The organism is Frankia sp. CcI156 (genome assembly GCF_001983015.1).
GTDB classification, from domain to species: Bacteria; Actinomycetota; Actinomycetes; order Frankiales; family Frankiaceae; genus Frankia; species Frankia casuarinae.
In genome coordinates, this window is sequence record NZ_MOMD01000013.1 from 57672 (window position 1) to 115342 (window position 57671).

The following is a 57671-nucleotide window of genomic DNA, read 5'->3' on the forward strand; positions in this document are numbered from 1 at the left end:
CCACCGTGTTCCGGTTCGACGACGCGCATACGGTCCAGCGCACTCCGGCCCTCATGGGCGACCTCAAGGCCCTGCTCGGCGCCTCCGCCGTGGCCTGAGCGGCGCGGGACGGACCGGAGCATTCCCGCTACCGAGGATCCCGTCGGGGATACGGACATGCAACACCCGACACCGTTGCGGCAGCAGGTTTCCGGGGGACGATGAGCCCAGGTAACAACCGGAGGATGCGCCGTGACGATCAGTCGACAGCCGGCGGAGCACGACCCTGCCGAAGCGACCATTCCGCGCCGGGAGCCGCAGTGGTCACCGAACGTGGCGCGGGCGACGCGCATCTTGTTCGAGAGCCTGATCGGGGACGACCCGCCGGTACGGATCGCGCTGTGGGACGGCTCGGTGCTGGGACCGGACACCACCACCCGGATCCTGGTCCGCTCGCCGGAGGCGCTGCGCCGCATTCTGTTCCGCCCGGGTGAGCTGGGCTTCGCGCGGGCCTTCGTCGCCGGGGAGATCGACGTCGAGGGGGACATCTTCGCCGCCCTCGCGGTGCGCCGAGGCATCGCCGGTGCCGGCTCGCGGCTGACCGGCGCGACCGCCCGCGCCGCCGCRACCCTGCTGCGCGAACTCGGCCCGCGCATGCCGGCCCCGCCGCCCGAGGAGGCCCGGCTGCGCGGCCGGCAGCACACCCGGGACCGGGACGCGGCGGCGATATCCCATCACTACGACGTGTCCAATGCGTTCTACCGCCTCATCCTCGGCCCGACGATGACCTATTCCTGCGGGGTGTGGGAATCGGAGCAGGTCGGCCTGGACGCCGCCCAGAACGCCAAGCACGAGCTGGTCTGCCGCAAGCTGGGCCTGCGTCCCGGCGAGCGGTTGCTGGACATCGGCTGCGGCTGGGGCAGCATGCTGATCCACGCCGCCCGCCACCACGGGGTCCGCGGCGTGGGGGTGACCATCTCGGTGGAACAGGCCACGCAGGCCCGCCGCCTCGTCGCCGAGGCGGACCTCGCCGACGTCATCGAGATCCGCCTGCAGGACTACCGGGAAATCCCGGACGGCCCCTTCGACGCGATCAGTTCCATCGGCATGGTGGAACACGTCGGCCGGGCGATGCTCCCGACTTACTTCGACCAGTTGTACCGGCTGCTGCGCCCCGGGGGGCGCCTGCTCAACCACGGCATCTCGTTTCCCGGCGACCCCGCGGGGGCCCGCCGGGCCCGGCCCGGCCTCGGCCCGGTCCCGTTGCCGAGGGGACGCGACTTCCTCCAGCGCTACGTCTTCCCGGACGGGGAACTACACGAGATCGGGGTCATGGTCTCCCTGATGCAGGCGGCCGGTTTCGAGGCGCGCCACGTCGAGTCCCTGCGCGAGCACTACGCGCTGACCCTGCGGGCCTGGGTACGCCTGCTGGAGAAGAACTGGCCGGCCGCGGTCGGCATGGTCGGGGCGGGTCGGGCCCGCGTCTGGCGGCTCTACATGGCCGGATCGGCGCTGAGCTTCGAGAGCGGGCGGACCCAGATCCACCAGACCCTCGCGGTCCGGCCGGACGCCGGCACCGCCGGCATGCCCCTGCGGCCCCGCTTCGAGTCGCCCACGACCGCACCGAGCCAGTCGACCGCACCGACGCCCACGACCGCACCGACGCCCACGACCGCACCGACGCCCACGACCGCACCGACGCCCACGACCGCACCGACGCCCACGACCGCACCGAGCCAGTCGACGGCCGGCTGACCCGGCTATGCCGCCCGGGAGCCCGCCCGGGAGCGGCGTCTACGATCGGAAGCGACGCCTATGCCCCGGGAGCGGCGGAGTCCGCCACCGTACGGTCGGACCCTTCGGTGCCGACGCTCTCGGCCCGCCCGGCGACCGCGTCCCCGGCCGTTGACGATCCGACCGTTGACGATTCAGGCATCGACGGCGCAGCGTCCCGGCGCAGCACCACCACGACGGCGATGGCCGTGACCGCCATGACCGTCATGGCAATCAGGGCGGTCACCGACATCGCGTCGACGTAGCATTCCTGTGCCACCCGCAGCAGCATGTCGCCAAGACCACCCGGGTGGAGGCCGCCGGGGAGCCGGTGGGCGACCTCCACCGCACCGCCGAGGGTCTCCCGCGCCGCGTCGACCGCGATCGTGGGCAGGCCGGACGGTGCCCGCGTCGGCACCTCGTTCCGGTAGACGGCGGTGGCGATGCTGCCGAGAACGGCGACCCCGAGCGCGCCCCCGAACTCGATGGCCGACTCGGACAGGGCGGAGGCCGAACCCGCCCGTTCGGGTGGGGCGTTGCCGAGCACGACGTCGGTGCAGATCGTGAGGACGACACCGACCCCGCTGATCAGCACGGCATAGGCGCCGAGCAGCACCGGCAGACCCCCGGAGACGCCGAGCCGACTGGCGATGCCGAATCCCAGCGCGGTGACGACCAGCCCCGCGCCAAGCGCGCCGCCCAGCCGCAGCAGCCGCAGCAGCCGGGGGGCGGCCAGCACAGAGATAATCATTGCGGTCGCCGGCAACATCGTCCACAGTCCGGCGACCAGCGGGGTCAGGCCCGCCACGAGCTGCAGGTACTGAGTGGCGAAGAAGCTGAACCCGACGAGGGCGAACAGGGCGAGGGCGTTGACGGCCAACGCCGTGCGCACGGCACGGGACGCGAACAACCGCGGATCGATCAGCGGTTGGTCGACCCGGCGCTGCCGGACCACAAGGAGGCCACCCAGGATCACACCGACGACGAAGGCGGTCATCGGAACGGCGGTCCAGCCGTGTTCGGCGATGYGCTTCATGCCGTAGACCGCGCTGAGGACGGCGGCGAGGGAGAGCCCGGCGCTGGTCAGGTCGAAGCGGCCGGGACGCGGATCCCGGAACTCGGGCAGGAACGCGAGACCCAGCACCAGCAGCAGGAGCATCACCGGCACATTGATCAGGAAGACGGCACCCCACCAGAAGTGCTCCAGCAGGAAGCCGCCGAGCAGCGGTCCCAGCGCGACACCGCCGGAGAAGCTCGCCGTCCAGATGGCGACGGCGACGCGCCTCTGGTCCGGATCGACGAACAGGACCCGGATGAGCCCGAGGGTCGACGGCATCAGGGTGGCACCGGCGGCGCCCATCGCCGCCCGGGCGAGGATCAGCATGACCGGGCCGGTGGCGTAGGCGGCGAGTACCGACGCGGTTCCGAACACGGCCGCGCCGTAGAGCAGGAGCCGGCGACGCCCGATCCGGTCGCCGACCGTCCCCATCGTGATCAGCAGGCCGGCGAGCACGAAGGAGTAGATGTCGACGATCCAGAGCAGTTGGGCGCCGCTCGGGGCGAGGCGTGCGGTGATGAACGGCAGGGCGAAGTACAGCACGGTCACGTCGATCGACAGCAGCAGGCAGGGCAGGGCGAGTACGGCGAGACCGGCCCATTCCCGGCGGCCGGCCCGTCGTGTGCCGGGGGTCGGCCGCATCCCGGGCATCGGTTGCATCACCAGGTCTGGCATGCGCCGACTATGGCGCGGACCGGCGCCCGGCGCCGGGGCCCAGTCCTGGATGCGGCGAGATGCGACAACGCACCGGGACGGCGGAACCTCCGGACGCCCCGATCCGCCGTGACCAGCCGCGTTGTTCCGCATCGTCGAGAAAACCCCATCGGGTCCATGAGGCGAGACGGCAGCACGGCAGCACGGCGAGACGGCAGCACGGCAGCACGGCACCCGTCTCAGTCGGAACGTCACGGGTCCGACAGGCGGAAGGACAGGTCGGCCGGGGGCACGGCCGTGTCGAGTTGGGCCTTCTGCAACCTGCCGGAGTAGTCCCAGTTCATCGACTRCCATCGGGTGACCTGGTCGAGGACCCAGCGACCGGACTGGCGGCTTCCGTTACCGGACCGCCCGTTGCCACCGAAGGGCAGGTGGGCCTCCGCGCCCGACATCGAGGAGTTGACGCTGACCATCCCGGCCCGCACCCCCCGCCGGAACCGGAACGCGCTCGCCGCATCGCCGGTGTAGATCGACGACGACAGCCCGTAGCCGGGCAGGTTCGCCAGGTCGATGGCCTCGTCGAGGCTGCGGTAGGTGGTAACGCCGATGATCGGACCGAACGTCTCCTCGCGGAACACCTCGTCGTCCGGGCGCACGCCGTCGAGCACCACCGGGTGGTAGTACAGCCCGGAGTCGGGATCGCCGACGAAGCCGCGACGCGGTCCGCCCGGCCACCTTCCCGGCCCTGCCGGTGTCAACGGCGTCGATGAACCGGCCGACGTCCCGAAACCGGCCGACGTGATCCGTCCCACCGCGGTGGACCCGAAGATCCGGTGATGGTCCCGGATCAGGTCGAGATGGTCGGCGAACCCGGCCGCGAACCGGGCGTCGAGCAGCGGCCCGTACAGCACGTCCCGGGTCGGATCGCCGACGACCGCCGCGGACACGGCGGCGTCGAGCCGACGCACGAACTCGGCATGCACCGACTCGTGCACGATCGCCGTACCCAGCGAGGTGCACCGCTGCCCGGCGGTGCCGAACCCGGCGAACACCGCCGCTTCGACGGCGGCGTCGAGATCGGCGTCGGGCGCAACGACCATCGGGTTCTTCCCGCCGAGTTCCAGGCACGGCGACTGCAGGTACCGGCCGCACAGGGCGCCGATGAACCGGCCGACCTCGGTGGATCCGGTGAAGCCGACCTTGTCGACGACGCCGGCCGCCAGCGCCCGCTCCAGCCCGAGCGACGTCGCCGCGCCGTCGGCGGGCACGAGGTTCACCGCGCCGGCGGGAACCCCGGCGGCGGCCATCAGCTCGACCAGGGCCTGCGCGCAGGCCGCCGCGTACTCGGCAGGCTTCCAGACCACGGTGTCGCCGGCGAGCAGGGCCGGCACGATGTACCAGGACGGCACCGCCACCGGGAAGTTCCCCGCTGTTATCACCATCATCACCCCGACCGGCTCCCGGAAGGTGAACAGCTGCTTGTCCGGCATCTCGGAGGGAACGGTCTCGCCGTAAAGCCGGCGTCCCTCGCCGCGGAAGAACTCGCAGGTGTCGATGATCTCCTGGACCTCGCCGCGAGCCTCGGCCGCCGGTTTGCCGATCTCCCGGGTGACGAGCCGGGCGAGCGCGGCGGCGTTGTCCGCGACGAGCCGGCCGAGATTGCCGATCACGCTTCCCCGGACCGGGGCCGGCACGTCTGCCCAGGTGCGCTGGGCGTCACGGGCCGCCACCGCGGCGGCAAGGATCGTCTCCGGGCCGGCCAGCTCGACCTCGGCGACCACGTCGTCGAGCCGGGCCGGGTTGGTCGAGGGCACCGTCCGGACCGGGGTGAGCTCCGCTTCGGCCGCGCCGGGCGGCGCGCACCCGTCCCGCGGACGTCCGTCCCGCGGACGTCCGCCAATGAGCGCACCAACCCGCCGTGGCCGTACCAGCGTCATGACGATCCCCCATCCGGTCCACCGGGTCCATCCGGCCTATCTAATCCGCCCGGCCCATCGGATCCGCCCAGCCCGTCCAATCCACCACCCGGCAGTCCGTCGAGGACCCGGCCGAGGGCCGCGATCCCGGCGGCGAGCTGCTCGGCGCTCACCGTCAGCGCCGGTCGGAACCGGATGGCCCGTTCCCCGGCGGGCAGCGCGAGGACTCCCTCGCGCACCCGCAGCCGCCGCAGCACCTCGTCCCGGACGGCGCTGCCCGGCAGGTCCACCGCGCAGAGCAGACCGCGCCCACGGGGATTACGCAGCAGCCGGGAGTGGCGGGCCGCGAGCTCCGTCAGCCCGGCAAGCATGCCCACGCCGAGCTCGCCGGCCCGGGCCATGAGCCCCTGTGCCTCGATAATCTCCAGGATGCGGGTGGCGCGGACCATGTCCACCAGGCCACCACCCCAGGTGGAGTTGATCCGCCCGGGCACGCGGAAGACGTTGTCGGCGACCTCGTCGACCCGCCGGCCGGCCATCACCCCGCCGAGCTGGACCTTCTTACCGAACGCGACGACGTCCGGGCGCAGGCCGAGCTGCTGGTAGGCCCACGCCGAGCCGGTGGCGCCGACACCGGTCTGCACCTCGTCGAGCACGAACAGCGCGTCGTGGCGCCGGCAGAGCGCGGCCATCGCGGCCAAGAACTCRGCCCGCAGGTGGTTGTCCCCGCCCTCGCTCTGGATCGGTTCGGCCAGAAAGCAGGCGATGTCGTGGGGATGGGCGGCGAAGGCGGCCTCGGCCTGGCCGAGCGCGACACGTTCCGCGGCAATCACGGCGTCGAGGGCCGGCCCCACGCAGGGAAACATCATCGCCGGGCAGTCAATGCGCGGCCAGTCGAAGACGGGGAAACGCTCGGTCTTGACCGGATCGGTGTTCGTGACCGAGAGGGTGTAGCCGCTGCGTCCGTGGAAGGCGTTCCGCAGGTRCAGAACCCGACGGCCGAGCGCCGCGGGACGGCCGTGTGCCGCGTTGTGCCGGCTCTTCCAGTCGAAGGCGCACTTGAGCGCGTTCTCCACCGCCAGGGCCCCRCCCTCGACGAAGAACAGATGCGGCAACTGCGGATCGCCGAGGACCCGGGCGAAGGTCCGCACGAACTCGGCGTAGGCGACGGTGGCGACGTCCGGATTCGCCGGCTTGTTGACCGCCACCCGGCCCAGCCGGGCGACGAAGCCCGCGTCGTTGACGAGGTCCGGCGGGTTGATCCCGAGCGGCGCCGAGGCGAAGAAGCTGTAGAGGTCGAGATAGCGCCGCCCATCACGGGCGTCGACGAGCACGCTGCCGCGGCTCATCGCCAGGTCGCAGACGAGGTCGAAGCCGTCGACGAGGACGTGACGACCGAGCGTGCTCAGCACTGCGTCCGCCGCTAGCCCCTCCRCCGGCATCGCGTCCGCCGACCGGGCACCGGACGCAGACACCTGGGCTGACCGCAAGGGCTGGGCTGACCGCAAGGGGACGACCATCCCGCTCTCCTCCCCCGGACCACTTTCATCCGGATCCCGTCGCCATCCCACGAGCCGTCTCGGCGACGTCGATCTTCTTACGAAAATATCCCTGCAAGATTACGCTACAACCTCTAATTCTTTCGTTCCATACCAAGCATTGGACAAATCTTCGCGCGAAGGTCGTCAGGGCGTAGCGGCGACGCGTCAACCACACCGCGAGCGGCGCGTCGACCACACCGCACACATAAAGTGGCGGACACTTGACACAGAGCGAAGGCAACGCCGTCAGATGAGTGCAGGGGACGGCACGGGAGACAATCGGCGCATCTCCACCCCGCACCGTCGCGAGGTGCGCCGGAACCGCCGGGCCACCCCGACACCCGGGCTACCCCGACACCCGGGCCACCCCGACACCCGGGCCACCCCGACACCCGGGCTACCCCGACACCCGACGACGGAGAGAAGGCAAGCGGCGTGCTGACGCCCCTGACCACGGACGATCCCCGACGCATCGGCCCCTACCGGCTGGCGAACCGCATCGGCGCGGGTGGGATGGGCGTCGTCTACCTCGGTTTCGGCACCGACGGCAGGCCTGCGGCCGTGAAGGTGCCGTCGGCCGGACTCGCCGACGATCCCGAGTTCCGGTCCCGTTTCCGGCACGAGGTCGACGCGGCCCGCCGGGTCAGGGGCAGCGCCGTCGCCGCTGTGCTCGACGCCGACCTGACCGGGCAACGGCCGTGGATGGCCACGGAGTACGTCGAGGGCAGGAACCTGGCGGACGCGGTCGCCACCCGCGGCCAGCTCGACGATCGACTGGTCCAGGGACTCGCCGTCGGTCTGGCCGACGCCCTGGTCGCGATCCATGCCGCCGGGGTGGTGCACCGCGACCTCAAACCGGCGAACATCCTGCTCACCTGGGACGGCCCGAAGGTCATCGACTTCGGCATCGCCCGCGCCGGGGACAACACGAGCCACACCCGGACGGGAATGCTGATCGGCACCCTGGTCTGGATGGCGCCCGAGCAGCTGCGCGGCGAGCGGGCCGGACCCGCGGCCGACATCTTCGCCTGGGGGGCCTGCGTCACCTTCGCCGCCGCCGGCCGGCCCCCCTTCCGGGGCGAACGGGCGGAGGCGATCGGCCTGCAGATCCTCACCGCGGAGCCCAACCTCGACGGGTTGCCCGCGTCCCTGGTCGGCGTCGTGCGGGCGGCCCTGGACAAGGAGCCGGCGCGCCGCCCCGCCGCCACCGAGCTGCTCGCCCGACTGGTCGGCCACGACGTCCGCTCCCCCGCCGAATCGGACCGGGCCAGCGAGACGGCGCTGGCCCGCTGGTGGTCGTTGCCGCCGACCCCGCCGGACGGCGAGGGTCCCCACGGGGGGTACCGCGACGCCGGCTACGGTCCCGATCCCGCCCACCACCGCGCGTCCGCCCACCACCGCGCGTCCGCCCACCACCGCGCGTCCGCCCCGCCGACCGTGAGCCACGGCGCTGACGGCTGGGAGGACGACGGGTGGCGCGTCGGGTCGGGCAGAGGCGGGAGCGGGGGCGGCGGGCGGCGTGGAGCCGTCGTGGCGGTGGCCGCGCTGCTCGCGGTGCTGCTCAGCGGGGGCCTCGCGGCGGCCCTGGTGCTCAACCGTAGCGACGACACGCCCACCATCACGGGGTCGACGCCAGACCCGCTGGCGACGGCGGGGACGGCCGCCGGGACGACGGGTCCGTTGCAGGCCGCCGGGACGACGGGTCCGTTGCAGGCCGCCGCGCCGCCCGCCACAACCGGGCCCGCATCGGCGCGGGCGCGGGCGTCGGCGTCAGCGAGCCCGACACCGGTGGCGACCACGGTGGCGACCACGGTGGCGACGCTGTCCGCCGCCGACGCCGCCGCCACGGTGCGCCGGAAGGGCTATGAGCCGGACATGAGCACCTACGCGGCCGACCGGCGACTGAACGTAGTGATCGGCACCGGCCAGCCGGCCGGGGACACCCCCCGGCAGCTCGCCTTCGTCTTCGCCGACGGTGAGTACCGTGGCACGGACACGAAGGCACCCAGCGCGCGCATCACCCTCCAGCGCCAGCGCAACGATCATGAGGTCGTGCTGCGCTATGCCACCTACGACCCGCGGGACCCGGTCGATGCCCCGTCGGGCCACGCCGACGTCCGCTTCCGCTGGACTGGCACAATCTTCTCCACCCTGGACAAGATTCCGCCGAGCGACCCGAATGTCTCCGGCAGCCGACGGTAGGGCCGTCCGCCGGGGTCCGGGTGGCGGCGGGCGGTACCGGATGGCGGGTGGCGGATGGCGGTGGCGGGTGGCGGACCCGAGGCGCCCGCCTCCGCGCCCAGCCGCACATCGCTGCGCTGGAAGCATTACGGTTCAGGGTTAGGGGTCTCGCGGGGCCGTGGACGTCGCGGATGCCGTGGACGCTGTGAATGACGCTGTGAATGCCGTCGACCCACGGACACCGGTGCGGCGCGGGCCGGCGGCCATCGGGCCTCGGCCCGTGCCCACCGCCGACGAAGGAGTGAGCTTTCGGGTGAGCCCCGGCATTCCGAGTCTCACGGCCGAACGCGGAACCGAACGCGGAACCGAACGCGGCGATCAGGACAGGCGGCACGATGCTGACCCCGCTTGTTGACGACGACCCGCGCCACGTCGGCCCGTTCACGATCCACAACCGGATCGGCGCTGGCGGCATGGGCACCGTGTACCTCGGTTTCAACGCCGACGGCCGGGCCGCCGCGGTGAAGGTTCCCGACGCCCGGTTCGCCGACGACCCCGAATTCCGGGAACGGTTCCGCCGCGAGGTGGCCGCCGCCCGCCGGGTGCACGGCCGGGCGGTCGCGGCGGTACTCGACGCCGATCCCGAGGCCACGTCGCCGTGGCTGGCGACCGAATACGTGGAGGGCACCAGCCTCGCCGACGCGGTGCTGCGCCACGGCCGGCTGGAGGAACGGCTGCTGCACGGCTTCAGCGTGGGACTCGCCGACGCGCTGATCGCCATCCATGCCGCCGGAGTGGTGCACCGCGACCTCAAGCCCTCGAACATCCTGCTGGCCTGGGACGGCCCGAAGGTCATCGACTTCGGCATCGCGCGGGCCTCGGGGATCCCCAGCCACACCCGCACCGGGATTCTCATTGGCACGCTGGCCTGGATGGCGCCCGAGCAGCTGCGCGGGGAACGGGCCGGGCCCCCCGCCGACGTGTTCGCCTGGGGCGCCTGCGTGACGTACGCGGCGACGGGACATCCGCCGTTCGCCTCCGAGCAGTCCGACGTGCTGACCAGGATGCGCGAGGACCGACCACCCGACATCGCCGGCGTGCCGGTGAAGCTCGCCCCGCTGGTGCGCGCGGCGCTCGGGCGTCGGCCGGAGGAGCGCCCGAGCGCCGCCGAACTGGTCCGCAGCCTGGTCTCGGACTCCGCGGTCCGCACCCCGGCCGACGCCGACCGGGCTGCGGCGTTGGCCCTCACCCCCTGGCAGGCCCGCCCGCCGCTGAGCGCGGGACCCGGCAACGGCAGCAACAGCAACGGCGCGCCGCTGGACCCTGACCGGCCCGATCAGCCGACCCATCCCCTGGCCAACCGGCCGACGCCACCGCCGGGCGACGACCAGTCGTGGCGCACCGTCCCGGTGCCCCGCCGGGGCGCGGACGGCTCGGTGCAGGATCCCGCCGACGGCGGCGCAGCCGGTCCGCCGCGACACCCGGCGGACGGCGGGCTCCTCGGCATGCTGCTCGGCCGGCTCCCGGCGTCCTGGCGGCGGCAGGCACCGGGCGCGCACGGAGCGCTGCCGGTCGTCCTGCTCGCTGGAATCGTCGGGCTCGTCGGGCTCGTCGCCGCGCTCATCGGGGCCGGCGGCTCCGATCCCCAGGTGGAACCGGCCGCCCCCGCCCCGTCGTTCGGCCCGGCGGCCCCCGGCGGCCCCGCGAACCAGCCGCCGGCCGGTGCTCCGCTGTGGACGCCGGGCACCCGGCCCGGCCCGGCTCGGCCCGGCCCGGCCAGCCCACCCCCGGTCGGCGACGAACAGCCGATGACACCGACGGACCCGGGCACTGCGACACCGGTACCCACCACGGCGAGCGCGCAGCCGAGCGCCACGCCTACGAGCCGGCCATCGCAGCCGACGGGCGCCTCCCCGACGGTCGCGCCGACCCCGTCGCCGAGCCCGGGCGCCTCGACCACGGCGACAAGCTGCCCGACGGGCGCCCCAGTCGGGGGCGCGACGACCGCACCGCCCTGCTGAACCCGCCGCACGGCCGCGTCACGCCACCGTCCGGCGTCCTGGTGCTCATCCACCACGCACCGGAGACTCTGACTGTGGCAAACCGGCTACGCGACCGCCGCCTTCGGCTTCGCCACAAGATTAGGAGAACGGAACGGTGATGCAGGCCGCCCGCGGACCGGCGGATCCGGCTTCGCCGGGCATGCCACTCGTCCCGTGCTCGTGGAGCACGACGGCCCTGGCACCGCCGGCTCGGAAGTTCCAGTCGACGACGGCGAACGCCTGGCCGTTGCCGTCGGCGTCCGTACTGAAATCCAGCCAGACCTCGTTGTGTGGATTGGCGTACGCCGGATCGACAGAGGGTTGTACCGGGTCCGGCACGTTCTGGTAATGCGGCCCGGCCGCCGTACCCGTCGCGCCGCACGCCTTCTGATGAACATGCGCCCCGTACCTGTGGCCGGGCAGCAGCCCCTGAACCACCAAGCCCACCACGGTACGAGGTCCGCCGGCCGCCAGTACGACCGCCCCGGCGCCGACCGGAACGAGATGCCGGTCGTAGGTGACGGCCGCCGGTGGCTGCTTCTCGTTCCAGGTCGTGAACGCGACCGGCTCCGCGACGACCCTCGTGGCGCTCGGAGCCGCCGGTGCCACCGCCGAGGCCGCAGCGGCGAACAACGCGGTGAACAAGCCGAGGCCGGCCAGGGTGATCGACAGACGCCGTCGCATGAGGATCCTTTCAGCGGCTAGTTCAGTGGCTCGGGAACGCCGTTCACGTGGGACGAGCCTAGCCTGGCCACAGGTTTCGGGAATGCTCAACACGACCTGAACGGAAACGTGGGGCCGAACGGGGGTGCCCGGCTCACCATCCTCGGCGCGAATCCGAGGAAGTACCCAAGGACCGGGGCAGCACCGACGCCATATTTTGCTCGGACGCCACGTTTTGCTCAGGCATGGTCCACCCTTCCTCAGGCATGGTCCGCTCCCAACGCCGGCCACCGGCTCGGGCGAAGAAACCAGCCAGGCTCGGCATGCGCCCGGTGGATCAGGCGAGACGCCAGGACGTTGCCCGGCCGGCTGCGACCAAGGCAGTGTCGTCCAGAGTGAGGACCTGATCAGCGAGACGGGCGGGATAGGCGCGCAAAGACAGACCCTCGGCCGCCGCGACCTCCGCGAGCCGGTCGCCTGCCTCACCAGGGATGCGGATGTTGGCATCGGTCACGGGACGTCTCCCTTCACACGCTCGTAGGGTATGGGTATGGGTACATACTCATACCTGGCTCAGGCGGGCACAGCAACGGTCAGGCCTTCCTGGGCGGCGGCGGTCGACAGGCGCTTGTCGTAGCTGACGAAGACCAGTGACGGCGCATCGAGCCGGAGCGCCGTCGCGAGATGCAGGGCATCCGGCGAACGCAGCAACGGATCCGTCAAGGCCGCGGCGGAGACCATGATCGGTTGGTCGATGGRCACGAGCGTGATCCGCGACGGGACGTCGGGGATACGGGGAAGAGCGGCGGGGTCGCTGCGGCGCAACGCTCGGGTCACTTCGAGCATCACAAGCGCGGACGACACCGCGACGCCTGGCCGGACGGCAAGCCAGGAGCGCAGCGCACGCGTCCCACGCTCCGGATGGGTCAACTTCATCAATGCGCTGGAGTCCAGATAATTCAAGAAGATTCCCCGCGTAGCTCCGCCACCACGTCCACGGAGTCACGGCCGTCCCAGCTGCCCGTAGACGTCGGTTCGGGGAGATCAGCCAGGCTCGCGGTGGGGACGGTAACGCGCCCCTCGGCAACGAGTTGGTCCAGGTAGTCACTGCCCGTCTGCGTCAGTTCGGGCACCAGCCTCGCCCACGGTCGTCCGTTGCGAGTGATGACGATCGATTCTCCCGCGTGCGCACGGTCAACCCAGGTACCCACGGCGTGGCTGAGATCCCGCATGCTCACCACAGTCATACCTGAAGTCCAACAAGTGTTGGACACCCGCTGGCCCCTCGATTCCAGGATCAGCGGGAGCACCGTCCCCGGACGGCATCGCGCCCCCGGACGGCATCGCGCCCCAGCGCTCGGCGTGGACGGCGTCGGCGAGGGGACGCCGCCGGGCCCAGCCATGGCGTTCGAGGTCGGGAACGTGCTCAAGGTGGGTTACCGGCCCGAGGCAGAGCCACGCCACGGGCCGGATGTCGGCGGGGATGGCGAGCAGGTCACGAACGAACGGCTCCCGGTAGAACGACACCCAGCCCACCCCGAGGYCCTCGGCGGTTGCGGAGAGCCACAGGTTCTCGATCGCCAGGCACACCGAGTACAAGCCGGCGTCGGCAATGGCGTGCCGCCCCAGCACCGCYGGCCCCCCGCGGTGCGGATCGTAGGTCACAACCAGCGACAACGACGACTCCAGGATGCCGTCGATCCTGATCCGGGCGAACCGGGCTGCACGCTCACCGGCCAGGGCCCCGGCGAAGACGGCGCGCTCGCGGTGCACATGGGTGTGGAAGGCCCGCCGGGACCGCTCGTCGGTGACGAGGATGAAGTCCCAGGGCTGGCTGAGGCCGACGCTCGGCGCGGCGTGAGCCGCCCCGAGCACCCGGTCGAGCACGTCGGCGGGGATCGGCGCGCCGGTGAACTGGCCGCGCACGTCGCGCCGCCGGTGCAGGACATCGTAGAGGTCCGTGGGGCGGAGGTTCGTAGGGTGGCTGTCGGTGGGCATGGCAGGCTCCCGCTGTCCGGCCGCCCGCACGACGACGGGCGACGTCGATGCGGGGCCGGTCTTCGGACTTCCGGATCAACGCCGGCCGTCCGCCTTCCCGGACCCGAGGGCCCAGTGGCTGCGCGACGCGCATGGACGGCGACTTCCCGGTTACCGCGGCGGGCCCGTGCCGGACTTTCACCGGCTTCCCGATTCTCCCCGGTCCCCCGGGGCACCCCGCTCATGATGCCATTGGGGACGATACAGGATAAATCGACATACCAAGGTGACGGCGATCCGTCGACCGGTGAGTTTGGGGGACCTGAGCACGGTCTGCGGGAAGGTCATCCCGGTCTGGCAACGGAACAGGCGGCTCAAGGTACGTTCACTGTACGTTCACTCGCCCCGACGGTGGCGCCGAACTCGGCCCGAGTCCGCGGATCGGCGGGATCACCGGCCAGCGCCGCTGTGAGCGCGGCGACGCGGTCGTCGCGTGGTTGGGGCAGGCCGAGCCGTAGCTCGGTCACCTGCCGCAACGAGCGCAGCGGGACGGCTGTCAGGTCCGTCGCGGTGAGCGCCCGGATGATCTCCGCAACAGGGGGGGTACGGCTACCACGGTCGGAGCGGGGGACCCGAACGGATCATCCATGTCCGGGAAGGCCAGTAAGTGCATATGGGTGGGGGTGCGCCTGGTGCGCGTGGTCACCGACGCGATCCCCCGCGGCGACCCGGCCAACATCGCCGCGGCCGGGCTGAAGGCACGTCAGGACGCGTGCTCGTGCTGACAGGCAACCCGCGCGAAGAGAGCTACCGCGGCGTTGYAGCTGGTCAGAGGAAAAGCTGGTCGAGCGTGTCGGCGGTCAGGACGCGAGCGGTCCAGGTCTGGAGCTGGCCGGCGGAGGCGTCGTGCACGGCGGCGAGCGCGGCCTCGGGAAGCGGACCGAACTTGAGGGTCAACAGCTGGAGGAGCGACTCGACACGACCCTCGACGCGGCCMTCGACACGACCCTCGGCACGKAGCATCTCTGCGATGGTCATGTAGGCATCCTCCGCCTCAGGTCCAAGGCCGGCGATCAGGTCATGCAACTCGTCGCGGGCGTCCGCTTCTCCGACCAGCTCAATGTAACGCAGCAAAGTGGCGAACTCCTCCCTGCCATCCGGGCCGTCGAGGACCGCGCGCAGTTCGTCGACCCACGGTCGCAGGTCCTGGGCGAGCCGGGGGTTACCAGGGACGATCTTGAGGAGGAGCAGAGTGAGCCGCACCGAGTGCGTCAGCGGACGCTCCCGCAGCTCCCGCTCGTCAACGCGAACCAGGTCATCGAGCAGGAACTGGAACCGGGGCAGATGCTCCCGCCAGGCGCCGGCGAGGTCCGGAGCCAGGTCGACCAGGTCGAGCACCTGAGTCGGGGCGACCCACGCGTGCTCGTTGTGGTGCACGACCAGCGGGACCACCGCTGGCAGCCGGGCCGCTTTGTGATGGTCTGCCAGGTAGCGGTCCCAAACACGCACGACGTAACGCAGCATCCGGAACGCCATAAGCGGGTCGCTGCTGCTCTGGTGCTCGACGAGGACGTAGATGAACGCCTCATGGCCGTCAAGCGGAGCGGTGAAGAGCAGGTCGGTGTGCCGCCACCGCAGCGTGGCGTCGACCAGGCTACCRGGGACAATCGCCAGCCGGTCGAGGTCGAGGCGGGCCACAAGAGCCGCCGGCAGCGTCGCGCGCAGCTGCGACGCCGCGTTCGACGGCACACCGAGGACCCGGCGGAACACCGCGTCATGCGGCGAAGGCGGACTCGACATGGCGGCACCGTACCGGCGAACACCGACATCCCAGACGGCGCCGCACAGCTAGCTCCCGATCCACACGGCCAACGGGGGCGGCGCTCAAGCCGTCTGCCAGACTGGCGGCAACGATAGCGCCGAGTTCCCAGCACGCCTCGCGTACCGCGGCGTCCACTTCGCCGACGATCGACAGCGGCTCACGCCGGCGCTTCCACTTCAGCCCCGTGGTGACACCACCGCCGCGGATCGCGCCGGTGGTGTCGCTGTTGCCGCGCGTACGGCCGGCCTACGGTTGCCTCAAGCACGGGATAGTAGATCTGCTCGCAGATTTCACCGAAACTCGGGTACGCGACGTGGCCACGCTACGTGTCCGCGAGGTCGAGACACCACGGCCGGCCACGTAGAAGACAGCGAGCCCGGCGCCGCCGCTCCCACGTCCGAGGTCGAGAATTTGCTAAACTCTGTCTGTGGACGAATGGGAAGTCCGCGTGACGAACGAGTTCCTGGCCTGGGTCAACGAGCTCGATCCGAGGTCCAGGGCGCTCGTCGTCGACGCGATCGATCGGCTGGCCGATGCCGGGCCAAGCCTGGGCCGACCACTGGTCGACCGCCTGGTCGGCTCGGAGATCCACAATCTCAAGGAGCTCAGGCCAGCTTCCGCGGGCACCTCGGAGATCCGCGTCCTGTTCGTCTTCGATCCCTGGCGCTGCGCCATCCTGCTGGTCGGTGGGGACAAGTCGGGCGACTGGTCCGGCTGGTACCGCACGGCGATCCCACGCGCGGAGACGCTGTACGCCGAGTACATGAAGGAACGGGAAGCCGAGGAGGGCAGCTCATGACCAGATTCCCCCGGTGGAACGACGTCCGCGCCGATCTGATCGCCGACGCCGAGGAGACCCTGACCGAGGCCCGCAGGCGCAACCAGGCCTACATCGACGGCCACCGCCTCGCTGAACGCCGCAGGCTCCTCGGCCTGACCCAGACCGAGGTCGCCGAGCACATGGGTGTCAGCAAGAGCCGGGTCTCCYAGATCGAACGCGGCGACGTCTCCACCGTCGACGTCATCGCCCGCTACGTCCAGGCCCTCGGCGGCCAGATCCAGATCACCGCCGTCTTCGGCGACGATCTCTACATCCTGCGCGGCACCGACACGCCCGCTGCGTGACAGGCAACAAACCACGCCCCCGCACTGTCTGGAGCAAGCGGCCTGGGCCGGGTTTCCTCGGCGAGACAGGACAGAGCCGCAGGCCGCCACGGGCACGGACCTGGGGTCGACGTGGGCGAACACCGGTGGTGCGGGTACCCGGCCGGGCGGGTCCGGACGGGTGAGTGTGGTCGCCGATGGTCTGCTACCGCCCCGGGTGGCGGCCCAGGGCTGCTCTACCGGGCCCGGACCTGGCGTGGTGGCAGCGGCCGGAAAGGCATCGGCTGGCAGGACTGCCGGGATCTGCTGGCCGCCGCGCACGCCCAGCTTCCCGGGGGCCGGATGATCCTGGTCTGGGACGGGRTGAACATCCACCGCCAGGCGGAGATGGCCGCGTTTCTCCAGGAACACGCCGATGGGGTGAGCGTGGTGGCGTTGCCGGCCTATGCCCCCGAGCTGAACCCGGCGGAGGGGTGTGGTCACAGATCAAGCGGACCGCGCTGGTGCACCTGGCTGCCCGCAGCCTCGACGCCATCACGATCATCCTATCGAGGCGTCGCTACGACCGTTTGACCCCGCCCCCAGTCAAGTGTCCATTCACGGGTGACGGCTTGAGCAGCCCCGTGTTGATGTTGGTTTAGGTGGCGAGAGCGTGTGTGGGGCTGGCCGCGCGCCTGGCTGGCATCCAGGGCGTACCGGCGAGGGCGAGGCGGATGGCGTCGACGGCGGTCAGGCCGTGGTCGCGGGCGGAGACGAGGTAGGAGCGCACGCGTAGGTAGGCGGCCATGGTGGGGGTGTGCCAGTAGCCCGAGACGGCCTGGTGGCGTTTCGGGAGGCGTATGGCCTGCTCGCTGGGGTTGTTCGTCCATGGGATCTTGAAGTCGGTGGTGAAGAGCCAGACCTGGTCTGCCTTCGCGGCGAGCCGGCGGGCCAGGACCAGGCCGGGATGGTTCTTCTSGTCGGCCCAGGGGCGGGACATGTTCGTCAGCTCGCCGATCCGGACGTCGGCGTCGTAGCGGGCCCGCAGCGCGTCGATCGCGGCCTGGCCGAGGCGGCTGTTCCCGGCGGCGCGGGCGGCGACGACCAGGCCGTTGGCCTCGCGGAGCAGGTCGATGAGCCGGCCCRCCCACTTCTGGACCTTCGGCGCGAGGATCAGCACCGCACGCAACGCCCTGATGAGATGGGCACAGCACAACTGCACGCCGGCGAGCGTGGGGTCGTACTGGTGCCAGCCGGCGTAGTCGTCGCGGGTCAGGTAGCCGTGCCAGCCGGTGAGGACGCCGGTGGCGTCGATCGCCCCGGACGAGCGGGAGCTGATCGCCGCATACCAGACCAGCCCGGGCGCCGGGGTGCGCACCACCAGCAGGTGCGGGGTGCCCGACAGGGCGGTGCCGGTGACCTCGTCACGATCCTTGCGCAGCACGTTGACGGGCGACTCGTCCCCGCAGAGCACCGGTTCGGCCCGCAGCGCCGCCTTCATCGCCTCGTCGAACCCGGCAGCCTGAAGATCCTGCGCGAGCCGCTCGTTCGCGCGGGCGACGAACCCGGACGAGACCGGCACCCCCAGCAGCGCGTGGATGACCATCGCGGCCCGCTCGACCGGCACGTTGCCCTCGGAGGCGAGCAGCACCGCCGCCGCGTTCAGCCGCGGCCCGTAGGACACGCCGCCCGCCGCCGCGTGCCGCACCCCCGGAACCACGGCGGTGGTGACCTTCCGGCAGCAGGCGCAGCGCCGCCGCGGCAGCGCCCACTCGACCTTCTCCAGCACCGGTTCGAGCAGGTCCCAGGCCTGCGCCCACCCGTCCGCCAGCACCCCCGCGCCGGACAGATCCGCCGCGCAGGACGAGCATTCCGACGGCGGGTCCGCCGATAACGACCGGTCCGGCGTCTCCTCCCGGGCCAGCCCCGCCCCCGGATGACCCGGCTGCCCACCCGGCTTCTTCTCCTTCGACCGGACCCGCTCCGAGGACGCCCGCCGCTCGGCCTYCCGCTTCTCCCTCGCCCCGACCGGATCCTTCGACGGCGGCACAGAGGAGTTCGTGCTGTCCCGCGACAGCCGCCGGCGCAGCTCGGCGAACTCGAGCTCAAGCTCCTCGACCCGCCGCACGGCCCGGTCCCGCTCGGCGCGCACCGCGCCAAGCTCCACCTCATGCCGCGCGGCCGAGTCCTCCACGACCCGACGCAGCCGCTCGTTGACCGACACCAACCGCTCGTTCGCCGCCACCGACGCGGCCTGCCCGACGGCGAGTTCCTCGATCCGCGCCTCGGCAGCCGCGAGACGCGACTCCCACGACGACGCGGACAGCTCAGCCACAACCCTGATCATCCACGCCCAGCCACCAGGATCAAGCAACGGCCACAGCACGTCCCCGCAACACAAACCCCAAGGTCAGCGGGCTACCCCGGCACACCCGTGAATGGACACTCTCTGGCGTCAAGGTACGGCGGTGTTGTTTTACCACTCGGCCGTCCCTGGCCCCCAGGGTGCTCCTCGCTGGTAGCCCTCAGCGGGTTTCTCTTTGGTGTCATACCAGGACAAGGGAAGTTGCGTGCCGAAATGGAGAGCAGCTGTGAGGAGGGCATCAATGTGTGTATTAGATACCATGAAGGCGCTCATGGCGGAGTTCCTTGTTTACTGTCCCTCTTAGCCGAGCACCGGCCGCGACCCCTTTGACTTGTAAGGGGARGGGTAGGCTGACGAAAGGCATTGACCGACATCCGGATGCCCGGTAAGCTAAGAGTGAGTTTTTCCGTTAGTGCTTATTGCGGCTCCCGTTCCAGCGGGCAGCCGCTTTTTCATTTGCGCCGCTTCAGGGCGGCCGGATGCTCGGCAAGCGGCGGTGCCGGGGCCGCTTGCGACCACTCAGGACGCAATGCGTGACCTCGATGGCCAGGYAGACGACGACGAACATGCGCCAGGCTGCGCGGGCCAGCTCCACCGCCCAGGCTCGCGCGGAGTTGTCGAGGGCGGCAGGCTGGTGCAAAGTGCCTGTACTTCTGTTGAACGACCGTCCCAGCAGCACCAGGACGGTCAACTATGGCCGTCCTGGAGGTAGCGGACACCTCCTCCGCCCAGCACGGCGAGTGCTACGTGTACCCGCCGCCATACATACGGCCGGAGTAGCTGGGCCGCCTCCTCCGGGGAGCAGAAGCGGACGGCCGCCAGCTCCGGGTCCACGGAGCGCAGCCCCTGCGCTTGCTGCTGGGTGAGGGCGCCGCCGTCGAAGACGAAGGCCAGCAGGTCATCCCACGGCCCATGCGGTGAAACCCAGTCCACGCACAGCAGGTCACCCACCTGCGGATCAAGACCGAGTTCTTCCTTCAGCTCGCGCCGCAGGGCGTCCCGCGGCGGCTCGTTGGCTTCAGCCATCCCGCCCGGTAGATCCCAATCCGGCTTGTATGTCGGATCAACCAGCAGGAGGCGGCCGGCTTCGTCGCGGATCAGAGCATCAGCCGATACCCGCTTGCGGGCCTGGCGGGCGTTGCCTTCGGCCAGGTGGGCGAACTCGGCGGCATCGCGGCCGGCGTAGCTGGCCTCCCACTCCTGTTCGATGTTCATGAAGCCTCAGCCGGCCGGGGTCGTGGCAACGTCGTGGTCATCCGCCCAAGAAAATTGGCTACGGGCCCAACAGCTCCGTGAGGTTCAAGCCGGTGGCCAAGGGCCCGAAGCTGGCCGACGACGCGATCGGATGCCAGATGCGGCGTCACGTCGAGCACCTGGCCGCCGGCTTCACACGCCCCCTCAAGGTCGCCGGCCCCAAGACGCACCGTGGCCAAGGTCAGGTTCCCGAAGGCCCGGCTACGAACCCGGTCGGGGCCTCGAAGCTCCAGCACGCGGGCAACCTGGCGCTCGGCTCCGGCAAGGTCACGAAGATCCCGCAAGCAAATGGCGGCCTCAGCGGCCAGCGCTGCTTCGTCGAATGGGCTCAGCCACTCGTGGCCACCGGTGGCGGCACGTGACAGTTCCAGTACGGAGGCCCGGAGGGCGGTCAAGCAGTCGGCCGGTGCTCCGGCCAAGGCGCTGCCCCTGGCCTTCATGGCATGAAGCCGGGTACGCAATGCGCCGCAGCCCGGATCATCCGGCACCAGGGCAAGGCCAGCCTCGGCCAGCCGGACGGCGTCGCGGGGACGGTCATCCTCCAAGGCTAGGTGACTCTGGCTCACGAGGGCTTGGGCACTCAGGGCTTGGTCGCCGGCGGCGGTGGCAAGGCCGAAGGCCTGCACGAAGTGCTGCCCCGCGAGGTCGCCCCGCTCGTCGTCGTAGGCCAGCCGGCCATGTCCGTCAGCGACGAGGCCGCCGAAAATACCGCCGACGGCGGGTGCTGGTGGCCCACCAGCTGCGGAGCAACTTCGGTCTGGATGAACCGCACTACCACTGGGTACAGCCGCCCGCCCCCGAGCTGGCGGTCGGCAGCCCGGAAGGCCAGGGCGGCGGCGCGGATCGTCTCCAGGGCTCCACCCTCGACGGTGGCAGCGATGGAGCCGTAACCCGGTCCACCCATCCAGGCCGGCGTGGAAGACGCCGCCAGGGGTACCCGCGGTTGCCCGGGAAGGTCGAACCAAAGCAGGGCAGGCGGCAGCCGAAGTGTCCTGGCCCAGTGCGTCAGGCGGTCCAAGTCCCGGATGGGCGGGCCACTCTCGATCCGGCTCACCTGGGCCTGGGTCAAATTGAGCCACCCACCAAGCCGCTCCTGGCTGATGGGCCGGCGGTGGTACGGGCTTTGGCGGTAGGCCACGGAGATCAGGCCGATGTGCTGGGCCGCGAAGGCGTCGCGGAGTTGATCGGTCTGCCAGAAGTGATCCGGAAGCGCCGGCGGGCCTTCGGCTTCCCGGCGGACTCGCCCCAGGCATCCGGTGCAGCGGGGGCCGGCGTTGTCGGCGGCCAGCCGGGTGCCGCACTCGCAGTAAGGCGCGGCCAGCTCCGGCATGTGATCGCTCCCGTGGGATGCCGCCTGGGTATCAACGTGATCGAGAGTGTAGCGGCCAAAAGTCCACCGGACGGGAGCCGGCGGTCAYCACCCGCCGTTCCTTCGATGTGGGATCATGACCGGGTGACCGCACCGGCCCTCATCCTTTGGGACGTCGACCACACCCTGCTAGAGATCAAGGGCGTCAGCCGGGACATCTACGCCCGCGCCTACCAGCTGGTAACGGGCAGCCCCATGGAACAGCTGGCCGACATGACCGGCCGCACGGAGCGGGCGATCATTATCGAGACGCTCCAACTCGGCGGGATCACCGAGCCGGAGCCGCTGCTACCGGCCTTCTACGACGCCCTGGGCGAGGCGGCCCGGCAGCTCCAGGACCGGATGCGGGGCGCCGGCCGCAGCCTGCCCGGTGCTGGGGAGGCCATCGCGGCTCTCGTTGCCGATGGTGTTGTGCAATCTGTCGTGACGGGCAACCTGCACTCCATCGCCGAAGTCAAGCTGGCCGCCTTCGGGCTCACGGAGCATCTAGACCTGGCCGTGGGCGGCTACGGCGACGACGACAGCGACCGGGCCGTGTTGGTCCGGCTGGCGGTTAAGCGGGCCGAGGCCGCCCACCAGGTGAGCTTCCCCCGGCCCAGGGTGGTGGTGATCGGGGATACGCCGCACGATGTCAAGGGCGCCCACGATGCTGGTGTGCGGGCGGTGGGCGTTGCCACCGGCGGCAGCACCGTGGCGGACCTCGAGGCCGCTGGGGCCGAAGCCGTTTTGCCGGACCTCACCCGGCCCCGCGCCCTCCAAGCGGCCGTCTTCGGCCTCGTGGGCTAACTGCCGGGGCCAGCGGTCGCCAGGCGGAACCGCTCGCCGAAGTCCCGCGCCGCGGGCACGGTGCCGAAGGGCTCAAGCCCGTCCGCAAATTCTTTCAGGCGCAGAGCTACCCGCGTCGAGCCGATGGCTTCGCTCAGGGAGAGGGCATCGGCCGCCGTCTGGCAGGCCTGCTCAACGTCGCCCGCCTTCAAGTGGCACTTCGCCAGCCGGGACAGGTAATGCACCTGGTCCCGGATGCGGTGGGGTGTGCGCTGGGTAAGCAGGCCAATGGCCTGCGTCAGCGCCGAGGCGGCCTCGCCGGTTTGGCCCAGTTCCAGCAGGCAGGCGCCTTCCTGGGCGGCTACCTCTACCTCGTCGACGTAGGACACCCACATGGGCTCGTCCCGGTGGCCGGCGGCCTCGAAGTCGGTACGGGCGGCGTCCAAGGTGCGGCGGCAGCCGTCCTGGTCGCCAACGCCGGCCTGGGCCCGAGCCAGGCGGGTACCCAACATCGTCTTGGTCAGCGGCGTAAGCCCGGCCGTCCCGGAGGCGAGCGCGGTTTGCGCTAGCGACAGCGCCGGCCCCCGCCGCCCCCGGTAGGTCTCCTGAAGGCTCATATAACCCAGGGCGCTGGCGGCCAGGCCCGGTTCGTCGCTCTCATGGGCCACGTAGATGGTGGTGGTGAAGTAGCGGCGGGCCTGGGCGTGGTGGTCAGCGTCCAGCGCCAGCCACCCCGTCATCTGGGCGAGCTGGCCGAAAGCGAGCAAACCATCACCGGGGTCCTGCTCCACCGTCACGGCCATCCGGGCCACGTACCGGGATAGGGGCAGATACAGGCTGTCGCCGCCCAACTCGTCGTCAAGCTGCAAGAACAATTGCAGCAGCAGTTCGGCGCTCTGGCCCGTAGTCATGCCCTCGAAGGCGGAAATGCCGATGGTGGGGCTACGGGTCTCGCCGGCGGCCAACGGGAGGCGCCCAGCCGTCAGGCTGCCCAGCAGCGCCGGCAGGTCCGGCCCCGCGGGTACCGGCGGCGTCGGGGCCGCCGCTACAGGTGCGGGGCGCTGCTCGGGGAGCTGGAACCACAGCAGATGAGCGGGGATGCGCAAGGTGCGCGCCCACATCATCAGCCGGTCCAGGTCCTTGATCGGCGGGCCGGACTCGATGCGGGATAGCTGCACCTGGGAGAGGTCGGCCCAGCCGCCAACCAGTTCCTGCGCCAGCACCCGGCCGTGCCAGGGGTTGCGGCGGTAGGCGGCGATCACCCGGCCCATGTGCCAGCTGGCCAGGGCGTCGCGTAGTTCATCGGTCTGCCAGAAGTGATCAGGCACCACCGGGGCCTGAAGGCGCAGCTGCTCCTGTTTGCGCTGGCAGGGGGCACAGGACCCGGCCGCGTTGTCGCGGGCGAGACGGCTCCCGCAGGAGCGGCAGTACCGGCCTGATGCCCTGTCCATGCCCCCGGCCGCTTCCACTCGTGGTCATCCAAGTGCGCTCGGCAGCAGTGTAAAGGGGCATTGGTCACGCCAGGTGGGGAACTGGAGGCGGCACGTATAGCCGTCATACATGGCCCGGCATGGCCGCATCCGTCCCGCCCGCTCACGCTGAGGACCAAGGCGCCCGGGGCCGGGTAGAGGACCCTGCTCCCCGGCCTCGGGCGCCCGTCCACATCAGTGGATCTTCCTGCCAGGATTGGAGGCACCGGTGGATGCAAACACCGGAAGGCAAGACTCCGTACTGGGGCCGCTGGGCAGTGCGGCGCTGCGGCTCATCGCCGAAGGGCTCGGGGCGGCGTTGGGACGGCTGGAAGCCGCTGGCGTCGTCCTCGCTTGCGACGCGGGCGACCTGCCCACCACCGCTGTACAGCAGGCAGCCTTGGAAGAGCGAACCGAAGCCGTCACCGCGGAACTGCGCCGGTTGCACGGCGAGGCGCGGCGGATGCTGGCCCGCCAGCGCCGCACCCCTGCCGCTAGCCTGTCCCGCCGGGCCTTCCTCATCTGGCCGGGGTTCCTTCCGAGCAGCCAGGCCACCACCCGCTTCACCGCCTCATGAACGGCCGCCCGCCGTCCTCGGCGGAGTGCCAGTCGGCGCGGACGGTGTACGGCTACATCAGCTCCGAGCACGCCGACGAAGCCGAAATCGACCGGCTCCACGACCAGCTCACCGCCCACGCGCAGGCCGAAGGCTTGGCCCTGGCAGAAATTTTTGTCGACCGTTCCATTCCCCCGGGGCGCATCGTGCGTCCCGGCCTCACGGTCCTCCTCGAAGCCGTCATGAGGTCGGAAGCCGCCGGGGTCCTGGTGGCAAGTCTCGATCACCTCTCTCCCTTGCCCGCCGTCCGGCAGGCCATCGAAGTGGAGATCGAGGTGTTGGGCGCGCGGGTGCTCACCGTAACGCCCGCCGTCCCTTCGCCGAGGTCGACATGAACCTTCCGGCCAGCACTGCACCCCAGCCAGCCGCTCACCTGCGCGCGAGCGTCCACCAGTTCACCACCACCACCACGGCCCCGGCCTTGGCGCGGCAAGCGGCGGCCGAGCTGCTGGAGGACTGGGGGCTTACAGATCTTCTCGACACCACGGCCCTGTTGATTTCAGAACTCATTACTAATGCCGTCCGGGCCACCCAAAGTTCCGGCGGCGGCTCAAGGCCCATCGTATCCATGCGCATCAGTTGGGCCGCCGGGAGCCTCATACTTGAAGTCTGGGATCGCAACCCGAAGCCGCCCGAACTTCAGGTTCAGTATCTTCACGGTGAGAGTGGCCGGGGCCTTCACATTGTCGAAGCCCTGAGYACGGCGGCAGCCTACTACCCATCACCCACCGGAGTTGGCAAAGTGACCTGGTGCCAGATTGAGGCACCGGCACCGCCCGAATCCCAGGAGTCGCACCCGCTTCTCCCGCACCGTCGGGCTACGGTTGCACGTGCCGATCCTGGGTTGGTTTTCGATGACATGGCAGTTCTAAAACGGGTGCTCGCTGGCCTGCAAGCCCTGGACAGTCGCCTACCCCGGAGTGACGCCATGAGATAATAGCGCCAATATCTTCGCCCAATACCGTCGTACTTCCGGAGTTTCCTCATGCCGTTTGCCGCAGACCGCTGGATGACCGAGTACCCCGCCTGGCTTCCCGCAGCAGATGGGGTACGCCGCGTATTTGCGTTGCCTGGCGGCCCGGTCTTGGCGGAGGTTCACGGCGGCAAATTGACGCTCGCGGCACTGGGCGATGAGGCGGCGGAGCCGCTGGCGGATGTCTTCGGCTTGCCGGAGGGAGCAGCTAGCGAAGTGCCGGAGCTCGCCAAGGAGCTGGCTGGCCTCGGGCTGGTGGGACGTTTCCGCAACCCCTCGCTGTGGGAGGCCCTAGCGACCGCGATCTTGCGTCAAGTCATCCGGGCGGGGCAATCCAAGAAGCTCTACCGGGCACTATGTGCGGCCCACGGCGAGCAAGTGGCGCTGCCGGACGGTGGCGCGTTCGGCCTGTTTCCGAGCCCCGAAAAAATCCTAGAGCTAGACGACGAGCAGTACGGAGAACTAGGGCTAGCTTTCAAGCGGCCAGCGCTGCGGGCCGCCGCTACGGCCTACCTGGCCCACGGCGAAAACTGGAACCGCCTACCCCTGGCTGCCCTGGTCGACGAATTGCAAAGCGTCCAGCGGATTGGCCCTTGGACGGCCGGCGCTGCTGTTGCTGACTACACCAATACCTGGGACCTCTACCCCTACGCCGATCTGGCCGTACGCACGTGGGCGGGGCGAGCTGCCCCAGCGCACCATTGGTTCAACAATGAGCGTGCCTTCGGTGCCCAGTGGCGGCATCTGGCGGGGGAACACCTATCAACCTTGACCATACTGACCCTCGCTTGGGGTTCATACCGTGGAGACATTGGATGACGGCCCCGTCCTGGGCGCCGACCTGAACCAGCCGCTCGACGCCGTTTTTATTAACGCCCCGCTGCGTGACTACGGCGTCCGCCCACGGGTAAACGACTTCACGTTGCCCGTGTTGGGCATGGCCTACATCGCAACCTACGCGGCGGCCCAAGGCTTCAACGTCGGCGTGCTCGACGCCGAGGCTTTGGGGCTCGGCGTCAAAGAGACCTATCAACTGGTGAACCGCCTCGGACCGCGCTGGGCCGGTTTCAACCTCCTGGCCCCCACCTACGAGGTGAGCGCCGAAATCGCCGCCGGCTTGGACCGGGACATCATGGTCATGATCGGCGGGCACCAGGCCAAGGCCATGCCTGCYGCCATCATCACCGACCCCCGTTTCGGGGCGCTGGAGGCCCTGGTGCTGGGCGAGGGCGAGACCCGCGTGGCTGAGCTGTTGCAGGACAAACGCTCCCGCGCCGACCTGCCCGGCGTGATGTGGCTCGATCCCATCCTTCGCCAGCCTGTCACCGGCGGCCGTCCGGGCGCGGGCCACCACCTGAGCCCGGATGTGGACCGCCTGCCCTTCGTCGACCGCCGGTTTCTGGTGGGCGACCCGTACCAGGCGCCAGACGGCCGCGTCGAGGCCAACATGGTCGGTGCCCGCGGGTGTCCTTACGATTGCTCCTTCTGCGGCGCTGCTGTTAGCGCCAACCCAGACATCACCATCCGCACCCGCACCCCGGCCGGCATCATCGCGGAGATGGAGGTGCTGCACGCCACAGGCGGCGTGACCGCCTTCCGCTTCGTCGATGATCTTTTTCTCGGTTACGAGCGGTTCATCCGCCAGTGCATGGAGGCCTTCACCGCCGCTCGCCTCGGGGACCGCTTCGTCTGGGACGCCACCGGCCGCATCAACATCCTGCATCGGGTCGACAACGCCCTGTTGGATGTGCTGGCCGCCAACGGCCTGCGCGAAGTTGCCCTGGGCGTCAAGTCCGGCAGTGAACGGCTCTTGAAGTACATGGGTAAGCGGATCACCCCGGACATGACCCGCTCCGTGGTCCGCCGCCTCAACGAGCGCGGCATCTCGGTGAAGGGATACTTCATCTTGGGCTTCCCCACCGAGACGCGGGAGGAGCTGGCGGCCACCGTCCGCCACGTCAGGGAGTTGTGGGAGGTGGCCGACGGCCAGCCGGGGAACTTCCGGGCCTCCGTCTTCGAGTTCCGCCCGTATCCGGGGACGCCGGAGTGGGACCGCATCGTGGCTACCGGCCGCTACCAGCCCGCGCAACTGCTGGCCTACACCGCCGTTGACCTCACCGAAGGCGGGCTCGACGAGGCCATGCGCGGTCGGGATGAGTTCAACTTCTCCGTGAACATCCAATTCGGGGAGGCCACCGTGGATGAGGTGCGTGCGGCCCTGGTGGAGCTGTCCCGCGAGCAGCCGGGCATGCTCCGTCCTCAGCTCCGCGAGCTCGACTCGCAGACGGCCGTTCTCCACCAACACATCCGCCAGCGCCTCACCACCAGCAACGCCGCAAACACCCGACTCGACAACCGCCACGCACCGCAGCAAACTATCCCGACCAGCGAACCGTCACCCACGGAGACCATCAGGCCACACCCAGTCCCCCCAGCCACCGCCAACGTCGATCAACTCAACGGGACTTCCGACTACGTACGTCCGACTGGCACCACATGGCYGGGCCCTGGGATCGGCCACTCGACGCCATCGCGGTGGGCTCCCATGGACGAGCCCACCAGGAACTGTTCGTCCTCGTCGAGGGCGAGGTCTGGCACCGCTGGTGGATGCCCGAACCGCAATGGTCCGACTGGCACAAGCTAACCCGCCTGGGCATGACAGCGACGGACATCGCGGTGTCCTCCCTCACCGAAGGTCACCTGGAGGTATACGCGCTCGACGCCACCGGCCGGATGCGACACCGGTGGTACTGGCCCGAGCCCGGCTGGTCGGACTGGACGGACATGACCACTCCACGCGACGACACCACGCCCCCACACATGCCGCTACCGGAGCAGAGCAGCGCCTGACCGTCGCTTCCGACACGACCACCCGCCCCGTGCGGACCGGGTGGCTCACCGCCATCGCCGCCGGCTCCCACTCCGACCGCCACCAAGAGCTCGTTGGTATAGACCGAGACGGCACGGTTTGGCATTCATGGAACTGGCTGTGCGACGACGGCCTGCCGAACTGGCAGGCCTGGTCCACCTGGGACCCCTGGCACGCAATGCCTCCCGTCCGCTGACGCGTCCAGACAGCACTCGCCTTCGGCCGGTCCCTCCAGGTCTCTTCATCAGGCTGGCCGCTGCCGTGGCGCCGAACTCCCGACAGGCTCCGCGGGCAGCCGCGTCCACCTCGACGATGATCGAAAAAGGTTCGTGGGGTGCTTCCACTTCAGTCCGGTGGCGATCGTTGCGACGGCGCGAGTCCCGCCGGTCGTATAACTACTGCCGTGGACCTACCGCGCTACCGTGGACAGCGCGTACGGCCGGCCTACCGCCACGTCGAGGCACGGGTAGTAGATCTGGCCGCAAAAACATGAGGAAAGTCGCGTGCGCCGTGCGGTCACGTTCAGTGCCATACCGGCACGCCCGGGTCAATCGTCCATCAGGCTGGCCGCAGCTGTGGCGCCGAGCTCCCAACAGGCCTCGCGTACAGCGGCATCTACCTCGCCGATGGTCGACAGCGGCTCCCGAAGGCGCTTCCACTTCAGCCCGGTCGCGATGGTCTCGACCCCACGGATCRCACCGGTCGTGTCGCTGTTGCCGTGGACATACAAGGCGTACGGCCGGCCGATGGTCGCCTCAAGCACGGGAAAGTAGGTCTGGTCGCAGCACCCTCGCTAAGGTAGGGGTCGCGGCGATCATGGATGAGTGCTCCTCCGCCCCGCTTCTCCTGCTCCAGGAGGCTTGCCGCCCTCATCACGCCCAACTACCAGCAAGCCCCACGCGCAGGCATTCCATTCCAGCGGATGGGTAGGGCGAATCATTTCGCAACCCACAACGACACAGTCCCGCTTGCAGCGGCCAGGGTTYGGCCGTTCGGTGCGAACGCGATTGATCGCAMAGGGCCGGTTGGGCCCGCGTAACCAGTAAGCAGCGGCCCGAGCCGCCGGCTGGCGGCTGGATTGGCCACGTCCCACCGCCACACCATTCCATCGGCGCGACCACTAGCCAAGATCAGGCCATTTGGAGAAATTGCTACCGCAAAGGTGGCGATTCGAGATATGGTGGCAGTTCCGGATATGGCTGCGTAGCGAGCAAGCCCCCTCGCTTTAGGTACAGCAGTTTGAGCTTCAGCAAGACAGGTGTCTGTGGACGCGATCTCTTCGGCTGCGTCGACAATCCGGTAAGCTCCGCCCGTTACATCCCACAGATACACCCCAAACCGGCCCGCCTCTCTATAGAGGTTCGATGCGGCGGCCAGCGTTCGGCCGTCTGGAGCGAACGCGACTCCCGACAGGCCGCCGGTTTTCCGTGACCTGGCAACCAGTCGGGGGTTGGCGGGGGCGGACACGTCCCACAGCCATAGGCCGCCGGTCGACAACGGCTCAGGCTCCTTGGGATCGGCGCAGGCGCCGGCGGCCAGGGTTCGTCCGTTCGGCGCGAAGGCCACCGACTCCACGATGCCAGTGGGGCCGGTGAGCGGCGGGCCGATCTGGCTCCAAGTGGCAACATCCCACAGGAGTATCGTTCTGCCATCGCTGGYGGCCAAAACCGTGCCGTCTGGACTGAACGCGATCGACCGCACGGCGTCGGTGGGGCCGGTCAGCGGTGGACCGACTGGCTGGGGAACGGCCAGGCTGGCCACATCCCACCGGAAAATCCTTCCATCGGCGCCACCGGCGGCCAACGTTGTGCCGTTTGGGGCGAATACCACTGACRTCATCCCACCRACAGCGCCGGTCAGCGGCGAACGGAACTGTTCGGCGGCGGCCGGATCGGCCACATCCCACCGCCATACCCCGCCGCTGGGACCAGAGAAGGCGGCGGCCAAGACGGGCTTGTCGGGGGCAAATGTCACCGCGGCTGCCGGGCCGGTAGGGCCGATGAGGCGGACCGGATGACCGCGCTCTAGTATTCGCCGATTCGCGTCGTAGAAGGGACCCGACGTTGCCCGCCGTGCCGGCCTCAGATACTCGGCACGACTCACGAGGCCGGCGGTCGACCAACGAGTGGCTTCGGTCGCCGGGGCCGGCTCCGACGCTGGCTGTCGTGTTTCTGGTGCTGACGAATCTCGGTCTGGCGCCGATTGCACCGGCGGGGTTCGGGAACCTGCGCGCTTCGGAGGGCCGGCGTTCACCCGAGCGGCKGAGCGACCGCCGGAGAAGGGCACTCGGCCGGTGGGTTTTGCCCGGCCGGTCTGTGCCGCGTTCAGCCCGTCGAGTAGCCGGGCGCGGGCGGCGGCGACGTCGGCGGCGGACAGGTCGTGGAGGTCGATCCAGGCGCGAGTGCCGGCCAGGCCGAGATCGAGACCGCCAGGGTCGGTGATCAAGATGGGGACGACCCGCCGCCGCTGGCCCGATATGTCGGCCGCCCACACTGCCTGCCATTCCGCGGTGCCCCCGGCGGAGGTCAGGTAGTCGGCGGACAGCACGGGGATCAGTACCTTGGCGGTGGTGACCCCACGCTGGATGAGTTCCGGCCAGTTCGTGCCCGGCACGAAATCCCACGCCTGAATCAGGACCCGGGCGCCAGTACTCTCCAACTCGTAGGCGATCCACTCCGCCGCCGCCCGATCCGCCTGGGCGTACGAGACGAAGTAGTCCCAGCCCGTGGTCCCCCCGCCGGTCACGGGTCGATTATCCGCTGTCGCCCCTTATCCTCCCAGTACCGGCCGTGCCGGTACTCCCAGTGGTCGTCCACCTCGTACGCGCTGTGCGTCCGCGAGCGCGAGGGCAGCCTCTCGTACCCCGCCCTGTCGGCTGCGGCCCGCAGGAGGGCGACGCGGCTGGCGTCGGCGCCCTTCTTCGACACACTTCACGGGCATCCCGTTCGGGCGCACCGGTCGCCAGGTCGGGCACAATCTCCCCAGAGGAGGTGACCATGCACCCATTGATCGAGGCCAGGCGGGCGGAGATCCAAGGACTCTGCCGTCGGCTCGGCATCCGCCGCCTCGACCTCTTCGGCTCCGCGACCAGCGACGCCTTCGACCTCGACAGCAGCGACGTCGACGTCCTCGTCGAGTTCGACGCAGACCGCGCCGGATTCGACTACTACGGCACCTACTTCGCCCTCAAAGAGGGACTCGAACGCCTGCTCGGACGCGCCGTCGACGTCGTCAGCGTCACCAGCATCCGCAACCCCTACTTCCGCGACCAGGTCATGCGCACCAGGCAGCCCCTGTATGCCGCCTGAGCCGCGCAAGTACCTCTGGGACGCCGCGAACGCCGCCGAACTCGCCCGAGGCTTCGCTCACGGCCAGACCTTCGCCGACTATCAGGCAAACGCGATGCTCCGCGCCGCTGTCGAGCGCGAATTCGAGATCATCGGAGAGGCGCTCAACCAACTCTCCAAGGCAGCCCCGAACCTCGCCGCCGCGATCCCCGAACTCCCCCGCATAGTCGCCTTCCGGAACATCCTCATCCACGGCTACGCCACCGTCGACGACGCCCTCGTCTGGCAGGTACTCCAGGAAAAACTCCCAGAACTCGAACAAGTGGTCCGCGGAATGCTCGCGGAAGACTGACCCACCGGCGGCCGAGGTCGGCCTACCGGCACGGTGGACTGGGCGCCACCACCGGACGCTCGTCTCCACGATAACCCGAAGGTCACGACGAATACGCTCCGTAAGAACACGAGCACCGTGGTTCGCAGCGACTTCTGGTCGCAGCACCGTGGCTAAGGTAGGGGTCGGGGCGATCATGGACGGGCGCCCCTCCGCCCCGTCTGCCCCCTTCGGCAGGCTTGCCGCCTCCAGCTCCCAGCGCGGTCCCGCGCGCCAACCTACATGGCAGCAACCGCGAAAAACGGCCCGCCTCCAAAAGGAGACGGGCCAACCCAACCCTCCGCGAGGGAGGATTAGGTGTTGCAGGTGCAGGGCTTCACCACCCAAACGCGCCGGGTGGCTGCGTCCAAACCTGCCAGATGGTGAATTGCGTCAATCAGCCTCGTGGCGTGGGCGACGTCTTCCACATGATTTACGGGTGAGAGCCACCCGTCCGGGTGAATAGTGTCCGCCGGCTCCCGATAGCGCAGATGAAGCGCCACGCCATCCGGGGCCGGCGCCGGCACCCACTCCACACGGGGCTMCGGGTAATTTCTCACGCTTTCCAAACCACCTCAAGGCGCTCCGGGTCGAATTTCGACCGGGGGCGGTCAGGCCGCCTCAAGACCACGGCCTCGATTACCGACGCAATCACGGCGCGCCGCTGCTCCACCTCCAGGGASGGCCAGGCTTCCGCCACGTTGGTGCTTCGCGGCCCCGAGTGCTCCCTCAGCCACGCCGTTTGCTCCTCGCGCAGCTTCGCAATTTGCTCCTCCTTCTCCTGTACCCGTGGGAAAACATATTTTCCGTCGAGTTCCCCGGCGTCGTAGGCGGCCATCAGCTCCACCGTCCGTGCCTCGGCCGCCTCAAGTTCCGCCGCCTTCGGCCAAGTTTCCTCCGCCGTCGCCACGGTCCGTTCTGCCAGGTAATCCAGCACCAGGTCAGTCACGAGCCCGTCAATCGTCCGCCCGGAGCCCATTACCCCAGGACAGCGGCCCGGCTGATTGGCCACACAGTGGTAGTAGTGATTGTTYTCCTGCTTGTACCATGCCCCGCGAAGCCGGCGGCCGCACACACCGCAGCGGATGACACCAGCGAGTAGGTATTTCCGCCGCGCCGCCCGCTCCCCGGTCCGCCGCCGCTTCGGTTTCACCACCTCGCAGACCTTAAGCCAGGTGTCATTGTCCACCAATGGCTCATGCTGGCCCTTAATCGGTCTGCCGGACGGGTCCAGGGCCATTTTGCCCCGGTGAACCTGCCAGCCGGCCAGACGCGGATTGGTGACGAGGGCGATAAGGCTTGCCCTGCCCCACATGTTGCCGAGGCTCGTCCGCACGCCCGTCTTGTTCCAGTGCCGGATGATCCGGGTGGCGTTTACGCCGGCAATGAGATCGTCAACGGCTTTGCGAAGGTGTTCACTCTCCACGGGGTCAAGGGCAAGCCGGTCATCGGCCCAGCCAAAGGGACGCCGCCCGCCGACGGGGATTCCCATTTGCGCGCGGGCACGGTGCGAATCGCGGAGCCGGCGGGCCGTGGCCGCGCTTTGCGCGTTGTTTGCAACGACGATGTGCCGGGCCGCCTGCCGGCCGTTGTCCGTCAGCAGGTCCAGCGAGCCCCGGATGTCGAGGATCGGGCGGCCCCAGAATTCCACCGCCTCGATGCAGTCCTCCAGCTCGCGGGGGTCACGCACGAGCCGGTCTTGGTCGTATACCGCCAGTCCATCCAATCTGGTTGTTCCATCCTTAAATGTGCCGTCCTTCAAGTCCTGCAAGGCGCCCTGAAAGACTGGCCGGATTACCCGGTAGATGTAGCGGCCGCTTGGCAGCGTCACGCGGCGTTTCTTGTAGGCGGAGGTGTCGGGCTCGTCGTAGCAGCCAATGTAGGTGCCGCCCCGCCGCGTGACGAAGCTTTCAATCGCTTCCTCCTGGACCCGGCGGTTGTTAATTTCCCCGCCGGAGCGGGGGCTGTCTTTGTAGCGTTCCARGTCCGCCTCAAAAGACAGGCGGACCAGGCCGGCGATGTTCAGGCCCTCAAAATTGCCACGGTGGATCTCCTCAAGGTCTATCGTCCGATTGTCAAAGGGCATGATCCTTTTGTGCCTTATCWCGGGCAATCAATAAAGATGATTAGTCGTCGCCAAACCACGCTACAAGTTCCGCGACGGAGCTAAGCACCGCACTCGCCCCCTCAATTACCCTCGTGACCGCTTCCTCCTCGTACACCATGTACGCAATTTCGCGGGCGTCATCGAGTTCAACAAGGACGCGGTTACGGATACTCATAAGGCGCTGGGCAGCATCGCGGCGCGCGTCGTCGGCGGTCGCCTCCCGCTTTAGCTGGTTCTCCCATACCAGCAGGGTTTCCTCATCCATTCCGRCGGCCCTTCGCGTGGCGGATGATTGCGACGATGGCGGCCCACTTCTCGGCCGTAAGCGCGGGCGCGCGGCTGAGCTGTTGCCGTATCCATTCGGCGGCGGTCACCGTGGCAGCCTCCGCCCGATAGCCTCAATAACCGGCACGGAGACCGCGTTGCCCATTTGCTTGTACCGCTGCGTCTTTGCGGCCGTAACCGTCCAGCCGTCGGGAAATCCCTGGAGCCGTTCGTATTCCAGCTCCGTCAGGTGACGGACGTGCCAGTCGCCCGCCTCATCCCTATAGGCGATGCCCTGGTCCGGCTTCGTGGTTAGGGTGTAGGCCGGTCCCATGAAGCGGAACCGTGGCCCCTTGGATTGCCACGTCATATCCGCGTTGCCGATCACATACAGCGGCCGCTCCACTCCTGAATCAGGGTGAGCAGTAGTACCTCCTTCTCCGTCAAGAGGAAATACCGCTGGCCGGGGAAGGTCTCGGCGATGGGCCACAATGAAGATGCGCTCACGGCGCTGGGGCACGCCGAAATGCGAGCTGTCCAGCACTTGCCATTGGCAGTCATACCCAGCGGCATCCAAACGGTGGAGGATGGCCCAGAACGTCCACCCGCTATCATGCGAGAGAAGCCCGCGGACATTTTCAAGGAGAAGGTACGGCGTCCGGTGGTGGCGGGCCAGCCGCAGGATTTCAAAGAACAGGGTGCCTCGCAGGTCCGCGAACCCGCCCCGCTTTCCGGCGAAGCTGAAGGGTTGGCAGGGGAAGCCGGCGCAGATGAGGTCATGCGCGGGGACTTCTCCGGCTCCGATGTCCCGGAGGTTGCGGCGGTCAATCTGCCCTCCAAAGTTATGGTCGTACACGTCGGCGGCTTGGGGGTTCCATTCGTTCGCCCAGATGACTTCATGCCCGGCTCGTTCGAGGCCGAGCCGGAAGCCACCGACCCCGGCGAACAGCTCAACAACTCGCATGAACCCAAGTCCATCCCGAAAACCGCCGGCTAATTGGGGGAGCTTTGGTAGCCTGGGAGCGAATTGGTATTCCAGTTTTCGGCACGCCGAAAAGCCCGCCGACTTTCAGCCGGCAGGCTCGACGGTATTTGTCTTTAGGGGTTTTGCAGGGCCTCCCTCTTGGCCTTCTGGCCCCAGCGGACGCCGTAGCCGAAGCGTTCCCCTACCTCCCTGCCGGTCGGGGTGCGACCGGCCGTGCGCTCCGAGGCCACCCACGCGCGCGCCAGCGCACGGGGGTCGGTCGCCTCGTTCGCGTCCTGTTCGCCCCCGTCACCATCGGCCGCAGGTGAAGCCCGCCCCGGTTCCCTCGCGTCGTCCTGGCGGAGCGCCGCAAACCGGACGCGGTAGCGGGGCGCAGCCTCGGCCAGCAAAATCAGCAGCACCGGCGGGACGGAGTGCCCGACGATTGCGCCCGCGTCGAGGCTCACCGCGGCGTCCCACACGTTGAGCGCCCAGGTACCCGCGCCGCAAAACCAGCGCAGCGCGAACGCCCACCCGCCCGGCGACGAACCGGACCGCGACAGCTCCGCGTCGGCCGACAGGCAGGCCCACAGCGCCACGTCCACCATTGGGGCCAGCAGCCACGCCATCGGGTCCGTGGTGCCGTGCGTCCGGGCGAACTGGTGGACGTTGCCAGCCGAGTACAACATCACCATTGCGGCCACGCCCCACAGGGCGAGGTCCAGCCGGCGGCCGTGGTCGCTCACGTTTTACCTGAACCTCCAGGTCCGCAACACGCCATCGGCCCCCAACTCCAGGTGCGTATCCACGCGCGGGAGGTGGGCGTAGGCATCGAGCGGCCCCGACGGGTACGAGGCAAACACCGCGCCGCAGCGGTAGCAGGCGAAGCAGTCCACCGCTCCCATCCACTGACGGCCCAGATATAGGAACGGCCCGAACGGGGGCACGTCCACCACCCCGTCCCGCTCCKGCGGCGGGTAGCGATCTTCCTCGACACCGTAGACGGTTACGATAACGAGGTCTTCACCTTCCACACGGAATTGGCGCAAGTCCCCTTCTTCACAGTCGCGGATCACTTTAGCCGTACTCCTCGACGTGATACCGGGCGGTTTCAGCGCGGGTGCAGCTCCAGCCACAGGCATTACAACCGTATTCATCTACAGGGCCGTTCACCCACTCCCTGGACTGGGGGAGCCACGTAAACGGCCACGGCCCGTGCATCCCGTAATAGCCGTGAACCCTCCCATCGGGACCGGCCAGCCCAGGATCGGGCGGCGGCATCCTCTCCTCTTCTGTCCAAGGGAGGAGCCGCCAGTCCACGGTGTAGGTGACCAACTCATCCCCGATCTGGCGGATAAACCGCAGGTCTTCCCTCTTGCATACCATTGGCTTCCAACCCCTCAGCAGTTCCACTCACTCCAGGCCGCCTGAAGCAGTATCGGGCGCCTACTCGATGTAATCCCTGCGGTTGCCGTAGGCATCAAAGTAGAAATAGACGTCCGGAGGGTGTTTCGGACTTGGGAGCAAGGCTGGATAACCCTTCTCTCCAGGGTCAATCGCGTGGAGTATCTCGCGGTAGAGCGCCTTCGCCTTGTCCAAGTTTGCATTCACTCCCTCGTGGAGGCGTGCGCTGTCCCCTGGCTTTGCCTGTGAGCCGTTGGCGCAGGCTTCCAGGTATGCGGCTAGGGCCTCAAAGCGCACCTCGGCATTTACCATGTACGGGGTAAGTGATAATGCGGCATCGGCTAGCCGGTGGAGCAAGTCGTACCGCTCGTCCTGTAGCAGCAGGTCCGCGATGGTAAGCATGGAGTCGGCAATCGTGACCTGGGCGGGCAAGGCAAGCGTGAAGCGGGCGGCTTCGGCTTTCTGGTTCCACTKGAGGAATGACCGCAGTTCATCGGAGGCCGTCATCAGACCCCGCGCCCGGCGCTTTGGCAGCCGAGCGGGATAGTCCCRCTTTTCGTAGCCGAGGATTCCTAAGATTTCGCGGTACCACCTCCGRGCCTCTCTGATTTCGTCCCCAGCGATGTCACGAGATCGCTTCAGCTCGTCCGGCGAGCTGCCCTCACGCAGTACAGCAGCTAGGTCGTAGAGATAGTCGCTGAAGCCTATGAAGCCGACAGTAGAGTGGAAGCCGTATGGTATCAGCGCGACACAAATATCATCGGCTCCCGACAATGCCTTATCGGCCGCAGGGCTATATGTTTTAGTCGCGTGCTCGGCAACCGCAAACAGCACCCCTCCGATGGCAAGCTGGGCCGGTAGCCCGATGGTAAAGTGGGCCACCTCTGCCTTTTTGATGATTTCTATAAGCTCTTCGTATGCCATAGTCGGCTCTGGTTAAATAAGTGCGGGTTCGGGCGAGCAGTTTTTGGACATGCTCAGGTCGTCGTKCGTGGCGGCGTTAGCCCGAGTACCTACCCCGGTCTTCGTAGCCGCCGTGACGGGGGTCGGACGGGTGAGAGTGGTCGTGGCCCTTCACACCATCGTCGTCCTTGCCGTAGAACTCCTTGGAGGAGACATGGCCGTCAGCAATGAGGGTTTCGCCCTCAGCGCTGGTGCCGTCACGCCCGAAGGAGACGGTCACCTCATTGCCGGCAGCGTCGGACCCGTGAACCGGAGCATCGAAGGCGGTGTCGCCGCCGTAGGTCAGCTCCGAAGATCCGCTGCCACTGAGGTGCTGAGGATTGCCGTCCGAATCTGCGGACCAGACAATTTCCTCCGGACGCCTTGGGCGTCCTCTGCCCCTGCTCATAGAGCAATTTCCTTCCCTGCGCGTTCAGCCGCGCCGGTTGGGGATGGGTGGATGCAAGATTCGTGCATGTGCTATCCGGCGCTGGGCCGAAGCAGCCTGCATTACAAACACGTCTTGCAAGTCCGTGCTTGTTCTCGCGGGGTCAATTATGCGCATATTCTCCAAAAGATCAAGCAAAAGGAGTTTGTACGCAGCTCGCCTATTGAAGGATGATGCCCTTCCGGGAGAACCGGATGAAGTCGGCAAAGCTCACCCCGGGAGGRCAGGGGTAATCCTCGCGGCCGTGGCCGAAGTTCGGCATGCACATCGGGCACACGGCCCAGCGGTCACTAATCATGCCGCCGCTTTCATCGCTGCTGCTGTAGTCGGCATTGCAGTAGTCACAAATCACGTCGTTGCCGGGGTCCACTTCAATTACGAAGTCATAGCCGTCTGTGCCTGACCTCATCCAAAGCTCCATCCTGGCCGCCACGCTCGCGGCGCCGGGTCCGGGTCGTTAAAGTCGTCATCCTCCGGCGGCTCCAGGTGCATATCCACCTCGTCCCACCAGGTAAAGGTTTGGAGGCAGTTTTCGCAGCCGTACACATCCAGTGGACCCTCCCACCGCTTCTGCCGGTATTCAAAAGCGCCCGCGAATACGCCGCGCTGCGGTCCCCACAGGTCCCCGTCCGCGGGGTCGAACCATTGCAACTCCGTCGCCRCCAAGCCATCCACCACCGACCAAATGCCGAGGACATCGCCCGCGCGGGTTTGAGGTCGGCGGATGTCGGCCGCGCGGCACCCCCTCATTTATCRCCCCGGAGCACCGCCATAGCCTCATCCAGCAGTTCCACCCGGAAAAGCTCGTGATACTGAGCCGGGACGTCCGCAATCTGGGTTTGGATGTAGCGTGCGCGGCCGGCGTCAGGGACCAGGAACAACACCGGCGGGAAGGTGCCGGGCCAATCGGCCGCAATGACGGTGTAGCGGCGGATCTTCTCGCGGATTTCTGTGTACTCACTGTCTAGGTCCACTTCCACATGCCAGGTGAGCCGGAAAATGCCCGTGGGTGTCAGGCGCCGCACCAGGGTGCGGGCGTCGGGTTCCAATACCGTCCCGCCGCCACGGATGCGCGACGCCGGGGTACGGGTGAACTCGAAGCCGGCAATACGCCCCGCCCGCTGCTCCTCCACCAGCCGGACATATAGCTCAGCCACCGCGACGGTATGATCGTCAGCTTTGGCCGCCCGCCCCTTGGCGAGTTGGTAATAGGTGCCGTTGGTGGTGAGCTGGCCGAACCGGACGGGCGGCGCGATGGTACGGATTACCCTGCGCTCCTCCAGCCGCTGGAGCRCCCGCCGGCACCGGACCTCCTGCCCGTTCTGGCTCCCCTGGTAGCTGGGGTGGCCGCTGCGGTCCTGGCCGAAGACGACGCGGCGCACCTGCACCGACGACACGTGCCGGAACTGTCGAACAAAATCAACAATCAACGGGTCATACACCGATCTCACCCCACCTCCTCCATGTCCGCCCCACCACACACCCCGCCTGAGCTGGGAAAACACCTAACCAAGCGTTGCGGCGCCCCAACCCTGGCCGCAACGCTTGCCGCAACGCTTCTCATGGCTCCGGCTCCCACTGCGCCACCCTCGGCGCCTCCCGCCGCCGGCCGCCCGTCCGGGCCAGGTGCTCCCGCTTCAGCTCCGCAATCCGCCGGCCGTACCGCTCGTGCGACGCCCGCCGTATCTCCTCCTCCATGCCGGTCGGCTCCGGCGGGGCCAGGGTGTCAATGGTGACGGGAGCCGTCGCGTGTCCGTCCGACACCAGCCGGGCGATGGCCTGCCACCGGCCGAGCGTCAGGGGGTCCGTGTCCTTGAGCCGCCGGTCGCCGAGCTCCCGCACCATCTCCCGCGCGTCCATCGCCGAGCTGGGGAAGATGATTTTATTTTTGGCGTTCGGCATCACCGAGGTACGGATGCCGGGGTCAAGCTGGTTCATGTATTGGTGCATGAGGAACAGGACGCCGCCGTACTTGCGGATTTCGGCCAGCTGCACATCAAAATCCACTGCGCCCATGAAGTTGTGGAACTCGTCAACCCCGATCAGGAAGGGGGTGCGGTCGGACTTTGACCGGGCGTAGAGGGCGGCCGCCAGCCGGGTAAACAGGAGCGCGCCGAAGAAGTTCGACACCTCGGAGCCGGTCTTGCCCTTGCGGGTGGAGACGAGGAGGATTTGCCGCCGGGCGATGATGTCCTCCATCCGGTGGGCGCCCGCTCGCAGGGAGAAGGCATAGCGCAGGGTATCCCATGCCTCCAGCGCCCCAAGCCGCCGCAACAGCGGCTCCGCATGGACGATTTGGTCCGCCGGCTTCAGCCGGTCGAAGTCATGCCAAAACTGATACAGCTTTTCATCGCGCGGCAGATTGTCTATGAGGATCTTCCGCAGCTCCTTGCCCTCCTGATTGGCTCCCAGGAGCCGGGGGATTTCAAACAGGCTCATGTTGTGGGCGGCTACGGTGTGGATGGCGTCACGGGCGATGTGGACACCGCGCGCCAGGCTGGAAATGCGAAAGAGGTTATCCAGGACGGACATAATGCTGGAGGTGTCCACCATTGGGTTACCGGTGAACAGGTCAAATGGCACCGTCCACTCAGCGTCGAGGGGGTCCAGCAAAATCACGTCCCCCGCGCGCTCCGGCGGCATGGCCTTTAGGATGTCGTCGTTGAGGTCGCCGTGAGGGTCCACAATGAACCCGCCTCGGCCGCGGCGGAACCATTGCACGGCCACGCTGGCGAGCAAGGTGCTTTTGCCAAGGCCCGTCCCACCGATGACGTGGAAATGGTGCGTAGCGTCCTTCTCCCCGAAGCCGACGGCGCGGCGGTTATTCGGCGTGGTGCTGGTGCCGAGCATGATAGGGCCGCGGGCGAGTTCCATTGACGGGTCCAGGTGCTGCGTCCTGGCCTTGGGCAGGTTGGGAATACTGAGGTTGCCCGAGGGCACCGCGCTAAATACCGACAGCTCATCCACGCTGAGCTGTACCAAATGCGCCAAGGCGCCCGTCTGTGACGCCATCCGGCGGATGGTGCCGGCCGAGGACAGCGGCAGCCGCTTCCAGTGGTTCCCGTCGCGGCTGGTGCCGGCAAAGGCGCTGAACACCTGATTGATGCGGCCACGCGCGCCCCGCCCGCGCGCCGCAATGCGGACGCTGGCCGTAAAGTAGGCGCCGGTGAGCTTGTCTTTGGCGCCTTCCTGGTCGTCCTTCTTCTTGGGCTTCCAGCCCTCGGCCTTCGTCGGCGGCCTGGTGTGGGCCACCATGAGCTGTAGCGCCACCTCCTCCCCGGGGGCGTGGCTGACGAAGGCACCCAGCAGCGAGGACACCACGCCGTCATGGTCCGCGAAATGGAAGGGCAGCCATAGGCTGGTGGTCAGAAGCGACGTGCCACGGGTCCACCGCTTTGTGGCAATGGGCGGCTGTGGCACCTCCTCCACGTAGGCGCCTTTAATCTCGGTGGGTAGCAGGCGCTCCCCAAGCCAGCTCAGGTGAGCAGGCGTGGTCAGGTAGTGRCTGATCTTGCCGGCCTCGCCCAGCACCTCCAATACCACCCGCTGGAGGGGTGAGAATGGCGCGGGCTTAGGGAGCGCCCCGGACATGGCTTGGAAGAACTTCACCTTGTCCTGGTGCTTCACGTCGTCCGGGTACACGACGCGGAAGGTTTTGCGGCCCTGCTCGTGCCGCCGCATGAGGCGGCGTTTATGAAGCACAAGCAGCCCTGTACCGGCTGCCAGGACTGCACATAACCCGGCGATGACAGCGGTGAGGGGTTGCATTCCTGTTTACCTTATCAGCCCAGGAAGCGCGAGAAAAGAAGTGCAAAAACTGTCAGGACAACAATGACAATCAGGGCCGTAGGCAGGATGGGGGCAATGCTCCACCACACCACCCGGAGGGCGACGGCGAAGACGACGAAGCCCACGAGCATCCCGCGCGTGTGYCGCATGAACCTCACCGCGTTTCCTCCGTCACCGTGCGCGGCGCTTCCCCGCTGCCGTCTGCGTCGTTACCGTCTGGCTCCCCCGGCGGGAGGCTCCCCACGGCGCCGAAACACCAGGCCGCCAGGCACACCGCCCCGAGCAGGACGGCCACCAAAAACATGAGGCCAATGAAGGCGAGGATCGTTTGCATCAGTTCCCCGGCCCCTGGAGCTTGCGCACGAAGCGGCCAAAGCGCTCGTCCAGCTTCTCCCACTCGTCGAGCTGGTCCCAGGGGTCCCTGACGTGACGGCCGATGACGCGGGATGCCTGCGGGTCCACGAACACCCGCTTGAACACCCGCGCCCACAGGGGCAGGTCGTTGTTGCTGTTCATTATGTTCCCTTCCGGTAGGCTGTGGCATCAGTCCACCACGGGTAGCCGTCAGGGATTGGGGAGGGATTGGGGAAATGGTGCKCCAAAAACTTGAGGATCGTAAGACGCTCGCCGATCAGATACGCGGCCTGTTCGAGGTGCAATTGACGCACGCGCGGGCAGGCAAAGTAGCCAAACTTGTTGAGCTGGCCAATGCCCAGGAGAAGTCTCCGGCTGGACAGGGAGCGAGTGCCTTCAGGCACCTCGAACAGGAACTCGCAACCATACGCGGTCAATATTCCTTTCCGGCCCTCAACCATACCGCTACAGGCGAGCAGGTAGCAGACGCCATAGGAGAGCTGTTTGGCTTCGGTAACAGAAGGCGGCCAATGGATGCGGAGTCGCGCAACACGCGAGCCTGGCGAGCCCTTGGCCTCAGCCATTGCACTTACGACAAGTTCAAACGCCAGGCTACGAGACCGCTGGCCCAGATACTGAGTGAACACCTGCTTGAGGGTGAAGATGAGCACAACGAGCCCACCACTGAGCCGTTTCGAACCCTCTCTCATGAGGTCACGGCTCTGATTGACAACGGATGGCACTCCGGCATCACCGTATCRCTAAGGATCAGGTCGCAGGTGAGCTGGCTATTCGAGATTGCGCCGCAGCTGCCCCGAGACCGTAATGTGGACGTGACGGTTCGCGCTCGCTCCGGATGCAGACTCAAAGGAGTGCAGCCCTCATCCGGCGGCAACGAAGGTATCCTCCTCCAGCTCGATCCGCCCGTCGCTTTAAACGATGAACATCTATTGACGTTCTCCTGCGACTGGCCGAGGGAGGACACGCCAGCCGGCACCATCTCCCTAGGGTCGTTCGATTATCCCCATCGTATTGTGTGYCGTCTACAGTTCGCCGGGAAGCAACCGCTCGCTATCGGGAGACTGAACGCAGATCCGGGAACGAATGCCTTCTTTAAGGAGGTCAGCCGGAGCCCATATGGCTGGTACGAGGCCGTTTGGCCCAAGACTGAACCAGGCCAGGACCATATGGTTAGTTGGAACCTGGAGGGTACGCTCCTGACACCGGAGTATCACCTCGGAGGCAATGGGGGCACTTTCGGCCTCGATATACCTCCGGAGCCACCGCTCTCCGGGATTGACACCGCCTTGACGCTTAGCCGTAGGCGCTCACCGAGGCGCCAATAGCCGGTGCAGGCAGATTCAGCGCCTCGCCRATGATCTATTGACATGTTGTGCATATTGATTAATAATAACTAATCCAGGTCAGACCTGTGCCCAATAGCCGGGTGAAGGTCTGGCCTGGCGATACGCGCCGGGCCTCGTCAATCGGAGGTCCGCATGATTCACACACCTGGTTTGGATCGACTGACCGAAAAGGCGCGGGAGGCCTATCTCGCCGCCCTAACCCAGCCGCTTTCTGTCGTACTGTCCGGACAGAGTCCGGTCACTCCCTATGACCACACTCCCTGGAACGAAATGCTACGGGACAGTTTTCTCCACCTGATCGCCCGGAAGAGGTCGGAGAAGGAGGGGTACCCMAGCGATGTTCTGGCTGCGGCTGCCCGCACGTGGCTCAGCGACGCCGCTCAGTACCTGCACCGTAGCGATCCTGCCGCCCTCCTGATCCTGGTTCGGGGTCTCCAGATGTACGGGACTTCTCCTATCAATGCTTCCGTACCAGAGGTGGCGGCCGCTCCGGAGATGGTACGTACCTGCCTCGCCTGGATGATCCAGGAAACCGAAAACGACACTTTCTACGGCGTAGCCCATGACGTCATCAAGCCGTGCGGCGACGCCGAGATCACCCCGGTGCTTCTGGAGCTGTACCACTTCGACGAACAGGCACGCATGTCGGAGAACCAGGGTGAGGTTCCGGATTTCAACGAGTTCGACGAGCTGCCCCACGACAGCGGGAGTTCCACTCCTCGGGAGTACTTGGCGGACTTGATGGCCACSGTGGTCGCCGCCCGTCTCATCAAGCGGTACGGCGGGGAGCTGCTACGCGCCTGGGCGGAAATCACCTACCCGCAGTAGCCCTGCCCCCGACAACCGACGATCCGACCCAGGCTGGGCCGTCAGCACATCGCGTGCTGGCGGCCCTTCGCCGCCATGCCTAATTTATGCCTAGAAGAGTTTCCGACTTATCCGGTCGGGCCTCATACATTTTCCCCAGTAAAGGTACGCGATAGCTAAGCGTCCGGCACCGACCCTCGCAGCGACGCGCGTAGAGACGATTTAAGGCCCGCCCTCGGCCAGAAGGCAATTTGGGACGGCTCGAAGGCTCCGCGGCCGTCAGAGGGCCTGTACGGAGGCTTAGGACCGTGCCGTCGGCACGGACCCGCCAGAAGAGATGGGCAAAGGGACCAGGTGCGTGCCGACGGCACGGCGGCCAGCCGCTATTGCGTCAATATCCGTTTCAGTTCTGGCGCGATATGGTCACCCATAAAGGCGATCCCGGCATCGGTCCAATGTACCCMGTCGGTGCCGACGTATATGTCGCCGTTACTCGTCCCTGTGGTCGATCCGACCTTGCCCGAACCATACATCCAGGGGCGTCCCGTTCCCTGCCACATCGAGAGYGTGCCATCCACCAAGCTAGACACTGCCGAGAAGATCGAGGTTTCTCCGGCATTATATGAGGTTCCGTTGAAGCCATTTCCCAGCGGGCCCATAGCAATGATGAAGGCGTTTGGCCACTGCGAGCGGGCCGCAGTAAAGGTGTTGGTCGCGGCAGTATAGGTGGTGGAGTTCATCGTATCGTTGTGCCCGTAGGCCATAACTACGATTTCTGGTGTGGGCATTGCGGAACCAGGGGTGGTTGTGGTCGGAGCCGAAGCGCTTGGCGCAAGGTACTGGACTTGTGGGAGTGAACTGTTGTCGAAACTCGATGGCGCATTTTTAGCCACATAGCCGGTGCMACCAATACCCAGGTTCCAAACATTATCCCAGCCGAATAGGCTGCYAATATATTCAGGAATCTGCGCGATGCTGGAAGTGGACATGCCGGAGCCACCAAACAAGGAATCGYCCATGAAGAAGGCTGTCGGACCTCGCTGTTCGGCAGGCCAGATGCTATAGATTGCGCTGGTCAAGAAAATGCCGCCAAGGTCAGCCCCGGTCAGGTCAACACGATACCGGCGCGGTTTGGCGCCACMGGYGGCGGAGAAGTCTACAAGTATTGATTCGAAGGTCCCAGTTGTGGGCTTTGTGACGGGCGTCAGGCTCCCGAGGGCCATATCATCGACCCATACGCGGTAAGAGGTTCCACCGCGGTTGATGTAGACTATTTCGACCTTATCTGAGTCCGAGTAAAACTGTATCGTGTACGGCTTTGAGTTCGTCCCGTTAACATCCTGTTGAATACAGATAGCTTTATAAGTAATAGTACCAGGATAGGAGCCGACGTGAATGAGGTTGCAGCCGTCGAATACCGATATAGAGCCGGTGGCTACCACGTCACGGTAGGCGATGATTGACCCGGCGGTAATCTGACTGTTGCCGCCCGATTGGAATGTTACTGTTGGAGCGGTTGCAGCGGGGTACACCTGGCGCTGCACGAAGCGTGCCGGCAGCGTGTCACGCCCACGCCAAGCTCTGCGGCCCTTACCGGCCAAGGGCAGATATGCCCCAGTAAGTCCCCCATYGGCGGCAATCTGCGCTCCCGTAACGGCACCAGTTTGTCCGACAACTGAAGTCACAGGCGCAGCACTCCACTTGATCCCTGCAACCTGGCTACTGTCGGCCGTCAACACCTGGCCGTCGCTTCCCACTCCCAACCGGCTAATTGTGCTGGCAGCCGTGGCGGCGTAGAGGTCACCTTTGGTGGTGAGGGTAGCTTTGTCGGCTTTGGCGTTGAGAGCCGCCTGCTGGGCCGTACTGACGGGCTTATTGGCGTCGCTCGTGTTGTCGACGTTCCCTAGGCCCACATCACCCTTCACGAGGGCGAGGTCCGTTTTTAGCTGTGCCGGGGTGCGATTCGTCCAGGCTCCACCCTTTCGCTGGAGGACGTCATCGTTCGATGGGGTGAGACCGGCAATCGCGGTGAGGTCAGCAGAGGATGGCTGCTTGCCGGCCAGGCCGGGAACGGTGGGAGTGGCCGCGGTGCCGCCCAGATCCCCGGACAGTTTGACGAGGCCCTTGGTGGTCGTGGTGGCGTCAGGCGCTCCGCTGGAGACGGCGGCATCCACGTACGACTTGTTAGCGGCGTCGGTGGCGCCGGAGGGTGACGGGACTACTGGCGACGCCGTAAACGTCTTAGATCCGCCGATAGTTTCCGTGCCCGTGGTGTGAACCACGGTGGTGTCATCGGCTTTGGAGGCCAGAGCCGAAGCGTCCGCCTTCCCGGCTATCGCCGACGGCTTAATGGTGCCGTCGGGGTCGTGGGCTACTCCCAGAAAGTCATTGAGGACTTGACCCCAGGTGCCGTCGTCTTGACCGGGAACGGGAAGGCGGGTCATTGGGACTCGCTCTTGCCCAGGAGGTCATCTTTCGCGGCGGCGGTCTCCTTGAAGCTGCCGCGCACCTCTTTAACGCTCTGGCCAATACCCCGAGCGAGTTCCGGAAGCTTCTTACCGCCCACCAACACCAAGATTATGACGAGGACAACCGCCAGCTCTTCCACTTTGCCAATGCCAAACACTGCGTTACCACACTAGTTATGGTTATATACTAGCGATCGTGGGGGTTGCTGTAAAGGCAAGGTGCCCCGGTTGATGACATCGCCTATCTAAGAATGGGGGTGCCGCGCCAGATACTCGTCAATCGCATCCTGGACCAGCCGGTAATCCGGCGCGAGCGCTCCCCTCAGCCGAGCCTGAATCGTCCGCCGCTTAATGGCCTCCACCTGGTCCGGCCGGAGATACGTGGCATAGCGCCGCAGCTTGCCTGCGTCGCCCCGTGTTTCCATGTTTCCAAATACCGGACGCGCCACAGGCGCGTCCGCCTCAAATAGGGAGGGCGTTACGGGGTCGGTCATCGGGCTATCCCCTTCCCGCAGGGCTGGAGCCGCGACCGCTGGCCAGTCCTGCCCCGGTCCAGCTCCTCAATACGGCGCTGCCAGYGGAGGCAGTCCGCGTCAGTCATAGCCTGGGCGGATGCCTCCGTGAGCTTAAGACGGCGAGCAATGAAGGCGCGCGCCCCGCGAGCAAATAATGTGTTCGGACTTGGCATTGAAGTATCCCCGTTATGTTTACAATCTTACATGTTTGTTTGTTTTCATGCAAGATTGTTTACAAACAAACATTCAAGCTTGCAATATTACATGMTTGCAAGCAATCAAGCTTGCTTTTATGATTACGTCATGATGAGTATTACCCGTGGCGCGTAAGATAGCTGTTGCCATCCAGAAGGGCGGCGTAGGCAAGACCACAACCTCAAAGAACCTCGCTGCGTCCCTGGGGCAGCAGGGGAACCGGGTTCTCCTTGTTGACCTCGATCAGCAGGCGAACGCCACCAGAGGGGTAGGGTTTGACCCGTCCAACGCAGGCGCCACGTTAAATGATCTATTTGAGGACCCGACACGGGACGCCAACGRCTCCATTTACGAGACACCCTATGGCTTCCACCTTCTGCCCGCACACCCCAATCTCGCCAAGACCGAGACCGGCATGGCCTACAAGCGCGCGTCCGAGCCCGACGGGGCCGACCCGCGGTGGCATCTAAAGGGCCTCCTCGGGCCGCTGGAGGACGCATACGACTTTATAATCCTCGATACGCCCCCGTCGCTGGGCTACTTGACTATTAACGCCCTGGCCGCCGCTGACGAACTCCTGATACCGGCCGCCGCATCCGCATACACGGAGGATGGACTGGCGAAAATCCTTGAGGCATATGAGAAGGCGCGGAGTAGCTACAATCCGAACCTGCATCTCTTTGGCATTCTGATAACACGCCTCAAACAGACCAACGCCTCCCTCGGCGTCCTGAAGGATTTGCAGGACGTCTATGTTGACCGGCTGCTGCCGCAGGCAATTGTTGAGGCCACGGCGGTAGACGAAGCTGAACAGATGTCTCAGCCTGTCGTCGTCTGGCGCCCTGATAGCCCGGCCGCCGTAGGGTACCACCGTTTAGCGGAGATGCTCGCAAATGGCCGGTAGCTTCAAGGATCAGAAAGGCCGGATGCAGGTGCAGCCTCTCCGCCCCTTGATTACGCCAATTCCCCAGGTCGATCCATCAGGGGACGAGATGCCGGCCACGACCGAGAGCCAACAAAAGGCCCCCGCCGGGTCCCCGCCTCAATCGCAACCCGAATCCGCGCCGCCTGCGGCGCCGCTCAAAGCCCAGGCACCTCAGCCAGGTACTACATCCGGTGACCCTCGCGGGATGTCAGTGCCGAGCGGGGAGGTCCCCACGCACATTTTCACCGTGCGAATATTTCCGCACCGGCACCGACAGCTTGAATTTGAGAAGACTTTCACGGGCTCGACGATCCAAGACATAGCCGATGCTGCGCTCGACGAATATTTTCGGAAGCGGTACGGCCCAGATCAGTAGGACGAATACACGCTCACTTTTTGACCTTGAATGTTGTCATCATAACCACTATGATGGCTTCAACTAGGTGTGCTTTCAGCGTGGTAGCGATTGGCTCCCTAGTTACAACAACTCAGGCGCCTTGGTCTTCTGGCTAAATGGCTTTATGTCATTGACCCGCCATAAGCGGCGTGCTATTATTTGTGCATACCACCTGAATAGCACGTCCGGAAGGTCCCTCGACGAGTTGAGCGGGCCTTTTCCATTTCATTGGATAGGCCCTCCGGCGGCCTTCACCAAGCCTAACCGCACGCGCGAACGTTGTATAAGGCGTCCGGTTACTGCCATCAGAAGATCACGCAAGGGACACAATGCGGTGCGGCAAAAGTAACGCCTATACCGATTGGAGACCCAGACGAGCCCGTACCGGCCAAATCATAGTGAGTAGAGAGCGGTAAAGCCGGACCTGGGCGCAATGACCTACTCACAGGAGCGAAGCCCTCCACCTCCTCCTTAGAAGCGTGATTAGAAGATCCCCTGTATTTGCTGCTGCGATGCGCGCGGCCCACCCTKGGCGCATTGGGCCTCCTGTCCCCAAACTTCCTTCAGGAGGGCAAAGGGTTTCGGCCCACAGGCGACGCTTACGCCCACCACCGGACAACACCTGATGGAAAGTGACGACCTGGGGACAAGCAGGTTGCCCCCAGGTCTTGGAAAGCCCGCCGTTGGCGGCCTTCCCACACTTCCCACAGGCACGAGCGAGGTTAGCTAAAGCTATTAGGGAAGACAACGCATCATTAGATGCTGTCTTTTGCTTCCCCGATCACATACCGAGGCCGGGCGCCGAAACGCGGACAGGGAAGGCCACAACCCTGGAAGACGGTTGACATAGTGGTGTCGTTTCAATATCATTTTAGTGTAATGAGCGACACAACTACCCTCYACATTCCAATTGACCGCACTGTTCGCGAAGGGCTCGAAGCCAGAGCGAAGCGTCTTGGTTTTGACTCGCTCCAGGCGTATTTCCGTGTGTGGGCCAAGGCCGAAGCAGAGGGCCGCGTCCTGAGTTTCGGTGACGAGTGGGGGGAGCCCTCGCCGGCGGCAGCCGCACGGCTCCATCGTCTGGCCGCCGAAGCTCTGGCGCAGAACGACGCCGGAGAGCTGCCGGGCTTCACCAGCGCCCAGGACTTTCTAACCTATCTCGACCGTGCAGAAGGCGATTAAGTCCCACCGCCAATTTGAGAAGAACTTTAGACGGCGTATTGCACCTGATGCCAGGCTACGGGCTCAGTTCGAGGTCCGGGTCAAACTGTTTGCCGACGGCGCGCGGGGCGCCCCTTTAGACGACCACGCCCTGACAGGCACGCTGGCCGGCTACCGCGCCTTTTCCATCACGGGTGATGTGCGGGTGATTTACCTAGAGACTGAGGCAGCGTTTATCTTCCTCGACGTCGGCACCCACAATCAGGTGTACGGCGGATAGTGCCGACTACGACGCTGCCGGGATTGGATTCGCAGGGGTACCGCCAAACATCCGATGCACGCCCTCCACGCCACCCACCACATCCACGGAAGGCGTAGAGGGCCAGCGGAAGGTTCCCGTCACCGGCCAAATCTGCTCCATCACCTTAACCTCCGGCGAGGACACCTCCACCACGGCCGGAAAGTCGTGGCTGAATACCCCGACCACCAACGCTCCCAGGCCGAAGGTCACCCGGTAAAGCGTCCGTCCCTGCTCGGCCAGGTCAAGAATCTGGTCGCCCACCTCCGCGGAGTCCGCTTGGAAATTCCTAATGGGCTCCTTCCACGCAATAACCAGCTGCTGCCCCTGGGATTGCACCGGCACGGACCGGCCCCCGATCCACACCATGTGCCGTCGGCTGGGTTCCCGCGCCTCCCTGGCCGCGTACAGCTCCCCATACTCGGCGTCGGGCACGACCCGTGCGCGGGGGTGGAGGTGGTCGAGGACCAGCGCCGTTTTTACCGCCCAGAACGCCAACAGCTTTTGGTCACGCGGACGCAGCCGCACCGGCCGCCCAAATAGCATTTCCTTCAGGAACGGCTGCGCCTTCTCTTCCAACCTCGACATCCAGCCACTATTGCAGTCGCCGCAGGCAATCCTGACCTCGTGCGTAAACGGCCGTGCCGGGAAGGAGCGGACCTGTCCGTCGGCCKCCACTAGCTCCACCGTGCCGTCATCGTTCGGGAAGTAGGTATTCCCGATCCAGTCGGCAAAGACATGCTCGCCCGTGATCTTCTTGTCGGTGGCTCCGCAGAACACGCAGGGGGTTGTCATGGTGGGTGTGCGCCAGTCCTCTCGGTGGGTCCAACGGACCCAGATGGGATCATGGTACGCCACCCGTCCGGCGAGCCCCGGCCTGGCCTGCCTGCCCTAGAACAGCGAGGCTTGCCGCTCCGCTACCGGCGGCACCGTGGGCGCAACCACGCCACCCACCGGCAGCCGGTCATTGATCCCCCACTTCGGTGGGAAGAACAGCGGCAGGGCTTCCGCCTTCGGCGCGAACTTGGCCTTAATCCGGGTCCGGCCGCTCGCCAGCTCCGGCGCGGCCTCCCGACAATACTTATCCGTCTCGCAAAAGATATTCTGGCAGTCGATGGCGTGCAGCGGCCGACCCCACAGGCCGTCAAAGGGCATCCCCAGCCGCGCCAGTTCCTCGGCCTGGTGCTCCACCATCCACCCGATGGCCTCGGTCGGGGTGTAGTCGCCCAGGCTGGCGAACACCTTTTTTATGCCCCGCAGCGCCCCCGGTCCCGCTTGGGTGAAGTCGTTTTCGGAGAAGTTGGTCAGGTCCGAATAGTTGAGATCCACCGCGCACTGGTAGCTCATAAAGTCGCCCATCAGCGGGAAGCCGTGGAGGAGGTCATACACCGCCCGCAGGGTCGGGGCCTCCTGGATGCGCTCGCCCAGGGCCTCCTTCAAAAACATGTGGCGGAACAGCTCCACATGGTTTAGGTGCTTCAAGGACTGGCCGTAGGCGTCGGTGGCGCACAGGATGAAGGCGCCGGTATAGAGGCCGCCATTGTCCCGCTTGGCTTGGTCGAGGGCCGCAGTAAAAGAGCCGTCGCCCAGATCGTCCAGCGTCGGATACCGGCCGAGGAACCCGCGCACACTCCGCCACGTCTCCATCTTCGAGAAAGTGCGGAAGRCCACGATCTGAAACGCCCGGTCTTCCGGTGTGCAAGCTTCGGYGTGGTAGCACACGTCCCGGATCATGTACTGGCTCACGCGGTCGGCCGCCCGGAAGACGTTGCAAAATTTATAGGTTTGCAGGATCGGGTCATCCGTCCACGGCCCCGGCTCCCTGGCGACGCGGCGCTCAAAAGCGCGCTGGCGCTCGGAGGCAAAATGCCAGTACAGTTCGTATATGCCCTCGCGGGGGACCAGTGGCCGCTTCGTCACGCCAGTATTTTCTCATACCGCAGGGTGCGGGCGTCCAGGTCCCCGATGAGGTAGCCGCCGCCGTTCTCGCCCAGCAGGTGCATGGCCCGGAAGCCCTGGCAGATGGCGGAGCGCCACAGCCACGCGGGCAGCGGTTCCACCTCCAAATCCACGGCCGCCGCCTTCGCCACCTCGATCACCTCCCCGTCCACGCTCGTCTCCTGCAAAAACCCGGTGCGCCGCTTGGCGAGCCGCGACAGCACCGCGGCCAACCCCTCCTCCGCGAAGATGGCCCGCGCGCCGTCCTCGAACTCGTCCGTCTCCGGGTTGGATTTGCGCTTGACCCGCATCAGCGCCCGCAGGGTCGGCGACCAGTTCAGCACGGCCATAAATCCCATGTGGATGGCGTCGTGATAGCGGTAGGTGTCCACGGTGCGGGAGTTGTCCGTCAGGTTGTTCCCCAGCTCCCCGCCTACCCGGTACCCCACCTCTTTGCCTCCGGCCGTCCAGGTGGCCGCGTCCGCGAAGGCGTCGGGCTCCGCCTCCACCAAGAGCCGCGTCGCCACGGTCCGGCCGGAGGGCAACGGCCGCTCCGCGAACGCCACCACCACCCGCCGGGGGAAGCGCTCCGTCGGCGGGTACGCGGCGTCAAAGACCRGCAGGCCCTCCACCGGGTGGGGTACCTCCCTGGCCGGGTAGCGGTCCCTGGTGCGCCGGAGGTTGTGGCCGGCGATGTCGTCCAGGTCGAGGCCGCACGCCGTCGCCACGGCCGCGACGTACCACAGCAGGTCGCCCAGCTCCTCCCGCAAAAACTCCCGGTTGGCGGCCAGGTCGATGCCGTCCCGCAGGTACTTCTTGTACACGCTGAGGATGGAGCCGGTCTCGCCCGCCAGCCCGAGCATGGGGGCAATGGGTCCTTGCGGACCGCCGAGCCGCAGTTGGCTGGTCTCGCTGGCGCTGCGCTGGAAGGTGGCAAAATCCACGGTGGCCTCCACGGGCCGATTTCAGGACCTACCTCCGCAGAATAACCGGGCGGCTACGGCACCTCCACCAATTAACCCCAACTTTCCCACCCGATTTTCGCCACGGCGCTCCCACTTTCACGTTTTAGGGCGCGCCAAAGTGGTGTCGCACAATGAACAAAAAGCGACACCAGGCTCAAAGGTATTGATTTTTGGTTAGGCGATGGCGTGACTTGGCAAAACTCGAGTTTTCGCCAGCCTCAATGACCAGGCCGTGAAACGGCGCGTTTGACAAACCACCGGGCGATGGTATTAATACATCCGGCGCGGTTATAAATGCGACGCCACCAAGCCCGCCCCGGGCACTCGAAGGGGCGGGCTCGGCGTGTGCGCGTGGTACAACGGCGGTACAGCAGCGTGGCTAGTCGCTCATACTGTCACCCTCCCATGCTCGTCACCCCCTTGGGTCGCGGGGGCGTTGTCCGGGTGTCCCGACTTCGTTGGCGGGCACCCGGCGATTTTGGCGTGTGCCGCGTCATCCGGCACTGTCGCGGAGTAGAGGCACCGCGTATGAGGTTCCAGGCTGGCGGAGAGGAAGATGGTTGCTCGCCTCCCCGCTGGCAATTTGCAAATGCCCGCCGGCCTGGGAGATTTCAAGGGCGATGGCTCGCCGGACACCCGATGCCTTCGACATGGCGTCCAGGTTCGGCACGATGACGTACACGCCCTCACCCTCATTTACGAGGGCCAGCACGGTGGCGAGCGCCGGGCGGCCGCTCACCTGRGCGATGGGGATATTACGATCCACATAGGTTTCTTCGAGGCTGAGACCTTCAGCGAGAGCGTGTAGCGTCACCATATTTTGGAGGCGGTCAATTTCGGCTTCATCCTCGCCTTCGACACTGATATAGCCGTACGCCTCCGGCTTCGTGCTCATCACTGTGTCCCCTCGTCTGCCTCCTGCGGCTGGTGGGCTCCCGCCGCCCGGGGCCGTACCTCGCAGACGGCGGGAGCCTGGGTCGAAGCGTGGCGTAGTTGTCACGCTGCGGACAGATGCCAAGGGGGTCACTTCGCCGCGAGGTGACCCCAGGCGCACCACCAACTCCACCGGCCCACCGCCAAGTACCTATGCGGGTCGTGGCCACAATTACCCAGTGCGCCCGCCTCGCCACGGAAGTCGGTACGCTGGGCCTATGGCTGGAAGCCTCGGAGAGCGGGTCGCGGAACTACGGGTCCGGGCCGTCCTCACTCAAGATGAGTTCGCGGAGCGGGCTGGCGTCAGTCTCACCACGGTCCGGAAGTTGGAACGGGGCGCCAGGGATGCCGTGAGCCTCCCCACCCTGCATTCGTTTGCCCGCGTCCTGGGCGTCACGACCTCGGACCTCCTTTCCTACGGCGKTCCGCTCGACCGTGACGACAACGGCGACACCGCAGACTTGGCCGCGCTGCGCCGGGTGCTGGTGCCGGTACCCGTTGGCCCCGCCAGGGGCGACGCGCCCAACATGGGGGACGTCAGGCAGTCGCTCATTGAACTAACCCAGACCTATCAGGCCAATCGGTACAAAGAGGCGCTGGCGCTGGCGCCCGGGCTCCTGATCGCTGCGGACGCGGCCGCGGGTGCGGCCACGGGCGACTTTGCCATTGTCGGGCAACGGCTGGCAGCTCGTAGCTATCTCATGGCGTCGTTGGTCCTCCTGCAATTTCGGCGGGAGGATTTGTCAATCACGGCGGCGGAGCGCGCAATCCGCGCGGCCGAAAATGCCGGTGATGAGCTGCTTCGGGCGAGCGCCGCCGATAACATCGCCTGGAACTTCACCCGGCAAGCCCGGTTGGACGATGCCGAGGATACGGCGCGCTTTATGGCGGAAGCCATTGAACCCACGGGCGAAGTGACCGATGTGCATCTTGCCCAATACGGCCGTTTGCTCACCCGCGCCAGCTCGTCGGCCGCCCGCAATAACCGCCCGGCAGCCAGTTCCGCGTATCTGGCTACGGCCAAAGAGGTAGCCGGGCGGCTCGGCAACGACTACATGACCGTGAGCAGCTTTTGGGCCGCCTTCGGCCCGACCACGGTTGACACCATCGAGGTTGAAAATGCGATGGTGATGGGTGAGGCGGACCGGGCGCTGTTCCTCGCGCGCAGGGTGCGCCGGGGCGAAGCAATCCGGGAAACGACGTGGCAGCGGTATTTGCTCACCGTCGCGGAGGCGCAGGTTGYCACCAAGGGCTACGCTGGCGCGGTCAAGACGCTGGCAGGCGTCCACCAGGTCGCACCGGAGTGGTTTATTACGCAAAGGCTTGCGCGGCGGCTCATACACGCCTTGCAAGACGCCACCTCGGTCCGCTGGGCGCGCGCTAACGGCCTCGACGTATTGGCCCAAGCCATCAAGTGAGTACGGGATAAGTGCGGTTTCAAATGGGCGAGGGGTCCAGAGACAGCGATGGCTCTGGACCCCGTGATGCCGGTGTTACGTTGGGAGGGGCGCGACTGCGGGTTTGATGGGTGCGATTACTGGCCCCAGCGCTGGGCGATTAGGTACGCGCCCGCCGCCCCCGCACTCCCCGTGCCTTCTCCAGCGCGGCGTCAGGTACCACCTTCCGGAACTCCGGGAGGGTCACGGCGAATTGGCGGGCTTGGTCTTCGCYGGGCAGCCTCACCGCGCACARCACGATGTCCCCCGCTTCCTTCATTGCCGCCACTTCTGGCGGCAAAATGTCGAGCTGGCAGGGCRCATCCAGAAGCGGGTGAGTTTTGACGGTCAGAGTGCCGAACTCCTCGTCGTCCGCCATTTCCCCGGAAATGTCGGAGACCTTCTTTTGTACGGTGGCCACGGCCTTCCCTTCGGGCTGTAACGATACGGCCATGATCCACTATTGGGGATATTGTTAATTCCATCAAGACTTGACTGACAAAAGGTGGCCGCTCCCGTGTCCGGTCGGGTCGAGGTTGCCGGCCCATTCGCGGCTTCGGGGCCACATTGTTGCAGGTTTTCAGCGGCGACTCTTGCGTATAATTGCCGCCGCAACCTTCCCCTCCGCCGATGGGCCATGCGCCACATAGGGTGACAGATCGGACACTAAGGGTAGAAGTGCGACCCCTACCTTAGCCACGGTTCTGCTCGCAGAACTTGCACAAAGTCGCATGCGTCGGATGGTTACACTACGTGTCCGCGAGCGTGGCCGCCATGGTCGCGCCCAACTCCCAGCATGCTTCGCGGGCAGCAGCGTCGAGCGCTCCCACCACCGTCAGCGGCTYCCGCAAGCGCTTCCACCGCAGCCCCGCAGTGATCGTCTCGACTGATCGCACGGCGCCGGTGGTGTCGCTGCCGCCGTGGACGTAGAGGGCATACGGCCGGCCGACGATTGCTTCAAGGCAAGGATAATACACACCATCAAAAAAGTGCTTCAAAGCGCCCGACATATAGCCGATATTCGCCGGAGTACCAAGAATATACCCATCGGCAGCCAACGCATCCGAGGCCGTGGCTGAGAGTGCCGGCCGCACCTCAACCTCTACGCCCTCGATCTCGTCCGTCCGAGCACCCGACAGAACCGCCTCCAGCATTTCCTGCATGGTCGGGGACGGGGTGTGATGGACCACCAGCAGCTTCGCCACAGCCATACCCTACCAAGCTAAGGCCCACCCCCTCATACGAGAAGGTGGGCAAGTGGTTAGGGACAGGTACACGGGCTATATACCCAGACGCGCCTCCGTGCAGCATCATGGCCGGCAAGGTGGTGGATCRCATCCATGTAGCGCGATGCCGCTTCCATATCCCCGAAGCGGTGATGGGGAGAGGTCCAGCCGCCCGGTTCCCGGTAGGCGAGATGAACCTTCACATCCACCGGAATTGGTAGGGCCTCAATCTGGGKAGCCGGATACCCTAAGCGCGCCACACGACGTCCAAGCGGTCGGGGTCAGACTGACTGAACCGCCCCGGTCTCCACCGAACCCGGGGCGGTTCACCCGGAGCGGCCACACAAGACACGCTCTTAATATAACTACCCGCGCTTTGACCGACCGAAAAACCCGCTACCAGCTACCAGCTGGTCAGCGGCGGGCACCGCTAAGCTGGAGACCGACCACTCCGACGATGACGAGGACCAGCGAGGCGACCTTTAGCGCGTTCATCGATTCGCCGAAGACGGCCGCGCCAATGACGGCCATGGCCGCGGTGCCGGCCGCGGACCACACCGCGTAAGTGAAGCCGATCTCCAGATGCTGCAACACTCGAGACACGAAAAAAAATGACAGCGGATAGCAGACACAGACCATCAGGGTCGGCCAGAGCCGAGTGAACCCGCTGGTCTCCCGGAGCGCCAGCGTTCCAGTGATCTCCAGCACTATAGCGACGATAAACTGCACGATGACGGCCACAC

59 protein-coding genes, 3 pseudogenes and 1 riboswitch (1 of these 63 only partly in view) are annotated in these 57671 nt (G+C 66.8%); of the genes and pseudogenes, 22 read left to right on the forward strand and 40 right to left on the reverse strand.

All coding sequences use genetic code 11. The annotated features are described in order from the left end of the window. Together CcI156_RS25490 and CcI156_RS05855 are read left to right on the forward strand one after the other, a co-directional pair. Positions 1-98 carry the 3' portion of a hypothetical protein gene (locus CcI156_RS25490; RefSeq protein WP_011437256.1) on the forward strand. It extends 79 nt beyond the left edge of the window, so the window shows 98 of its 177 coding nt (coding positions 80-177); its start codon lies off the left edge, out of view; it ends in the stop codon at positions 96-98. Positions 99-231: 133 nt separating this feature from the next. After that, positions 232-1734: a class I SAM-dependent methyltransferase gene (locus CcI156_RS05855; RefSeq protein ID WP_023840778.1), complete on the forward strand. Its 1503-nt coding sequence runs from the start codon at positions 232-234 to the stop codon at positions 1732-1734. 58 nt (positions 1735-1792) lie between these two features. On the opposite strand, the gene CcI156_RS05860 is transcribed toward CcI156_RS05855, so the two are convergent. The 3 genes from CcI156_RS05860 to lat all read right to left on the reverse strand — a co-directional run bounded on the left by CcI156_RS05860 (position 1793) and on the right by lat (position 6821). Further along, entirely contained in the window at positions 1793-3460 is a 1668-nt protein-coding gene (locus CcI156_RS05860) for an MFS transporter (protein WP_371681767.1), read from the reverse strand. 254 nt (positions 3461-3714) lie between these two features. Further along, a complete protein-coding gene (locus tag CcI156_RS05865) occupies positions 3715-5400 on the reverse strand; it encodes an aldehyde dehydrogenase family protein (RefSeq protein ID WP_076804662.1) in 1686 nt (561 codons plus the stop codon). After that, entirely contained in the window at positions 5397-6821 is a 1425-nt protein-coding gene (lat, locus tag CcI156_RS05870; protein ID WP_254847291.1) for an L-lysine 6-transaminase, read from the reverse strand. Before lat ends, CcI156_RS05865 begins: the two co-directional genes overlap by 4 nt. Before the next feature lie 534 nt (positions 6822-7355). On the opposite strand from lat, the gene CcI156_RS05875 reads away from it, so the two are divergent. Together CcI156_RS05875 and CcI156_RS05880 are read left to right on the forward strand one after the other, a co-directional pair. Continuing rightward, positions 7356-9122: an LppP/LprE family lipoprotein gene (locus tag CcI156_RS05875; protein ID WP_023840780.1), complete on the forward strand. Its 1767-nt coding sequence runs from the start codon at positions 7356-7358 to the stop codon at positions 9120-9122. 374 nt (positions 9123-9496) lie between these two features. Further along, positions 9497-11122 (forward strand): serine/threonine-protein kinase, encoded by a 1626-nt coding sequence (locus tag CcI156_RS05880; RefSeq protein WP_011437262.1) that lies wholly within the window; start codon positions 9497-9499, stop codon positions 11120-11122. A 120-nt stretch (positions 11123-11242) separates the two neighbouring features. Here CcI156_RS05880 and CcI156_RS05885 read toward each other — a convergent pair whose 3' ends face one another. The 8 genes and pseudogenes from CcI156_RS05885 to CcI156_RS05905 all read right to left on the reverse strand — a co-directional run bounded on the left by CcI156_RS05885 (position 11243) and on the right by CcI156_RS05905 (position 15583). Then, complete coding sequence (locus CcI156_RS05885; protein ID WP_011437263.1) at positions 11243-11827, reverse strand: superoxide dismutase family protein; 585 nt, start codon at positions 11825-11827, stop codon at positions 11243-11245. A 316-nt stretch (positions 11828-12143) separates the two neighbouring features. Continuing rightward, positions 12144-12320, reverse strand: coding sequence for a hypothetical protein (locus CcI156_RS25495; protein WP_023841116.1), 177 nt, complete (start codon positions 12318-12320; stop codon positions 12144-12146). A gap of 59 nt (positions 12321-12379) precedes the next feature. After that, the gene (locus CcI156_RS05890) at positions 12380-12769 is read right to left on the reverse strand and encodes a type II toxin-antitoxin system VapC family toxin (RefSeq protein ID WP_076804664.1); all 390 of its coding nucleotides are present in this window, start codon (positions 12767-12769) and stop codon (positions 12380-12382) included. Beyond that, positions 12766-12939, reverse strand: a complete 174-nt coding sequence (locus tag CcI156_RS26610; protein ID WP_235187108.1) for a hypothetical protein — start codon at positions 12937-12939, stop codon at positions 12766-12768. Before CcI156_RS26610 ends, CcI156_RS05890 begins: the two co-directional genes overlap by 4 nt. 45 nt (positions 12940-12984) lie before the next feature. Beyond that, positions 12985-13209 (reverse strand): annotated as a pseudogene (locus CcI156_RS27595) (hypothetical protein); the annotation flags it as partial. Beyond that, positions 13151-13804, reverse strand: a pseudogene (bluB, locus tag CcI156_RS05900) (5,6-dimethylbenzimidazole synthase); the annotation flags it as partial. The pseudogenes bluB and CcI156_RS27595, both read right to left, overlap by 59 nt. A 35-nt stretch (positions 13805-13839) precedes the next feature. Beyond that, positions 13840-14038: riboswitch (cobalamin riboswitch) on the reverse strand. Between the two features lie 119 nt (positions 14039-14157). Beyond that, positions 14158-14310, reverse strand: coding sequence for a hypothetical protein (locus tag CcI156_RS26620; RefSeq protein WP_011437266.1), 153 nt, complete (start codon positions 14308-14310; stop codon positions 14158-14160). A gap of 301 nt (positions 14311-14611) precedes the next feature. Continuing rightward, positions 14612-15583, reverse strand: coding sequence for an Rpn family recombination-promoting nuclease/putative transposase (locus CcI156_RS05905; RefSeq protein WP_083718326.1), 972 nt, complete (start codon positions 15581-15583; stop codon positions 14612-14614). Between the two features lie 470 nt (positions 15584-16053). Here CcI156_RS05905 and CcI156_RS05915 point away from each other — a divergent pair, with 470 nt between their 5' ends. The 3 genes from CcI156_RS05915 to CcI156_RS05925 all read left to right on the forward strand — a co-directional run bounded on the left by CcI156_RS05915 (position 16054) and on the right by CcI156_RS05925 (position 17282). After that, positions 16054-16404 carry a type II toxin-antitoxin system RelE/ParE family toxin gene (locus CcI156_RS05915; RefSeq protein ID WP_011437268.1) on the forward strand — a complete coding sequence of 117 codons (351 nt, stop codon included), beginning with the start codon at positions 16054-16056 and terminating at the stop codon, positions 16402-16404. Next, complete coding sequence (locus CcI156_RS05920; RefSeq protein WP_076804668.1) at positions 16401-16730, forward strand: helix-turn-helix domain-containing protein; 330 nt, start codon at positions 16401-16403, stop codon at positions 16728-16730. Before CcI156_RS05915 ends, CcI156_RS05920 begins: the two co-directional genes overlap by 4 nt. Positions 16731-16841: 111 nt before the next feature. After that, on the forward strand, positions 16842-17282 hold the full coding sequence (locus CcI156_RS05925) for a transposase (RefSeq protein WP_254847290.1): 441 nt from the start codon (positions 16842-16844) through the stop codon (positions 17280-17282). A gap of 64 nt (positions 17283-17346) precedes the next feature. Here CcI156_RS05925 and CcI156_RS05930 read toward each other — a convergent pair whose 3' ends face one another. The 3 genes from CcI156_RS05930 to CcI156_RS05940 form a co-directional block, all read right to left on the reverse strand. Then, positions 17347-19035 carry an IS66 family transposase gene (locus CcI156_RS05930; RefSeq protein WP_083718328.1) on the reverse strand — a complete coding sequence of 563 codons (1689 nt, stop codon included), beginning with the start codon at positions 19033-19035 and terminating at the stop codon, positions 17347-17349. Between the two features lie 484 nt (positions 19036-19519). Beyond that, positions 19520-19744, reverse strand: a complete 225-nt coding sequence (locus CcI156_RS05935) for a hypothetical protein (RefSeq protein ID WP_139341420.1) — start codon at positions 19742-19744, stop codon at positions 19520-19522. Then, positions 19741-20268: an NUDIX hydrolase gene (locus CcI156_RS05940; protein WP_011437272.1), complete on the reverse strand. Its 528-nt coding sequence runs from the start codon at positions 20266-20268 to the stop codon at positions 19741-19743. The genes CcI156_RS05935 and CcI156_RS05940 overlap by 4 nt, the downstream gene beginning before the upstream one ends. Positions 20269-20360: 92 nt before the next feature. Here CcI156_RS05940 and CcI156_RS05945 point away from each other — a divergent pair, with 92 nt between their 5' ends. After that, positions 20361-20669, forward strand: a complete 309-nt coding sequence (locus tag CcI156_RS05945; protein WP_023841126.1) for a hypothetical protein — start codon at positions 20361-20363, stop codon at positions 20667-20669. 218 nt (positions 20670-20887) lie between these two features. Here the strand turns inward: CcI156_RS05945 and CcI156_RS05950 are convergent, their stop codons facing one another. Then, positions 20888-21637: a helix-turn-helix transcriptional regulator gene (locus tag CcI156_RS05950; RefSeq protein ID WP_023841127.1), complete on the reverse strand. Its 750-nt coding sequence runs from the start codon at positions 21635-21637 to the stop codon at positions 20888-20890. A 105-nt stretch (positions 21638-21742) separates the two neighbouring features. Here CcI156_RS05950 and CcI156_RS05955 point away from each other — a divergent pair, with 105 nt between their 5' ends. Continuing rightward, entirely contained in the window at positions 21743-22462 is a 720-nt protein-coding gene (locus tag CcI156_RS05955; RefSeq protein ID WP_011437275.1) for an HAD family hydrolase, read from the forward strand. Here CcI156_RS05955 and CcI156_RS05960 read toward each other — a convergent pair. After that, positions 22459-23892, reverse strand: a complete 1434-nt coding sequence (locus CcI156_RS05960; RefSeq protein ID WP_011437276.1) for a hypothetical protein — start codon at positions 23890-23892, stop codon at positions 22459-22461. The genes CcI156_RS05955 and CcI156_RS05960 overlap by 4 nt on opposite strands. Positions 23893-24139: 247 nt before the next feature. Between CcI156_RS05960 and CcI156_RS05965 the strand changes: the two genes are divergently transcribed. The 6 genes from CcI156_RS05965 (at position 24140) to CcI156_RS05990 (ending at position 28349) form a co-directional block, all read left to right on the forward strand. Next, entirely contained in the window at positions 24140-24487 is a 348-nt protein-coding gene (locus CcI156_RS05965) for a hypothetical protein (protein WP_011437277.1), read from the forward strand. Positions 24488-24531: 44 nt separating this feature from the next. Continuing rightward, positions 24532-24861 carry a recombinase family protein gene (locus CcI156_RS05970; RefSeq protein WP_035733191.1) on the forward strand — a complete coding sequence of 110 codons (330 nt, stop codon included), beginning with the start codon at positions 24532-24534 and terminating at the stop codon, positions 24859-24861. Further along, positions 24858-25463 (forward strand): ATP-binding protein, encoded by a 606-nt coding sequence (locus CcI156_RS05975; protein ID WP_023841129.1) that lies wholly within the window; start codon positions 24858-24860, stop codon positions 25461-25463. The genes CcI156_RS05970 and CcI156_RS05975 overlap by 4 nt, the downstream gene beginning before the upstream one ends. Before the next feature lie 72 nt (positions 25464-25535). Next, the gene (locus tag CcI156_RS05980; RefSeq protein WP_035733189.1) at positions 25536-26318 is read left to right on the forward strand and encodes a hypothetical protein; all 783 of its coding nucleotides are present in this window, start codon (positions 25536-25538) and stop codon (positions 26316-26318) included. Further along, entirely contained in the window at positions 26302-28143 is a 1842-nt protein-coding gene (locus CcI156_RS05985) for a B12-binding domain-containing radical SAM protein (RefSeq protein ID WP_076804674.1), read from the forward strand. The genes CcI156_RS05980 and CcI156_RS05985 overlap by 17 nt, the downstream gene beginning before the upstream one ends. Before the next feature lie 11 nt (positions 28144-28154). Further along, positions 28155-28349, forward strand: coding sequence for a hypothetical protein (locus CcI156_RS05990; protein WP_035912180.1), 195 nt, complete (start codon positions 28155-28157; stop codon positions 28347-28349). Positions 28350-28915: 566 nt separating this feature from the next. Here the strand turns inward: CcI156_RS05990 and CcI156_RS05995 are convergent. Both CcI156_RS05995 and CcI156_RS06000 read right to left on the reverse strand, forming a co-directional pair. Further along, the gene (locus CcI156_RS05995) at positions 28916-29131 is read right to left on the reverse strand and encodes a flavodoxin (RefSeq protein ID WP_076804676.1); all 216 of its coding nucleotides are present in this window, start codon (positions 29129-29131) and stop codon (positions 28916-28918) included. 173 nt (positions 29132-29304) lie between these two features. After that, complete coding sequence (locus tag CcI156_RS06000; protein WP_076804678.1) at positions 29305-31113, reverse strand: toll/interleukin-1 receptor domain-containing protein; 1809 nt, start codon at positions 31111-31113, stop codon at positions 29305-29307. A 251-nt stretch (positions 31114-31364) separates the two neighbouring features. Here CcI156_RS06000 and CcI156_RS06010 point away from each other — a divergent pair, with 251 nt between their 5' ends. After that, positions 31365-31676, forward strand: coding sequence for a nucleotidyltransferase family protein (locus CcI156_RS06010; RefSeq protein ID WP_023841135.1), 312 nt, complete (start codon positions 31365-31367; stop codon positions 31674-31676). Continuing rightward, positions 31666-32007 carry a DUF86 domain-containing protein gene (locus CcI156_RS06015; protein WP_023841136.1) on the forward strand — a complete coding sequence of 114 codons (342 nt, stop codon included), beginning with the start codon at positions 31666-31668 and terminating at the stop codon, positions 32005-32007. The genes CcI156_RS06010 and CcI156_RS06015 overlap by 11 nt, the downstream gene beginning before the upstream one ends. Positions 32008-32581: 574 nt before the next feature. Here the strand turns inward: CcI156_RS06015 and CcI156_RS06020 are convergent. The 12 genes and pseudogenes from CcI156_RS06020 to CcI156_RS24550 all read right to left on the reverse strand — a co-directional run bounded on the left by CcI156_RS06020 (position 32582) and on the right by CcI156_RS24550 (position 42968). Then, positions 32582-34111 (reverse strand): recombinase family protein, encoded by a 1530-nt coding sequence (locus CcI156_RS06020; protein ID WP_023841138.1) that lies wholly within the window; start codon positions 34109-34111, stop codon positions 32582-32584. 40 nt (positions 34112-34151) lie between these two features. Beyond that, positions 34152-34397, reverse strand: a complete 246-nt coding sequence (locus CcI156_RS06025; protein ID WP_023841139.1) for a hypothetical protein — start codon at positions 34395-34397, stop codon at positions 34152-34154. A 105-nt stretch (positions 34398-34502) separates the two neighbouring features. Next, positions 34503-34802 carry a DNA cytosine methyltransferase gene (locus CcI156_RS26625; protein ID WP_236707304.1) on the reverse strand — a complete coding sequence of 100 codons (300 nt, stop codon included), beginning with the start codon at positions 34800-34802 and terminating at the stop codon, positions 34503-34505. Positions 34803-34922: 120 nt separating this feature from the next. After that, positions 34923-35360, reverse strand: a pseudogene (gene dcm / locus CcI156_RS27600) (DNA (cytosine-5-)-methyltransferase); the annotation flags it as partial. A 134-nt stretch (positions 35361-35494) separates the two neighbouring features. Beyond that, positions 35495-36106, reverse strand: a complete 612-nt coding sequence (locus CcI156_RS06035) for a hypothetical protein (protein WP_023841142.1) — start codon at positions 36104-36106, stop codon at positions 35495-35497. 700 nt (positions 36107-36806) lie between these two features. Continuing rightward, on the reverse strand, positions 36807-37688 hold the full coding sequence (locus CcI156_RS06050; protein WP_139341421.1) for a hypothetical protein: 882 nt from the start codon (positions 37686-37688) through the stop codon (positions 36807-36809). Positions 37689-37764: 76 nt separating this feature from the next. Further along, positions 37765-38115: a hypothetical protein gene (locus tag CcI156_RS24545; protein WP_023841146.1), complete on the reverse strand. Its 351-nt coding sequence runs from the start codon at positions 38113-38115 to the stop codon at positions 37765-37767. 199 nt (positions 38116-38314) lie between these two features. Beyond that, positions 38315-38563, reverse strand: a complete 249-nt coding sequence (locus tag CcI156_RS06060; protein WP_023841147.1) for a hypothetical protein — start codon at positions 38561-38563, stop codon at positions 38315-38317. A 337-nt stretch (positions 38564-38900) separates the two neighbouring features. After that, a complete protein-coding gene (locus CcI156_RS06065; RefSeq protein ID WP_076804682.1) occupies positions 38901-39596 on the reverse strand; it encodes a replication-relaxation family protein in 696 nt (231 codons plus the stop codon). 118 nt (positions 39597-39714) lie between these two features. After that, positions 39715-41922, reverse strand: a complete 2208-nt coding sequence (locus CcI156_RS06070; RefSeq protein WP_023841150.1) for a type IV secretory system conjugative DNA transfer family protein — start codon at positions 41920-41922, stop codon at positions 39715-39717. Positions 41923-42276: 354 nt separating this feature from the next. Beyond that, a complete protein-coding gene (locus tag CcI156_RS06080; RefSeq protein ID WP_023841153.1) occupies positions 42277-42459 on the reverse strand; it encodes a hypothetical protein in 183 nt (60 codons plus the stop codon). Continuing rightward, entirely contained in the window at positions 42459-42968 is a 510-nt protein-coding gene (locus CcI156_RS24550) for a hypothetical protein (RefSeq protein ID WP_139341422.1), read from the reverse strand. Before CcI156_RS24550 ends, CcI156_RS06080 begins: the two co-directional genes overlap by 1 nt. Before the next feature lie 828 nt (positions 42969-43796). On the opposite strand from CcI156_RS24550, the gene CcI156_RS06085 reads away from it, so the two are divergent. After that, positions 43797-44492, forward strand: a complete 696-nt coding sequence (locus CcI156_RS06085) for a hypothetical protein (protein ID WP_023841155.1) — start codon at positions 43797-43799, stop codon at positions 44490-44492. A gap of 362 nt (positions 44493-44854) precedes the next feature. Here the strand turns inward: CcI156_RS06085 and CcI156_RS24555 are convergent, their stop codons facing one another. The 3 genes from CcI156_RS24555 to CcI156_RS24560 all read right to left on the reverse strand — a co-directional run bounded on the left by CcI156_RS24555 (position 44855) and on the right by CcI156_RS24560 (position 47433). Continuing rightward, complete coding sequence (locus tag CcI156_RS24555) at positions 44855-46915, reverse strand: hypothetical protein (protein ID WP_139341423.1); 2061 nt, start codon at positions 46913-46915, stop codon at positions 44855-44857. Then, positions 46912-47097, reverse strand: a complete 186-nt coding sequence (locus tag CcI156_RS06090; RefSeq protein ID WP_023841157.1) for a twin-arginine translocase TatA/TatE family subunit — start codon at positions 47095-47097, stop codon at positions 46912-46914. Before CcI156_RS06090 ends, CcI156_RS24555 begins: the two co-directional genes overlap by 4 nt. A gap of 87 nt (positions 47098-47184) precedes the next feature. Next, entirely contained in the window at positions 47185-47433 is a 249-nt protein-coding gene (locus CcI156_RS24560; protein ID WP_023841158.1) for a hypothetical protein, read from the reverse strand. A 340-nt stretch (positions 47434-47773) separates the two neighbouring features. Between CcI156_RS24560 and CcI156_RS06095 the strand changes: the two genes are divergently transcribed. The 3 genes from CcI156_RS06095 to CcI156_RS06105 all read left to right on the forward strand — a co-directional run bounded on the left by CcI156_RS06095 (position 47774) and on the right by CcI156_RS06105 (position 50412). Continuing rightward, entirely contained in the window at positions 47774-48553 is a 780-nt protein-coding gene (locus CcI156_RS06095; protein ID WP_076804683.1) for a ParA family protein, read from the forward strand. Positions 48554-49850: 1297 nt separating this feature from the next. Beyond that, on the forward strand, positions 49851-50153 hold the full coding sequence (locus tag CcI156_RS24565; protein ID WP_139341424.1) for a hypothetical protein: 303 nt from the start codon (positions 49851-49853) through the stop codon (positions 50151-50153). Then, complete coding sequence (locus tag CcI156_RS06105) at positions 50137-50412, forward strand: type II toxin-antitoxin system mRNA interferase toxin, RelE/StbE family (protein ID WP_023841161.1); 276 nt, start codon at positions 50137-50139, stop codon at positions 50410-50412. The genes CcI156_RS24565 and CcI156_RS06105 overlap by 17 nt, the downstream gene beginning before the upstream one ends. A 6-nt stretch (positions 50413-50418) precedes the next feature. On the opposite strand, the gene CcI156_RS06110 is transcribed toward CcI156_RS06105, so the two are convergent. From CcI156_RS06110 to CcI156_RS24570, 4 genes are all read right to left on the reverse strand, one after another. Continuing rightward, positions 50419-51210, reverse strand: coding sequence for a hypothetical protein (locus tag CcI156_RS06110; RefSeq protein ID WP_076804684.1), 792 nt, complete (start codon positions 51208-51210; stop codon positions 50419-50421). Between the two features lie 111 nt (positions 51211-51321). After that, the gene (locus CcI156_RS06115) at positions 51322-52350 is read right to left on the reverse strand and encodes a nucleotide kinase domain-containing protein (protein WP_076804685.1); all 1029 of its coding nucleotides are present in this window, start codon (positions 52348-52350) and stop codon (positions 51322-51324) included. Next, positions 52347-53312 (reverse strand): nucleoside triphosphate pyrophosphohydrolase family protein, encoded by a 966-nt coding sequence (locus CcI156_RS06120; protein ID WP_139341425.1) that lies wholly within the window; start codon positions 53310-53312, stop codon positions 52347-52349. Before CcI156_RS06120 ends, CcI156_RS06115 begins: the two co-directional genes overlap by 4 nt. Positions 53313-53826: 514 nt before the next feature. Then, positions 53827-54228, reverse strand: coding sequence for a recombinase family protein (locus CcI156_RS24570; RefSeq protein WP_023841165.1), 402 nt, complete (start codon positions 54226-54228; stop codon positions 53827-53829). A 256-nt stretch (positions 54229-54484) separates the two neighbouring features. Between CcI156_RS24570 and CcI156_RS06130 the strand changes: the two genes are divergently transcribed. After that, the gene (locus tag CcI156_RS06130) at positions 54485-55684 is read left to right on the forward strand and encodes a helix-turn-helix transcriptional regulator (RefSeq protein ID WP_076804689.1); all 1200 of its coding nucleotides are present in this window, start codon (positions 54485-54487) and stop codon (positions 55682-55684) included. Between the two features lie 139 nt (positions 55685-55823). Here CcI156_RS06130 and CcI156_RS06135 read toward each other — a convergent pair whose 3' ends face one another. The 3 genes from CcI156_RS06135 to CcI156_RS06145 form a co-directional block, all read right to left on the reverse strand. Next, positions 55824-56123: a hypothetical protein gene (locus tag CcI156_RS06135; RefSeq protein WP_139341426.1), complete on the reverse strand. Its 300-nt coding sequence runs from the start codon at positions 56121-56123 to the stop codon at positions 55824-55826. A 328-nt stretch (positions 56124-56451) separates the two neighbouring features. Then, a complete protein-coding gene (locus tag CcI156_RS06140) occupies positions 56452-56913 on the reverse strand; it encodes a flavodoxin family protein (RefSeq protein ID WP_076804692.1) in 462 nt (153 codons plus the stop codon). A 429-nt stretch (positions 56914-57342) separates the two neighbouring features. Further along, on the reverse strand, positions 57343-57669 hold the full coding sequence (locus CcI156_RS06145; protein WP_023841168.1) for a multidrug efflux SMR transporter: 327 nt from the start codon (positions 57667-57669) through the stop codon (positions 57343-57345). Positions 57670-57671: the final 2 nt, after the last annotated feature.

What these genes read in the sequence shown, in the direction of transcription:
- CcI156_RS05880 (WP_011437262.1), top strand. Translation starts at nt 9,497, where the DNA reads ATGCTGACCCCGCTTGTTGACGACGACCCGCGCCACGTCGGCCCGTTC.
- CcI156_RS05885 (WP_011437263.1), bottom strand. Translation starts at nt 11,827, where the DNA reads ATGCGACGGCGTCTGTCGATCACCCTGGCCGGCCTCGGCTTGTTCACC.
- CcI156_RS05940 (WP_011437272.1), bottom strand. Translation starts at nt 20,268, where the DNA reads ATGAACATCGAACAGGAGTGGGAGGCCAGCTACGCCGGCCGCGATGCC.
- CcI156_RS05950 (WP_023841127.1), bottom strand. Translation starts at nt 21,637, where the DNA reads ATGCCGGAGCTGGCCGCGCCTTACTGCGAGTGCGGCACCCGGCTGGCC.
- CcI156_RS05955 (WP_011437275.1), top strand. Translation starts at nt 21,743, where the DNA reads ATGTGGGATCATGACCGGGTGACCGCACCGGCCCTCATCCTTTGGGAC.
- CcI156_RS05960 (WP_011437276.1), bottom strand. Translation starts at nt 23,892, where the DNA reads ATGGACAGGGCATCAGGCCGGTACTGCCGCTCCTGCGGGAGCCGTCTC.
- CcI156_RS05980 (WP_035733189.1), top strand. Translation starts at nt 25,536, where the DNA reads ATGACCGAGTACCCCGCCTGGCTTCCCGCAGCAGATGGGGTACGCCGC.
- CcI156_RS05990 (WP_035912180.1), top strand. Translation starts at nt 28,155, where the DNA reads ATGACAGCGACGGACATCGCGGTGTCCTCCCTCACCGAAGGTCACCTG.
- CcI156_RS06010 (WP_023841135.1), top strand. Translation starts at nt 31,365, where the DNA reads ATGCACCCATTGATCGAGGCCAGGCGGGCGGAGATCCAAGGACTCTGC.
- CcI156_RS06015 (WP_023841136.1), top strand. Translation starts at nt 31,666, where the DNA reads ATGCCGCCTGAGCCGCGCAAGTACCTCTGGGACGCCGCGAACGCCGCC.
- CcI156_RS06025 (WP_023841139.1), bottom strand. Translation starts at nt 34,397, where the DNA reads ATGGATGAGGAAACCCTGCTGGTATGGGAGAACCAGCTAAAGCGGGAG.
- CcI156_RS24545 (WP_023841146.1), bottom strand. Translation starts at nt 38,115, where the DNA reads ATGAGCAGGGGCAGAGGACGCCCAAGGCGTCCGGAGGAAATTGTCTGG.
- CcI156_RS06080 (WP_023841153.1), bottom strand. Translation starts at nt 42,459, where the DNA reads ATGAACAGCAACAACGACCTGCCCCTGTGGGCGCGGGTGTTCAAGCGG.
- CcI156_RS24560 (WP_023841158.1), bottom strand. Translation starts at nt 47,433, where the DNA reads ATGACCGACCCCGTAACGCCCTCCCTATTTGAGGCGGACGCGCCTGTG.